This is a genomic window from Prevotella jejuni (assembly GCF_900187995.1).
GTDB classification, from domain to species: domain Bacteria; phylum Bacteroidota; class Bacteroidia; order Bacteroidales; family Bacteroidaceae; genus Prevotella; species Prevotella jejuni.
The window spans coordinates 1-57,671 of the sequence record NZ_FZNZ01000016.1; the positions used below are offsets into that span (position 1 = coordinate 1).

Annotated in this window: 30 protein-coding genes (1 of these 30 running past the window's edge); 14 read left to right on the forward strand and 16 right to left on the reverse strand. The window is 42.7% G+C overall.

Annotated features, from left to right (window positions below; all coding sequences use genetic code 11):
- The 4 genes from CHB62_RS07380 to CHB62_RS07395 all read left to right on the forward strand — a co-directional run.
- Window positions 1–875, forward strand: an 875-nt coding sequence (locus tag CHB62_RS07380) for an HNH endonuclease family protein (protein ID WP_141240411.1), incomplete at its 5' end; no start/stop codon positions are given.
- Window positions 876–886: 11 nt separating this feature from the next.
- Window positions 887–1,399, forward strand: a complete 513-nt coding sequence (locus CHB62_RS07385) for a TIGR00645 family protein (RefSeq protein WP_089366324.1) — start codon at window positions 887–889, stop codon at window positions 1,397–1,399.
- A 271-nt stretch (window positions 1,400–1,670) separates the two neighbouring features.
- Complete coding sequence (locus CHB62_RS07390) at window positions 1,671–2,156, forward strand: Panacea domain-containing protein (RefSeq protein ID WP_089366325.1); 486 nt, start codon at window positions 1,671–1,673, stop codon at window positions 2,154–2,156.
- Window positions 2,157–3,014 carry a hypothetical protein gene (locus CHB62_RS07395; RefSeq protein WP_254919372.1) on the forward strand — a complete coding sequence of 286 codons (858 nt, stop codon included), beginning with the start codon at window positions 2,157–2,159 and terminating at the stop codon, window positions 3,012–3,014.
- Between the two features lie 1,492 nt (window positions 3,015–4,506).
- On the opposite strand, the gene CHB62_RS07405 is transcribed toward CHB62_RS07395, so the two are convergent.
- The 8 genes from CHB62_RS07405 to CHB62_RS14870 all read right to left on the reverse strand — a co-directional run bounded on the left by CHB62_RS07405 (window position 4,507) and on the right by CHB62_RS14870 (window position 21,075).
- Window positions 4,507–5,814 carry a BACON domain-containing protein gene (locus CHB62_RS07405; protein ID WP_089366326.1) on the reverse strand — a complete coding sequence of 436 codons (1,308 nt, stop codon included), beginning with the start codon at window positions 5,812–5,814 and terminating at the stop codon, window positions 4,507–4,509.
- A gap of 7 nt (window positions 5,815–5,821) precedes the next feature.
- On the reverse strand, window positions 5,822–7,576 hold the full coding sequence (locus CHB62_RS07410; RefSeq protein ID WP_089366327.1) for a DUF4302 domain-containing protein: 1,755 nt from the start codon (window positions 7,574–7,576) through the stop codon (window positions 5,822–5,824).
- Window positions 7,577–7,594: 18 nt separating this feature from the next.
- A complete protein-coding gene (locus CHB62_RS07415) occupies window positions 7,595–8,542 on the reverse strand; it encodes a zinc-binding metallopeptidase (RefSeq protein WP_089366328.1) in 948 nt (315 codons plus the stop codon).
- Between the two features lie 22 nt (window positions 8,543–8,564).
- A complete protein-coding gene (locus CHB62_RS07420) occupies window positions 8,565–10,277 on the reverse strand; it encodes a RagB/SusD family nutrient uptake outer membrane protein (RefSeq protein WP_089366329.1) in 1,713 nt (570 codons plus the stop codon).
- Between the two features lie 155 nt (window positions 10,278–10,432).
- Window positions 10,433–13,741: a SusC/RagA family TonB-linked outer membrane protein gene (locus tag CHB62_RS07425; protein WP_089366330.1), complete on the reverse strand. Its 3,309-nt coding sequence runs from the start codon at window positions 13,739–13,741 to the stop codon at window positions 10,433–10,435.
- A gap of 1,285 nt (window positions 13,742–15,026) precedes the next feature.
- Window positions 15,027–17,507 (reverse strand): ferrous iron transport protein B, encoded by a 2,481-nt coding sequence (gene feoB / locus CHB62_RS07430; protein ID WP_009011702.1) that lies wholly within the window; start codon window positions 17,505–17,507, stop codon window positions 15,027–15,029.
- 715 nt (window positions 17,508–18,222) lie between these two features.
- On the reverse strand, window positions 18,223–20,874 hold the full coding sequence (locus CHB62_RS07435) for a fimbrillin family protein (protein WP_089366331.1): 2,652 nt from the start codon (window positions 20,872–20,874) through the stop codon (window positions 18,223–18,225).
- 51 nt (window positions 20,875–20,925) lie between these two features.
- Window positions 20,926–21,075: a hypothetical protein gene (locus CHB62_RS14870; RefSeq protein ID WP_158296854.1), complete on the reverse strand. Its 150-nt coding sequence runs from the start codon at window positions 21,073–21,075 to the stop codon at window positions 20,926–20,928.
- A gap of 991 nt (window positions 21,076–22,066) precedes the next feature.
- On the opposite strand from CHB62_RS14870, the gene CHB62_RS07440 reads away from it, so the two are divergent.
- Window positions 22,067–22,489 carry a DoxX family protein gene (locus tag CHB62_RS07440; protein ID WP_089366332.1) on the forward strand — a complete coding sequence of 141 codons (423 nt, stop codon included), beginning with the start codon at window positions 22,067–22,069 and terminating at the stop codon, window positions 22,487–22,489.
- A 615-nt stretch (window positions 22,490–23,104) separates the two neighbouring features.
- Here the strand turns inward: CHB62_RS07440 and CHB62_RS07450 are convergent.
- Window positions 23,105–24,529 (reverse strand): alanine/glycine:cation symporter family protein, encoded by a 1,425-nt coding sequence (locus CHB62_RS07450; RefSeq protein WP_089366334.1) that lies wholly within the window; start codon window positions 24,527–24,529, stop codon window positions 23,105–23,107.
- Between the two features lie 140 nt (window positions 24,530–24,669).
- On the opposite strand from CHB62_RS07450, the gene CHB62_RS07455 reads away from it, so the two are divergent.
- The 9 genes from CHB62_RS07455 to CHB62_RS07495 all read left to right on the forward strand — a co-directional run bounded on the left by CHB62_RS07455 (window position 24,670) and on the right by CHB62_RS07495 (window position 44,869).
- Window positions 24,670–25,587, forward strand: a complete 918-nt coding sequence (locus CHB62_RS07455; protein WP_042856159.1) for a YitT family protein — start codon at window positions 24,670–24,672, stop codon at window positions 25,585–25,587.
- 22 nt (window positions 25,588–25,609) lie between these two features.
- Complete coding sequence (gene mnmA / locus CHB62_RS07460) at window positions 25,610–26,704, forward strand: tRNA 2-thiouridine(34) synthase MnmA (protein WP_089366335.1); 1,095 nt, start codon at window positions 25,610–25,612, stop codon at window positions 26,702–26,704.
- 1,972 nt (window positions 26,705–28,676) lie between these two features.
- The gene (locus CHB62_RS07465; protein WP_089366371.1) at window positions 28,677–30,275 is read left to right on the forward strand and encodes a hypothetical protein; all 1,599 of its coding nucleotides are present in this window, start codon (window positions 28,677–28,679) and stop codon (window positions 30,273–30,275) included.
- Window positions 30,275–32,650 carry a S8 family serine peptidase gene (locus tag CHB62_RS07470; RefSeq protein ID WP_089366336.1) on the forward strand — a complete coding sequence of 792 codons (2,376 nt, stop codon included), beginning with the start codon at window positions 30,275–30,277 and terminating at the stop codon, window positions 32,648–32,650. The genes CHB62_RS07465 and CHB62_RS07470 overlap by 1 nt, the downstream gene beginning before the upstream one ends.
- A 116-nt stretch (window positions 32,651–32,766) precedes the next feature.
- Complete coding sequence (locus CHB62_RS07475) at window positions 32,767–36,480, forward strand: DUF6383 domain-containing protein (RefSeq protein ID WP_089366337.1); 3,714 nt, start codon at window positions 32,767–32,769, stop codon at window positions 36,478–36,480.
- A 1,515-nt stretch (window positions 36,481–37,995) separates the two neighbouring features.
- The gene (locus CHB62_RS07480) at window positions 37,996–39,696 is read left to right on the forward strand and encodes a putative transporter (RefSeq protein WP_089366338.1); all 1,701 of its coding nucleotides are present in this window, start codon (window positions 37,996–37,998) and stop codon (window positions 39,694–39,696) included.
- A gap of 247 nt (window positions 39,697–39,943) precedes the next feature.
- Window positions 39,944–43,483 (forward strand): ATP-binding protein, encoded by a 3,540-nt coding sequence (locus CHB62_RS07485; RefSeq protein WP_089366339.1) that lies wholly within the window; start codon window positions 39,944–39,946, stop codon window positions 43,481–43,483.
- A 26-nt stretch (window positions 43,484–43,509) separates the two neighbouring features.
- Window positions 43,510–44,235, forward strand: coding sequence for a DUF5932 domain-containing protein (locus CHB62_RS07490; RefSeq protein WP_009011685.1), 726 nt, complete (start codon window positions 43,510–43,512; stop codon window positions 44,233–44,235).
- Window positions 44,225–44,869, forward strand: coding sequence for an ABC transporter permease (locus CHB62_RS07495; RefSeq protein ID WP_089366340.1), 645 nt, complete (start codon window positions 44,225–44,227; stop codon window positions 44,867–44,869). The genes CHB62_RS07490 and CHB62_RS07495 overlap by 11 nt, the downstream gene beginning before the upstream one ends.
- A 566-nt stretch (window positions 44,870–45,435) precedes the next feature.
- Here the strand turns inward: CHB62_RS07495 and CHB62_RS07500 are convergent.
- From CHB62_RS07500 to CHB62_RS07535, 7 genes are all read right to left on the reverse strand, one after another.
- A complete protein-coding gene (locus tag CHB62_RS07500; protein ID WP_089366341.1) occupies window positions 45,436–45,984 on the reverse strand; it encodes a YiiX/YebB-like N1pC/P60 family cysteine hydrolase in 549 nt (182 codons plus the stop codon).
- Between the two features lie 1,274 nt (window positions 45,985–47,258).
- Window positions 47,259–47,684 carry a CHAP domain-containing protein gene (locus tag CHB62_RS07505; RefSeq protein ID WP_009011682.1) on the reverse strand — a complete coding sequence of 142 codons (426 nt, stop codon included), beginning with the start codon at window positions 47,682–47,684 and terminating at the stop codon, window positions 47,259–47,261.
- Between the two features lie 165 nt (window positions 47,685–47,849).
- A complete protein-coding gene (locus CHB62_RS07510; RefSeq protein ID WP_089366342.1) occupies window positions 47,850–48,518 on the reverse strand; it encodes a hypothetical protein in 669 nt (222 codons plus the stop codon).
- 613 nt (window positions 48,519–49,131) lie between these two features.
- Window positions 49,132–49,617: an anaerobic ribonucleoside-triphosphate reductase activating protein gene (nrdG, locus tag CHB62_RS07515; protein ID WP_089366343.1), complete on the reverse strand. Its 486-nt coding sequence runs from the start codon at window positions 49,615–49,617 to the stop codon at window positions 49,132–49,134.
- A gap of 1,547 nt (window positions 49,618–51,164) precedes the next feature.
- Entirely contained in the window at window positions 51,165–52,919 is a 1,755-nt protein-coding gene (locus CHB62_RS07520) for a RagB/SusD family nutrient uptake outer membrane protein (protein ID WP_089366344.1), read from the reverse strand.
- 15 nt (window positions 52,920–52,934) lie between these two features.
- Window positions 52,935–55,964, reverse strand: coding sequence for a SusC/RagA family TonB-linked outer membrane protein (locus CHB62_RS07525; protein WP_089366345.1), 3,030 nt, complete (start codon window positions 55,962–55,964; stop codon window positions 52,935–52,937).
- Between the two features lie 1,203 nt (window positions 55,965–57,167).
- Window positions 57,168–57,671 carry the 3' portion of a TFIIB-type zinc ribbon-containing protein gene (locus CHB62_RS07535; RefSeq protein ID WP_089366346.1) on the reverse strand. Its footprint extends 36 nt past the window's final position, so only the last 504 of its 540 coding nucleotides appear in the window; the start codon falls outside the window, past its right edge; the stop codon is at window positions 57,168–57,170.

Here is a 57,671-nt window from a genome sequence, read left to right on the forward strand (position 1 = left end):
TAAAAGTTTATCGGAATTCTCTTGACGAAATAAACTCAACAGATTTTGTAAACAAAGAATTAGGCAAAGCCGATAGTTGTATATCATTCATTAGAAAATTTACGCAGCTACTATCGTCTTGTTTTAGCCAAATAAGCAACTTTTTAGATGAAACAAAGAAAAATATCACTTATCATGCTTTGCTAATTGCAGCAGATCGAAGTATTATGTTTCCTTTTGTTATCAAAGCATTGTTAAAAGGAATGCCTCAAAAAGAACTGGAAGAATTAGCAAGAGCATTAGAACAAATATTCCTCCGCCATCGAATTATAGGTACAAGAGCTAATCTTTTGTGGCGTCTGAATGACTCTTATAAAATGATGGGTAATGGAGCAAAAAATGTAGTCAATCACATCCAATGGATGAAGAGTAGGAAAGACTGGTGGGGCTATTGGAATAATGATGAATTATTACGTACTCTAAATATGGGAATGAACCACAACACAGCCAAAATACTCTTATGGAAATATGAAAATCACCTTATTCAGTGTGGGAAAGCAGGATATAAGGTATTGAGGTATGACGACATTGAGCAACCTCATCTTGAACATATCGCTCCACAAACAGAAAACAAAGAACCGAACAATGGATATTGCCCTTATGATGAGGACTTCTATAATCGTTATTTGGAATGTTTGGGAAACTACTTGCTACTGTCTGGTAGCCATAACATGTCATTAAGCAATGAAAGATTCCAGAAAAAGCGAGAAAGTTATACATATTTGCAGCAGCAAAGGGAGGTTCGTAGAATGACGGAACAAGACCCAATTTGGGATAAAGAAAAAATTCATCTACGTCATTCAAAGATAGTTGATTACTTAATGCAAATACTTTAAATATCATATTTATGAGTAACAAATTAGAAAAAGTCATAGAGTGGTGTATCTTTCAAAGTCGATGGCTCCAAGTTCCTGTTTATCTCGGTATGTGCGTAGTAATGGGAATGTATTCATACGTCTTTTGTAAAGATGTCATACATAGCCTTATAAATATTGAGACATTCACAGAAGAAACTATGCTTATGCTCGCTATAGGGATTGTGGATGTCTCAATGGTTCTGAACTTAATCATCGTATGTGTAATTGGAGGATATTGGTCGTTTGTTAGCAGACTGGAAATCATAGAGAAAGACAAGGATAGTAATCAGTTTAGTTATCTTGGTAAGATAAATCCAAATGCATTAAAACATAAATTGATGATTTCGCTTATCAGCATTTCTGCCGTTCATTTGTTGGAAACATTTGTAGCAGAAAATATAGATACACAACACACGATTATGCAAATCAGTATTCATATTGTATTTGTTTTGTCTGCTTTGGGCATTACATATATGGATAAAATCGGAGAAACGCAGCATTAAATACAGGATAGAGAATAATGTTAGAGCGACGGCTTGTAGAAAGGGTATAGTCTTTCCCAATCCTTTGTATGCCATAGAATAAGCTCAGCCCCTGCAGCCTTAGTTTGTCTATCTTGCAAAATAGCCGAAATGCAAATAAGGCGAGAAAGATTTTATTCCAAGGAGTTGCATATATCGGATATTTTTAGTAGTTTTGCACCATAAAGCACTTATAATCTTCTACCCCCATGAGAGGTCAGAGAGATAAGAGAACTCCCAATAATAGTTTCTAATGATTGATGTTATAAAAGCAGCTTCTTATATCTTTAAAAGGTATAAAGATGAGAGGAATAGTGAGATAGACGAGATGAAACTTCATAAACTCATGTATTTTTCTCAGCGAGAGTCTATTATCCGCACTGGTCAACCCATGTTCGACGAACAGTTTGAGGCATGGAAATATGGGCCTGTAATCGTTAAGGTACGCAACAAATATAAGGCTAAGGCACTCAACGAGCTACCATCACAGACGGAGTTGGCTCCTTTCCTTGAGTCGTTCGATTATGTTTTCCAGCATTATGCCCCTAAAGATTCATGGTCATTAAGTATTCTTGCTCATGGAGAAAGTTCTTGGCAGCATGCCCGTGAAGGCTATGGAGACGACGACCGATGCGATGTTCCGATGGCACTCGATGATATCATACAAGACGCAGAACGCATAAAGATGCGGCGGTTCTATTTCGATGAGATATTACCTCAGCTCAACAAAGAAAACTAAATGTCTAAAGTAATAGAAGAAGCGTTAACCTTAATAGATGCCTTTGAGGTAAGAAGAGTACGCGAAATAGATAAGAGTATCTTGGACGCTATGACTGGTCCAACCGTTGAAGGTGTGGAACAAAGACATATCATAGCGTGGTTTAATTCCGTAGAATATGTAGAAGATGACTTTAAAGGTCATCTTGCCTCTTTTGTTGTGATGTCTCCAACAAATATCCCTTTAATCTTCTTCTCTATACGATGTGGCGAACTATTCGAGATGGCTCAGCCCGAAAGGATGAGAGTAGGCTATAATGCAAGGGAAGCGCTTCGTAGACTGATGAATAGAGATTTTTCGTCTGACACAGAAAAGGACCAATTATTAAGGGATGTCAAGGCAACCAAAGACTACAATATGACACCTGACGACATCTTTAGGTATGCTGGTAAGAAGGAATCTTGGGAGAAAGACGAGAAAATAGAAAGAACAAAAGAGGTTACAAAGGTGCTCGCTTCCTATCCAGCCGTAGAGCTGAAACTGTTTGGAATCAATGACGCTGCACGAGCGTATTGGGCGTCATTGGGTCTACCAAAGCATATAAGGATGGGCGAAACCTTGTTTTGGTTAAAGGTTGTGGAGACACTTGAAGCGATGCACAAGTATGTTGGTTGCCAATATGTATATTTATTTGCAGCCGACAAAGAAGCTGAAGGAAAATTAGTTCAGTATTATAGAGTGCGCCTAAAGTTTAAGTCTGATGCAAACTTATCGGCTAACAAGCCACAATTCGATTGGCAAAGTCAATTCCTTTACCAAAGCATTGAGGAGTTATTCGAGCAGAAAATTCGGTTTAGAGAATTGCTTATAAAAGATTAAGAGGAGTAAAGTTTTTTCCGTTTTAATAAACTTCTCCAGTCTAATACTTGCCCTTCATGATTAAAGAAGACGCCCTTCTTTATTCGAGGATATGCTCTTCTTGTGTGTAGAAGGGCTCCTTCTTCGAGCAAGGGGAGGCTCTTCTTGAACGGGGGAGATAAGTTACTGATTTTAAGTTAGTTGCGAAGTGTGTTTTGCGAGGTATCCCAGTTGTGGTTTAAGGAATAACTTGCGATATTCTGTCAAGTATTTTCATAAGAGTTAAGCGATGTTGGCAGATTTATTACTCACAGGATTGACAGATTTAACAGAAGCTTATCAGCATACGTCTTGATTCATTGAGAATGTTTTTTCTCACAGAGTTTAGAACGCAAGAGGCTCGTTGGCAATGTTATCTCTCACAGATTTTCACAGATGAACAGAAGCCTTTCTGCGAACAGGGAGAACACATAAACGTCTGCAAGCAGACGACAGATAACACAGAATTTATAGCCAATATGAGCTGTAAAGTTCTGTGATATCTGTATGCCGGAGGCGTTCTGTGAGATCGAAACTGTGCGCAAAAGGGTCTGTCAAATCTGTGAGTTCTGTGAGAGAAAAAACTCCGCAGCGAGTTGTTTGTGTGTTATCTCATAGAGTGGGTGCGTTCTCATTCTCACAGAAAAACACAGAAGAACAGAATACACAGCATTCCACAGAGACATTAAGTCAACCGATTTCACAGAACCTTACAGCCATCTTTGGCAGTTACGCTCTGTGAATTCTGTATGCCGGAGGCGTTCTGTGAGTTCGATACTGTGCGCTAAAAGGGTCTGTCAAATCTGTGAGTTCTGTGAGAGAAAAAACCTCTACGAAGTATGCAAGCAACCCAATAGGGGTAACCTCACATACTACGCCCCTCGCCATTCGGAGAGGGGTTGGGGGTGAGGCCGAACGGGGCTGGGGGTGAGGCCATCATCCATTTGTACAGGTGAAAGCGTTACAATGGTGATGACACGTTGATGTTCTTGCGTAAAGAACGGCTCATTGGTAAATTGTTTTATCTTAACTTTCGCATTAAATCTTTAGTTTTCTATCACAAAGAGGAAATCTTAAAATATGTTTTCCTGTCATTTCTGTCATCCAAAATAATGACGTAACTCTATAAGAAACAGCACGTTAAATCGAAGTGTTAAATGTGACAGCAAAACAAAATAAAACTTATCTTGTATAATACGTAATAATCGTGTTGTTGTCAGGAGGGGTTTATCAGTCCCTGTATCAAGTGAATAAAAAAGATTTGATAAGCCTGTATCGGGGAATAAATGTCAAACCATGCTTGCTATATCGAACGAATAATAAGAACATAGTAAGCCTGTGTCGAGGAATAAATGTCATACCATGTTTGCTGTATCGAGCGAACAAAAAGAATGCCGTAAGCCTGCATTGTGGTAGGAACCACAGCTGCATACTTACGGCATTAGCCTTTTTCGAACTTATCTTTTTTACTGTTTTATCTCTTCTTCAAGAATGCTGCAGGCTTAGCACTTGTGCTCAAAGGATGGAAGAGCATCACTGGTTGAAGCATATAGGAAACATTGTTAAAAGTTAGCGTGCGTCCTTGTTGGGCATACTTATAGATAGCGAGTGCATTTCCATTAAATGAACCAATAGGGAAACCCAGTTTTCCTAAAGCATTATAAGACTGGATGTAAGCAGCACTCGCAGCATTACTCTCAAGGAGACCAGCAACCATGCCATCCTCCTTAGAGTAAGTCATTCGTGCTGTCAGTGACAGATTAGGTGAAGCATAGATGTCATAGATAGCAGTAACCATACTCTGGAATTTAGCAAAGTCATCATCACTCACTTTACCAGCGTTATGTGCTGCTGTCTGCTGTTGGATAAGGTTCATCAATACAGCATAGTGTTTTATATCCCAAAAAGCTGTACGATAGCGATATGACGTATTATCCTTCGTTTGTGAAAGGATAAATTCACCACCCTTCAATGTCAGTGAGAGGTCAGCAGGATCGAAATAAAAAAGCATCTTCATACCCGTGTCATCAGAGACGAAAGACAGCTTAGTATCAGATACCTTCTCAAAGGTACCAACAAACTGCGTGACCAATGAGTTGATATCAGTTGTTGAGCTTGTCATCTTCAACAAGTCATACCCATAGAGACTATACGTTTTACCAACGAAATCATCAATGCTTCCCTGCGTTACAGTAATCGTATCACGCTGCTCTTGGTTCTTCAGAACGAGCAAGAACGTACGAACCTCACCTGTTGAATTGGCATTGATATGTGCCACAAAAGCAGAGTCCTTGTCCTCAACAGATGATACCGCAGAAGCATCAGCAGAATCGGCAAGCACTAAGGCTGGTTCAGCACCCACCTTTGAATAAGGCAACGTAAGGGTTGTATCCTTGTCGCTAACAACAATATTCTTAGCTCCTTTATATTTAAAGACAGCTCCCGACTGCAAGATAGGCAGATTAGTAGAGTCATTCCCATTCTTGATAGTCAACACAGCAGAACGACTGTCGACAGCTGGATTGTTAGTAACACTGACAACGACCGAGTCATTCAGCAGTTGTGCCGTAGCCCATGAATCACTGACAGAGACGGTTGAGCCAGCTGGTGCAGTAAACTTCACCCCACCCTTCTGTGCCGCAGCAGAGAAGAAAAGCTTAGAGCTTACCACATTGACAGGATTCTTACGCAAGTAAGAACTACCTGCATCATTGTCGTCACTGCAGGCAATAAAGCCCGCAGCAACAGCAAAGAGAATACAAATATTAAATATCTTTCTCATAAAACATTTACTTGTTTAGTTTTACTTGTTTCGCTACAGATGTGGTAAGACGTGAGCTAAAGTCTACATCAAAGCTTGGAATACGATTTGGCAGATACTGTGGCATCTGTAATGACAGAGTATTGTCGGATGTCTCCTCTGGTAAGATAGCAGGCTTAGCAGATGAGGATGAAGAAGACCTCTTCGTTATCACTGGGTTAATCCACATATCCAACATAGCAACAATATTATCATCGCTAAATGGTTCGCTCGAGTAAGCATTCAGAATGAAGCGTTCAGTAGTCAAATTCACGTACCTTAGCTGTCCGTTAACTTTGACGAATAATGGACCACAAAGTGATGCACTGATATCACCATTCTCATTTACAGAGAAGGTAATCAGGTTATAGAAATCAGTATCTGTACCCGTACCACGATTTGCATCAATATTAAAAGAATTAGCAATGTAGTAGGTTGCTCTACTATTTCGTATTGTTATCACATTCTGACCACTCTGCATTAAGAACGCTTTTGCGGAAGCCACGTAGGTCAATGGGAATACAAAGTCGTCACCATAAGGACTGGAAACATTCAAATAGAACTTACGGTTCGCACCAGAGCCTTCATATCTCAGTCGAGCTTGGCGTGTATTCACCTTGAGAACATCCTTGTTATTGTCACCAGCAACGTATGAAGTCATCTTGAGTTCATAGTAACCCATGAGAGCAGAGAGGTCATATTGCATAACCGCTGCACTTGCTTCATCAATACCATTAGAAATCTTAATCTTAGCACCACGCGCCTTGGTAGCAATCGCATTGGCGTCTACATCAATGGTAAGCGTGTTGCCCTCCTTTGTTAGGTGAACCCATGAAGCGTCACAGCTGACGTTGAGCCAACTAAGATAAGGTATTGTCTTCTTAATTTTCTTAGCACCATTAGAGACATCAATAGTACCAATCAGATTGGCAATAACGTTGACATCAATCTTTGAAGAAGTAGTCTGAACACCGTTACCAGAGAGCTTTGCAGTCTCTTTATCAAAGGTCAAATCATAGACAACAGCACCATTAATCGTGATAGGTTCGTACAAACGGATTCCCCTATCAGTAAAGGTATAAGCAGACTCAGCTATAGGAGTATTGCCATCATAGATAGCTAACTGACGATTATCCCTATCGGTAATAACGAGCGTGTAAGTCTTTCCACCAATACTAAGATTGAAATCAGAGAAAACAAAGAGGTTGGTGAGGTCGGTCACCTGCTCTATATAGTCAGTTGCAGGCTCAGAGAGCTTGCGAAGATACATAGTATTCAACGAACGTTTGCCATGAACCTTGATGTAGTCAGCCTTAATTTCGTCAATAACAAACTCGAAATCGCCTTCCATACCACGATACTCACCCTTCTTTGGAGTAGCATACTTATGAAGGAAAGCATTGTAAGTATCGAATGACAAGACAGGTCCGTCGTCCTCTTTCATCTTATACAATGACTTCACTTCGCCATCATCAGGGTTTTTCTCATAGCGTACGATGGCATCATCATGAGTGAACTTAATAGTATAAGCCACGCCACCATACACCTGATTACTCTGTGGGTAATAGTCTAATACCCATCCATATTGCGATGCAGTCAATGTATCCTGAGCCTTCTGCAGGAACTCTCCCATGCGCTCAGAATAAGGCTTATCAAAGACATTATCCTCCTCAGTCTGACATGACTGAAGGAAGAATGCTGGCAAAGCAAGTAGGAGATATATAAATAATTTAGTTGCTTTCATTATTGTAATCCTTTCTTGTTAGTTAAGACTTGTAAGATTATAACTGCCACTAACAACGTTGTTTTCACGTCTGATAACAGCATCACGCACCTTATCAAGGTCGACATTAAAGGTCTCCTTATAGTAACGTTTGCAAATCTCAAGCTTCTTCTCAAGCGCTTCTACGCCTGGTTGAGGAGCAGGTTTTCCTGTTCCCTGATCCTTGATAGGGTTTCCATTCGCATCAACAAGAGTAGCCTTCTTAATAATAGCATTCCACTGCGCAGGTGTTGAGATAATGTAAGTACTTACCATCTCGGCAAAGTCCTCGCGCTCTTCCTTCTGTGAGTATGCTGAAACGAAACCACGCTTCTCAAAGCCTTCTCCATACGTTTCAGAACTCCATGAGTCATTAACATAACCATTTGGAGTCACCTTACCGAAGTCACGTGGGTAGTCCTTGGTCTGGTTAACGATATGAACAAACTCGTGGTGAATGGTCTTAAGGAAATATTCATCAAGTAGAGGACGATTGGTCTTATACTTATCAATATAGTTAACACCCAAGAGACGTATCTTCTTTCCACCCTCTGCAGTACCGAGTTTCTGGCTACCACTGTTCTCGTATTCGAACTCACCTAAGAAGCTAAAGAGCTTTGGGAAGTAACGACGTGTGAAGTCAATGCCTGCAGCTTCGGTATAAGCTTCCACACAGGTGTACTTAATGATATGTGCTAACTCGACTGACTGATCCGAATCAGCAGGTACGTCATAGTAAGACATGTCTGACTCATTGTCCTCATAACGCCACTGAATCTGAATGTTATAAGGTACTACGAAATTCTTATACAGCCACTTGTCAAAGGCTGTGTCTGCTGTCTTGGAAGACTTGATAACGCTCTCACTTGACAAAGCATCATCTGAACAAGCAGTGAAACCAGTTGCTACTGCTGCCAAGAGCGATAAAGCTAATATGTTTTTTTTCATTTCTTAATCCTTTAATTAGCTATTAAAAAGTGTGTGCACCAGCCTGAGCAGGATACTGATTGACCACTGAGAAACCTGGTCCGCTGTAGGCAGAAGGGTTGATGAGTGTTGCATTTGGCACAGCTGTCTTGGTAGGGTTACCTTCAACACCAGCCTCACGAATACTCTGTGGAATCTGAACTGTCTGACGTGGATCATCCTTCACCAACCAATCAAGGTTCTTAGAAGGTTTACCATTAGCACCGATGAGTCGACGAGGTATCTCGATGTTGTAACGTCGGATATCCATCCAACGCAATCCCTGATGTACTGTCTCGATACGACGGAAGTTCAGCAAGCACTGCAAGAGTGACTCCTGTACGGACCCTTCGGCATCAATAGCGAAGCGAGGACTGATGTGCTTCTTGAAACTTGGCACCATCTTATCGGCATCAGCGTATGCGTATGGCACTGAATTAAAGTAAGTTTGCACACTTGAAGGCGTCAGCGTCACGCTGGTATTGAAGTAGTTATGCATCCAAGTGTTCATATCTGCACAGGCTGCATCGTTCTGTCCAAGCATGATTTCAGCCTCAGCACGATTGAGCAAAGCCTCATCCATAGTGAAATCAACATTCAATGTGCGAAGAAAACCTGTACCAGTTGTCGTATTGATAATCTGTATCTCACGTGGAAGTTTCATCAACAAAGCAAAGTTAGCTTCACCTTGATTAGCAGTAAATGGCTGCCAGATGGTGTTTGCAGCTGAACCCCAAATATTATTACTCATAAACAACTCGGTGTTTGCCAAGTAGTTAGTGAGGGTATAACGCTTATTTGATACCCATGGAGCAAGTGCCATACCAGCACTGCTGACACTGGTCTGAATGAGAAGGTTACAACCTGCAGAAGCACTACAATAAGCCTCAGCAATCTTCACTGCCTGGTCTGAATTACTCAAAGGCATAGCCTGCAAAGTTTTATAGTCACGCAGATAAGCTGCAGGATTACTACCCAACAGTTTGTCTGCATATTCCTTTGCTTTCTCCCACTTCTCATAATAAAGATAGAAGCGAGTAGCAAAGGCGTAGGCAGCCTGCTTATTGAAGTGATACTTTGGCACCTCGTATGTATCGTTAATCAATGGTATACCCGCCTCGATATCAGCAGCAATTTTTGCATAGAAATCAGCTACCGTACCACGATTGCTCTGCTCTGCTGCAGCGGTGAAGTCAGCTATTCCGGTTGCATAATAGAGTCCCGGATCAGTCTGACTGGTCTTACCATTATAAGGACGGCAGAACTCATTGGAAAGAATGAAGTGGTTGTAAGCACGGAGCAGCAGCGCCTCACCCTTTGAGTTGCTGAGTTGCTCATTCTTTGCACCACCTTGTTCCTCAATAGCAGCCAAAGCCTCATTAGCCTTGTAGACGCCATCATAATAAAACATCCACACCTGTTCAGGAGAGTCATTACCTCCCTCTGTCTGCTCTTGCCAGAAGAAGTACTGGTCATTACCACGACTTCCAAGGCTATTATCACGTCCCATATAGTCCGTATTATCAGACATCCACTCGTTAAAGAGGGTCGGCGTACGGTCTGGATAGGCTGTTACGAGCAGCCCCGCAATCTTCTTTGGTGTATCCAAAGTAGTACGGTTGTCTGGCAACGTATCCAATTGGTCAGAACAAGATGCAAGTATCGCCACAGATGCAAGCATCAAACTGCCCATATATATGATATTTTTAATTTTCATATTCGTTCTATATTAAGTTACTTCTGGTACCGGTTCAGTTTCTTTCACATAGCCTGTCAGTTGTCATCTAACAATCCTCAGTCTTGTTAGGGTTTATCCTTATTATCATTAAATATTGTGATATTCCCAGCTGAACCTATCCCTCAGTTAAAATATTAAAGACCTAATCTCAATGTCAAGGTGAACTGCTTTGGAACTGGTGCAGCCACACCACCTGTATTGAAGAACTCTGGGTCCTGACCATTCAGCTTCTTGTCTGAATAGAACAGGAAGAGGTTCGTTGCCTGAAGCTTCAATCCTAAGCTGCTAACGCCGATACTTCTAATCATCGTTGCAGGGAAGTTATAACCCAATGAGATTTCCTTCATACGAATGAAGTCGCCCTTTGCGATACGAACATCAGAATAGTTATAAGCATTGTAAGCAATATCCAACTGCGTGTTGTTACGGTTCTGACGACGTGAAGCAATCACTGGGATATTCGTAACAGCCTCATCACCACTGTATGCCCAGCGATTACGGAACTCCTTAGGCAGGGCGTCCATATCGTCATAGCGGTTATTGAATATATGGTTCAGTCGAACTTTATTGCCAAAGCTATATGTTACGAACACATTGAGGTCCCAGTTCTTATAACGGAAGACGTTACCAAATGAGCCTGTTGTCGTTGGCTCAGCAGGACCTTCGTACTTCAAGTACTTAATCTTCTCCTGATCACGTTCTTGAAGGTTAAGGTCTGAGACCGTTCTTCTACCATTCTCGTTCATATATGTTGGTAGACCCTCACCATCAAGTCCTGCGAATGGGATACTAAAGATAGAGTTTGCAGGATAACCAACAAGACTATAACCTGTTCCCTGTACGAGGTCAACGACACGAGCATGGGTGAAGAGACTTGTAATCTCATTATGTGTCCATGAGAAAATGAAGTTTGTTTCCCAACTGAAGTCCTTTGTCTTGATGTTTTGTGTGTTCAATGAGAACTCCACACCATTTGATTTCATTGAAGCAACATTCGCAAGGTTGTAAGAACCCAACTGTGGATGGTTCACGTAACCGATAAGGTCACTATTGCGACGCCAGTAGAAGTCTGATGTAAGATTGATACGGTTATCAAGGAAACCAAAGTCGAAACCAAGGTTGAACTCACGTTTCTTCTCGTAAGTAAGGTTACTATTACCGAACTCCTCATCGTATCCTGTCTCTTGAATAGAGGTGAATGGACGCCAAGGCACTGTTGCTGTGAAGATTGGCAATGAGTTGGTTACAGGAGGACGGTCACCAGTAAGTGAGTAGCTGAGGCGCAATGTTGCATGTGTCAACGCCTGCTTGAACAGCTTACTGAACCAACCTTCCTCGTGTGCATTCCATGCACCAGAAACGTTATAGGTTGGCAGCCAACGAGCTGAGGTAGCCTTACCCAGATAGTTCGTACCTTCATAACGGAAGGTACCCGTTACCTGATAGCGACCCTTATAAGAATAGGTACCCGTACCGAAGTAAGCAAGACTGCGGATGTGGGTATTTGACAAACCATAGTAGTTAGATCCCTGCTCTTGGAACATCTTGAAAGCACGATAGTTCAGCTTTGCAATCTCACCAGCATCGAACATCATACCCCACTCACGGTCGAAGGTTGCCTTACGGTCAACGCTGTTACTCTCCACACCTGCGTAGAGGTTTACGATATGAGTGTCGTTGAATACATCATTATAAGCGGCAGAGAGACGTGTGTCCCAGCCGAAGAAATTGTTACCAGTCCTATCGAGAATACCGCCTTCTTTGAGGATTGACTCTGGAAGAGCAAATGGGTTATCAGGATCAGTATAAAGGTATGGATTCGCGTCACGGATAGTTGTCGTACTCATAGCACGATAAGCCAATGCTTGATTAGAGTTCTCTCGAACGATATGTTCCATCGATGAGGCTGCACTCTTCACTGCTATCAAGGCTGTAAGTTTAACTTTTGTGATAGGCTTATAGTCTACACTGGCCTGAACACGGAAGTCGTGCACATTAAGATCCATATAGTTATTGTCCAACTCATTGAAGATGTTGAACGGAGCATAGTTACGTGTGTAAGACTCGTTAGGGTCGAGAGTACGTGAGGTATTCAGAGAGTAAGAGTAAGGGTTGATGTCGAAAGCACGACTAACAGCACCCGTTGTAGGGTCGATCGTACGGCTCAACGAACCAGGAGCTCTCTGTTTACGATAAGAAGCATTAGCGATAAGGTTCAAGCCTATCTGCTTGTTAATATTATAAGTTGTGTTGATATTACCTGTGTAACGCTGAACACGACTTGACTTATACCATCCTGGATCATACATTGCAGAGAGGGAAGCATAGTACTGACCCTTGTCTGTACCACCAGAAGCACTCACTGAGTGGTTGTGCATGATTGAACTTGAGAAAAGCTGGTCGAACCAGTCTGTGTTACGATACTCTGCAGCGCGCAGATAAGCGTCACGTGCAGCCTGTGTGTTCTCAAGACCGAACTGTCCCTTAGTAGCGTCATACTCAGAGATGAGCTGATACATACGACCATAAACGCCACTTGTAGAGGCGTTAGCGATTTCGGCATAGTTCAAATAGCCCTTCTTCTCCAACTCACGATAAATCTCCATCTGGTCTTGTGAGTTCATGATATTGAAGTTCTTATAGCTTGGCTTCAAACGAAGAGTGTACTCACCGGTATAACTTAAATGGCTCTGACCAGCCTTACCCTTCTTTGTTGTCACAACAATCACACCCGCCATAGCACGAGCACCATAGATAGATGTAGCCGAACCGTCCTTTAATATCTGAAAACTCTCAATGTCGTCAGCATTCAGACCAGCGATAGCAGAAGAAATCAAAGTCTTTGCATCACCTGATGACAACGAACTTGCATCAACATTAGCAATGTCTTCCATGATGACTCCATCAACAACCCACAATGGTTTTGACGAACCAAAGATTGACGTATTACCACGCACACGAATCTTAGGTGCTGTACCGAACGTACCAGACACGTTCTGAACACTCACACCAGCAGCACGACCTTCGAGCGAACGGCTCACATCTGCCATACCATCGAGCTTTGCTTTTGAAGCATCAATCTTTGTTGCAGCACCAGAGAAGAGGCGCTTGTCTTGTTGAGTCATACCAGTTACAACAACCTCATTAAGCTGATGATTGTCATTACTAAGGACAACCTTCATGCCGTCTTTGGCTGCTACGGTCTGCGTGACCATACCAATGTAACTGACTACGAGTTTCTTTCCTGCAGGAACATCAAGTGTGAAATGACCGTCAATATCTGTGACAGTACCCGTCGTAGTACCTTGTACCATGACAGACGCACCGATAACGGCCTCTCCATCGTCCTGAGAAACTACGGTACCATTAATCTTTGTCTGACCAAATGCTGTCCCTAAAGACAGAAGAAGACCAAACAAAAAGAGAGTAAATCTTTTCTCCATAGATCTCTTTTGATTATTATAAATATTATTGTGTAGTTGTTTCGCTAAACGTTACCCTTATGTTTCACAATGAAACATATCATCAGAGATAGGTCGTAAAATCAAATATATTATCACTTTTCAGCTTAATATCTAAAGATTTTTACGCTCAATGGCTGCAAAATTAAGTATTATTTATAAAAAACACAAACCTTTTCTGATTAAAATTACATTTTCTATTAAAATTTAACTGATTACTTACTAAATTCAACAAAATAGTATACAAAACACCTATAATTATTAATCTACGCAATTAAAAGACGAGTTGACAGGTTTAGGAGTATGTTGGGTAGTCCTTTAACTGATTTTTGTTTATGACAAGTAAACTTATTGACAAATTAACAAAGTTCTGTTTTCATTCGGCCTCACCCACAACACCAGCAAGCCTCACCCACAACACCAGCAAGCCACACCCACAACACCAGCAAGTCACACCCACAACACCAGCAAACCACACCCACAACACCAGCAAACCACACCCACAACACCAGCAAGCCACACCCACAACCCCAGCAAGCCACACCCACAACACCTCTTGGCCTCACCCCCAACCCCTCTCCGAATGGAGAGGGGCGTGATTACCGAAATAAACCTATTGTTAGGAATAACAAAACCAAATTCTATCGGCTTTACCACCAAATTCTGTTTATACTTTACACCCAGTCTTTATTTGTCATTATGTTATTCTGTCTTCAAAAAAATCATCTGTCTCCATTTGTCATTATGTCATTCTGTCTTCAAGAATCCCCCTTTCTTCGTCTGTCCCTCTGTTACTCTGTCTCTAAAACATCCTCTGTCTCCATCTGTCACTATGTTATTCTGTCTCTAAAAAAACACTCTGTCATTATATGTCTCTATGTCATTCTGTCTCTAAAAAAAATCTGTCTTTACTCGTCCCTATGTTATTCTGTCTCCAAAACATCCTCTGTCATTATATGTCTTTATGTCATTCTGTCTCTAAAAAAACACTCTGTCTCCATCTGTCCCTATGTTATTCTGTCTCCAAAATATCCTGACTAAAACACGTACAAATGTCTGACAAAAACACTTAAGGATACACATAAAAAGCAAGTCTATAACTCACCGATACTCAGTAAGTTATAGACTGCAAAGAAGAAGACGCCCTTCTTGCCTCAAGAAGGGCGTCTTCAACGTTCAAGAAGGGCATGTTCTTAAACCAAGAAGAGCGTCTTCTTAAATCTTAAAGAGAATGTATAGCTTTTATGTTGTCTGTCTTTTCTTATCATCAGATGAACAACATACCCACTTGGAAGACCACCGCACTGACTATCCAGGCTAAGGCTGTGGTGTATCCAGCAGCAAAGAGCGCCCATCCCCAACTACCTGTTTCACCCTTGATAGCCGCTATCGTTGCTACACAAGGGAAATAGAGCAAGACAAAGAGTAGGAAAGCAAAGGCCGTCAATGTTGCTATAGGCTCTGCTTCCTCATAGCTTACATGGTGCATCGTTGCCACATCCTTTGTTATTAGATTATGTAGTTTGGAGTATTTACCCACCTCACTACTATAACCACTGTCGTCAGAGAAGCTATCATCATTAGAATAGAGCACACCCATTGTTGATGCTACAATCTCCTTCGCACCCATACCTGACAGCAAGCCGACATCCAATTGCCAACTAAAACCTTGTGGACGAAATACGGGTTCGACGGTTTTACCGATTCTGCCGATATAACTCTGCTCCTGTCGAGCCTGTTTCCCCATGTTCGGATCATCTGGAAGAGGGAAATAGCCTAAGGCCCACACGATAATAGAAGCTACGAGAATGATACCTCCCATCTTCTTGAGATACTGCTTACCCTTCTCCCATGTATGGCGACCAATTGCCTTCCATGTTGGGAAACGATAAGGGGGTAGCTCCATCACAAAGGGAGTGTCCTCTCCTTTTACTACAAAGGCAGAGAAGAGACGACTCATCACTACTGCCATCAACACACCTATTATATATAAGGAGAGCATGGCCAGCGAACGATACTTCAAGGCAAAGAACGAGCCTGTAATCATCACATAGATTGGTAGACGAGCCGAACAGCTCATCAAAGGGAGTATCAGCATTGTCACCAACCTGCTCCTCCGGCTTTCTATCGTACGTGTTGCCATCACGGCAGGTACGTTACAACCGAAGCCCATGATAAGTGGGATGAACGACTTACCATGTAGTCCCATCTTGTGCATAAGCCTGTCCATGATGAAGGCGGCACGTGACATATAGCCACAGTCCTCCATATAGGAGATGAAGAAATAGAGTATCAAGATCTGAGGGAGGAATACGATAACGGCACCTACACCACCGATTATACCGTCGACAATCATATCCTTCACCGGACCGTCAGGCATATTCGTAGAGACAAACTGCCCTAACCAGCCCACACCTGCCTCAATCCAGTCCATCGGATACTGTCCGATGACAAAGGTAGCAGTGAACATTACCAACAAGACAAGGAAGAAGATTGGGAAACCAAAGTATTTGTTTGTCAAGACATGGTCGATAACATGGGTGGTCTGATAGGTGTCTTTCTTATCTCCTGTCGAGTAGTTCGCCTCTTTCAGTGCTCCATTAATAAAGCCATACTTGGCATCCATTATCGCAGTCTCGCTGTCATTGCCTGTCTCTTCCTTAACTCTTGCAGCCGCTGTATCACGATGTTTGAATATCTCGACCGAGTCGCCTAACGGACTAATGAGCTGTTCTACATCCTTGTCATGCTCTAACAGTTTGATTGCGAGATAACGGGTTGAATAGCGCCGATAAAGTTCTGGGTACTTCTTCAGGTGCTCTTGCATCTCTTCAATACCATGTTCTATCTCATGACCATGGTTGATATGGATGTGACGAAACTTCAGTGACTCGTCTTCTGTACCTTCATAAACGGCTATTATCTGTCGGAAGAGTTCTTGTACGCCCCTGCCATTGGTGAACACCGTCGGTATCATCGGTATTCCAAAGAGCTCTGAAAGCTTCTGTGCATCAATATGGTCGCCACGTTGTTCTGTCTCGTCATACATGTTAAGGGCACAAACCATACGTATGTGCATATCTATCAACTGGGTTGTCAGATAAAGGTTGCGCTCAAGGTTTGAGGCGTCTATCACATTGATGACGACATCTGGCGTCTTGTCTACCAACTGTTTACGCACATAGAGTTCCTCCGGACTATAAGCCGAAAGACTATAAGTGCCGGGAAGGTCTACGAGGTTGAACTCGTAACCATCAAAGGAAGCATGCCCCACCTTCGCATCTACCGTCACTCCCGAGTAGTTTCCTACTCGCTCGTGTGCACCTGATGCAAAGTTGAAGAGCGATGTCTTACCACAGTTCGGATTACCGACAAGGGCCACATTGATGGTGCGGCTCTTTTGTTCTACGGCATCTGACAGCTTCTCTGGGGTTAGTTCTTTGTCGGTACTATCGTAGGATGTAGAGCCAGCTGATTGCTCACTTTCCTCATACTCTACGTCTTCTACCTGCGCAGGGTCGACTGTGTCGGGCAATACTTCTATCTGGTCGGCCTCGCTATGACGGAGACTAACCTCATAGCCCATAATTTTGTATTTGACAGGGTCGTGCAAAGGCGCATTGAGCAACACCTCAACAGTCTTGCCTTTGATAAATCCCATCTCTATTATTCGTTTCCTAAATCCACCGTGTCCCGATACCTTTACGATAACACCAGTTTCTCCTGTCTTCAATTCTGATAGTTTCATAAGCCTCAATCATCATTTTAATTCTTATCCAAGAATTATCGTTACTTATTCTTAGTTCGCCATGTGTAGCAAGCTACTCGTCTACTTCTTCTCTCGTAGACTCGTCTACTTGTACATATTTGAACAAACAAAGGTAATGAAAAAAAACAAGATAGAAAGTGTTTACAAGAAAAATACCTAATAATGGGGATGGCTAACGACCCTAAACAATGGTTTTAGCTGCTCTATTCCTCACTATAATAACAACACAAGAAGTGGCTTTTGCTGTCCTATTCCTATCTATAATAACAACGAGAGATTCGCTTGCTAAAGGAGCTAATAAAATGTCTCTAAGATGACAAGAAACATTACTTAATATACGAAAAAAGTTTTATTTTGTTTTGCTGTCACATTTAACATTTCACGTAACTATACTGCAAACAAGCAAGTTAACATCCCTCTCTGACTGACAGTAATGACAGCAAACTTCGTTTTAGGTTTTTTCTTGGTTATTAGAATATAGCGATAAGAATATACAAAAGGCTCCAGTTCCCATAGTGATTCTAATAGATTTTACCGAGACTAAAGCAGAACACAACAATGAATCACACATCGAGCAGTCGTACAAATCTTACAAAACACAATTCACTATAAACAAAACAACTGCCCCCTACGAATAGAGTGCAGTTGTTGAAAGTATGCAGTCATGACTACAGTCTGCTGCAAAAGATTATGTTTATTCCTTGATAGAGATTACATTAGCACCAGAAGCCATATCTTTAAACATAGGTGAACTTGGATGCTCTGGTCTCACTAATCCCAAAGTTGTAGTATTACCATTCTTCACACCAAATGCAAGAAGACCATAATAACCGTACCACTGCTGAGTAGATGAGAGTGTACCTGGACCCTTCTTCTTCTCAGACGACCAATAGTAGCTATGCCCTGCATCCGTAATCGTAAAGTTTCTCTCACTAAGAATACCCATTGCAGGAACAAAAGCAGCCTTACCATTGTTACCATTGTTAATCTTGGTAAACTCATCCAAACGAGGAACACGGAATCCTGCAGGACTTGGGTCATATACTGTCTTTACGAAAGCATTAGGGTTACGATAACCTACACAGTTATTCACATCCCACAAGTTAAAGTAGGTAGCATGTTCTGCGTGGCTGTAATACTTAGTACCATCACTTTGGTCAGAGAAGTTAATCCACATCCAATCGCCATTTGCTTCTCCCTTTCCTATACCTGAATCATTAGGATCGTATGTACGGAATCTTGCCATCATAAGAGGCATTCTCACAGCCCAGAATGGTAAGAAACCTCTATTGTAACCATTAGGGTCAATACCTGTTGACTGCAATGACATACCATTACTTGGATAGAGTGGATCCTTACGTCCCTGCTGATAGTACATTGCTTCGCCCTCACGCACAAGAGCAGATGCTTTTTGAGTGAACTCAACCTGCGCAGTCTTTCCTGTGCGAGTCTGAGTAACTGTAAGACGAACCTTGCGGTCCTTTTCATAAGTAGTACCATGCCACTCCGTATGACGGAAGCCTAAAGGCTCACGCATAAAGTAGTCTTTGCTGGTATCGATTACATCCTTAGAGGTAATCCAAATGTGCCAACTCCAAAGAACATTATAAGCTCCCAATGTATTTTTTGTAACACCAATAATAACACTTGCCTCCTTCATTTTGTCCTTGTTGACTTTGAACTCAACATTACTACCATTTATTGTTACGTCAGATACAATATCAGGAGTACTGGTCCACAACACTTTAGCACCATCAGCACCTGTAATATATGGACTGTTAATCTCTGAAGCACCCCAGAATTTATTAAAGATATGTTCGCTGGCTGGATAACTTGAAGTATAAGAAGAAGCATTAGTAGCACCATTCTTTATAGCATTACCATATACCATTGGGAATGAATACTTACCACTGGCTGAAACTACATAACAGTTAGCTGTTTCCTGTGGACCATTAACCTTAGAAAGGTCTACTGTACCAGTCGCCTCATGTGCTGCCTTAAGTGCCGCCTCACGCTCTGCCTTATAGTCGTGATAGTCATTGGTAAATGTCATCGTGCGTGCCTCAGCAGACGTACCACCATTACCACTCTCAGAACTCATATCAGCAACCATTGACGGCTTACCCTCTGTCCAAGTAGTACCATCAGCACTGGACTCATACTTTGTAATTGTCCAAGGCTCTGCCTTAGCAGGTCTACCACTTCCTGTCACTTCGCTATAACTTGTAACGGTGAATGGTACGTTGGTCTCATTGTAGTCAAATATATTCTTAGCTGCATTAATTGTTAGAGTAAGTGTTCTATCATCCAAATCCTTTGAATTAGAGATAGTATATGTCTTGGTCGTACCAGCAACCCACTTCTTACCAGTACCACCAATATTGGCTTTCACAGTCTTACCACTTACAAAAGTAATCAACACATAAGCCTCATCTGGAATATCCTGAGGAACCATAAAGAAAGTACCGTCACCACCATTCATAATAGAGCCAGCATTTGTTGCTGTACTGAAAGGTGCAGTAGAAAGGTCGAGTTCGAAAGTTTTCTTTGTAGTACCTACAGTCCACGCATTTGTAGCAATATCGTATGTACCATCACCAATCACGTTCTTAATTTCAATCTTCTTAACCTTCTGCTTGTAAGTGAGTTCATTACCAACCTTAAACAGAACGGCAGTTGTGGCATGTGAGAACGCAATTGGAATCTTCTGACTTACATAGTCATCATAATTGAAAGGGTTTGTGTTTGCTACCAAAAGGTCAAACTGCTTCTTCACATCTGTGTTTGGAGCATAATTCACAACAGGGTTTGTACCAGAAGACGTAGTAACCAATGGGTTAGAACCATCTGTAGCTGGATGAACAGCAAAGAACTTCAACTTTGAAGACTCGCTCTTCTTCCACTTCACTGGATTTACCATTGTACCATCAACGTTCACCTTCTCATTGTAGAGATAGTTAGCAACTGTACTACCTTCCTTTGTTGCAAAGATAGCAAATGGCTTTTTCAAACCAGCAAAGTTGTCATTTGTAGTGATGGTACCACGGGTAGGAGCTGGGTAGTATACAGGATTTACACCCTCAACTGTAGTCTCTAACAACGACAATCCCTCTGCTCCTTCACCCTCAAGCGCAGTAGAGGCTGTTTCATAGACAGACGGTGCCTTTGTCTTTGGGAGTGAAGATTCAGAGATATTCTGAATATCTGTCACAGCAAAGCTAATACCATCTTCTACTTTTTTCGGTGCTTCCTGCGCTGTATCACTATCGGTACAAGCAGTTACAACAAATGCGGCCAAGCCTATAAGGACAGCCTTCAAAACAAATTTAGAATTTCTTGATTTCATTTCTTAAAACTTAATTTCTTAGGTTTGTTATGGACTTATTAATACAGGAAATTACTCTCCATCCAAATCCTCTTCTCCTCCATTTTCAAATCCACCTACGGATGCGCCAATACTTGGTTGACCACCAGAACCTGCCAAAATCGTCTCTGCCTCCACAATGTTATATACATTGATAGTGGGCGAAAAATACTTCTTTTTCATTCTTTTTAATAGTTATCTTTGTTTTATAAATTACGTTTTTTTACTCATGTGAGCGATAAAATAGAGGAATGAATAATAGTTATTCTTGTCCTATACAATTGTGACTAAACTGTTTATGTGGCGTAAGAATTATCTTAGTTAGGCATGTTAAGCGGTTACAAAGTTACTACATTTATTACAGATTATCAATGAAATAGACTGAATGTTTAATGTATTTTAACTACATAAAAATACTATAAGATTTCCAAAAAAGTCACGGAAGCCTTGGTTTTAGTTGGCTTTTTGGTCAATTATAAGGTTTTGTCTTATTGCTCACGGACATACCAAAAAGTAGGTATAAACACTGAGATACACGCTCGCTGTAGCACGATATTAATATTACTAATGCTGTTTGGCAAACTATGAAACAATCATTTTTGTAAAGATAATTCATCTTCTTAAAACCAGACTACGGTCTTTAAGGATTAAGAATACGCCTTTCTTGCTCGAAGAAGACGCCCTTCTTGGATGTAGAAGACGCCCTTCTCCACCCTTGAAAGGCATCTTCTCCTTTACTACTACTTAAATTATTGAATACAAAAGAGTTACGACACCAATAGAGACTACTATCCCCATCCTAAAAGAAGGACACGAACACGTAGTTTTGTAAATATATTTTATCACAAGCAAAAGCAGCGTTTTCTGTTTATCTCAGCCTTACAAACGACAAACACGCAATTTCTCAACCATATAATAGACAGACTTTCTGGCACAAAACAGGGAGAGCAAGCCGAGAAAAGACGGTCGACAAAATACCACATAGATAATATTTTCATCGTTTTCGATAAACTTTTACAGCGTTTTTAAGGATAGAAAAGAGAATTATCCCTATCTTTGCAACTATAAAAAAGATAAATTCAGTGTGATTAGCCACACACGTCTATCCTTATATAAAAGGTGTGAAAGGTGCGCACTACAAGTTGAACAACATAAAAAGAAAGGATTATACGATATGAAAACAGCAGAACTATTATTCCCAAAGGTTGAGAGTACAAAGGCATCCCTCCTTTTGTTGGCATCACGCCTCGTGTTCGGTTTGACCTTTGCGAGCCACGGCCTCGAGAAACTGCAGCATTTCACGGAGACCGCAGCACATTTCCCTGCACCCTTCGGATTGAGTGGTGAGGTAGCTGTAGGACTAAGTATTTTCGGCGAGTTGGTATGCGGTTTGGCCTTTGTCTTCGGTTTTCTCACTCGATTAGCACTGTTGCCGATGATATTCACCATGATAGTAGCCTTCACAACCGTCCATGGCGGTTCGGTTAGCGGTGGTGAGTTAGCCTTCCTCTACCTTGTCATCTTCGTCCTCTCATGGTTCGCTGGTGCTGGTAGATTCTCAGTTGATGGCATCATCAGAAGCAAATTTTCCCATTAAGCGGTAACCAGCTTCGTAGCTATCCATCCGTTTACTCTGGGAGAGATGTGCACAAACAGAATAGTGGACACTATCCTTGTGGAATCAAAACGTGGGCGGATAAAGTTCTGTTAAATCTGTGTACTCTGTGAGAGAAAGAAATCCCCAGCGAGTTGCATGTGTCTCATCTCATAAAGAGGTTGCGTTATTTTTCTCACAGAATAACACAGAAGAACAGAACACACAAGGTTCAGTGAAGATAGTGGCCCCTCCCCCGTCCCCTCCCCCGAAGGGAAGGGGCGTAATCACCGAGATACCCCTATAAGGAGGATGTGCGTCTCGATCTATTATCTTACTGGCTGTCTTGTAGGGGTAACCTCACATACTACGCCCATCCCTGCGGGGGAGGGGTTGGGGGAGGGGCCACTATCTTATGGGCTCGAAACGTTGGTAGAAAAGTTCTGTTAAATCTGTGTGCTCTGTGAGAGATAGAAATACCCTCCGTGAGAGAAAAAAATACCCTCCGTGAGAGAAAGAAATACCCGCTGTGAGAGAAAGATACTCCCAACATCTCAAGCAGCACGAACCTAAAAAAGGAAAAGAGCTTACCACCAACACAAGTAAGCCCTTTCTCTCCTACCAACATTCAATATCTTTTTCGATATCAGGCATTGTCTCGCGTTTGAAGACAGGACTCTTCACACCTGCCCGCTTCTGTTGTCGATAGTCATCGAGTAGGCGGAAGGCATATTTACCAAGTGTGATGATAGCTATAAGATTGCATATTGTGACGAGCGCCATAAAGAAGTCGCCAATACTCCATACAAGGTCAAGACTGGCAATAGCACCAAACATCACCATCAAACCGCCTGTTATGATACGCAGAACAAGGATGGCTGAAGGACGCTGGGTGAGGAAGCGCACGTTAGCCTCACCATAATAATAGTTTCCAATAATACTACTAAACGCAAAGAAGAAGATGGCGATGGCTACAAATATCGGTCCACTCGAGCCTACCTCATGCTCTAAGGCATTCTGTGTAAGCATAATACCCGACGCTGAACCGTCTGTATAAAGTCCGCTGATGATAATAATAAAAGCCGTACAACTACAAACGAGCAGCGTATCAGTGAACACTCCGAGCGACTGGATAAGTCCTTGTTTGACGGGATGGGTCGTAGATGCGGTCGCAGCAATGTTCGGTGCCGATCCCTCACCAGCCTCATTACTGAAGAGTCCACGCTTTATTCCATTCATCATCGTGGCACCCAATCCGCCACCTGCAAACTGTTCAAAGCCAAAAGCATTCTCTACGATAAGGCGGAAGACGTGTGGGATGAGTTGAATATTCATAACGATAACCACCAAGGCAAGGACGACATAGCCCACTGCCATCAATGGGACGAGGACACTACTGACCTTCGCAATGCGCTGAATACCACCGAAGACGATGACCAAAGAGAGTACTGCAAGGGCAACACCCATCCATGTGGGATTGATAGAAAAGGCCTTCTGCATTGCACCGCATATCGTATTGCTTTGTATGGAGATATAAGCCATACAGAAAGTCATCGTTATCAGGATGGCAAAGAGCTTCGACATCCATTTGCAATGCATACCATGAAGGATGTAATAGGCGGGTCCACCAATGAACGAGTCGGCATGGCGACGCTTATACAATTGGGCCAGCGTTGACTCGATGAAGGCCGTGGCCGACCCAAGGAGAGCGATAATCCACATCCAGAAGACCGCCCCCGGACCACCAATGGCTATGGCACTCGCTACACCGGCAAGGTTTCCTGTCCCCACACGAGACGCAATAGAGACTGCAAAGGCTTGAAAGGAAGATACATGCTTCTCTCCTTTATCGTGTGTATCAGTCGATTCACCCAAGAGGCGAACCATCTCACCTACCATACGAAACTGCACGAAATGCGTACGAAACGTAAACCATAACGCACAGAGAATAAGTGCCGCAACAAGAATATACGACCATGTAAAATCATTGATTGACACGATACTCTTATTCAACCATCCGTCAGCAGAAAAGATCTCAACCATAGTATAATCGGTTTATTACCCACCGCAAAAATAATAAAAACATCTGAAAGTTGCCCTATTATCCCATAAAAGTTTTGCTATTCACTTGACATTCACAATATTTTCACTAACTTTGCACAAAGCTAATGGTTGACAAACACATGGTAAGAAAAAGAAAGAATAAGTTAAGAGATGTACGCGAGTTTCTGATGATTGCGTTAGCTATGCTCATTGGGAGTTTCGGCTGGTGTGCTTTTCTGTTGCCCCACCACATCACAATAGGTGGTATTGCGGGTATTGCGTCTGTCATTCAGTGGGGTTTCAACATCCCAGTGCAGTACACCTACCTTATTATTAATGGCATACTACTCTTTGTTGCGTTAAAGATCTTGGGTTGGAAGTTCTGCGTAAGGACAATCTTTGCCGTATTGGTCTTTGCCTTCTCGACATCAGTATTGCGTGAGGCCTTCTCTAATCACCCCTTGTTCTCTGACGAGCCATTCCTTGCCTGCGTCGTAGGAGGTGTGCTCTTAGGGGTCGGAGTAAGCATTGCTCTGCAGTATAATGCCAGTTCGGGCGGTTCAGATGTTATTGCCGCAATGATTCATAAGTACCGAGATATATCGCTCGGACGTGTCATCTTGGCGTGTGACCTGTGTATCATCACCTCCAGTTATCTTGTGTTAGAGAACTGGGAGAAGGTTATCTATGGTTATATCGTTCTCTTTGTGATGACCTACGTGGTAGACTATCTTATCAACGGTATGCGTGGCTCGGTGCAGTTCTTTGTCATCTCTGACCATTGGGGAGAGATAGGTTCTGCCATAAACAACGATGTCGACCGTGGTTGTACGGTCATTGAAGCACGCGGATTCTACACTGGTAAGAAGGTGGGAATGCTCTTTGTCATCGCACGACGGTCTGAAGCCCACTCTATCTATCAAGTGATTGACGAGATAGACCCTAACGCCTTTGTTTCACAAGGTGCTGTCAACGGTGTCTATGGCATGGGATTTGATAGAATGAAGGTGGCCCACAAGAAGAAAGCGGCCGACGAGAAAGTAAAAGAAAAAGTATAAGTAAGAAGGGAAGAAAGTAAAGATGGATATTCAGGAACTCGAAGGTAAGCGTATTGCCGTTCTCCTTTCTGGAGGCGTCGACAGCTCAGTTGTGGTCTATGAGTTTGCACGCTTAGGACTACATCCCGACTGTTTCTATATAAAGATAGGACCAGAAGAGAAAGAGGACTGGGACTGCAACTCAGAAGAAGACCTTGAGATGGCTACGCTTGTGGCACGTCGCTTTGGCTGTAAGTTGGAGGTCATCGACTGTCATAAGGAGTATTGGGACCAGGTGACACGCTACACTATGGAGAAGGTGAAGGCTGGCTTTACACCAAACCCAGACGTTATGTGCAACCGACTGATAAAGTTTGGGGCCTTTGATGAGAAGATGGGACATGACTATGACCTCATCGCAACGGGCCATTATGCACAGACTGAGTGGATTGATGGGCGTAAGTGGCTCACAACAAGTCCTGACCCAGTGAAAGATCAGACCGATTTCTTGGCACAGATTTACGACTGGCAGCTGAAGAAAGCAATCTTCCCTATTGGCCACTACGAGAAGAATGAGGTGCGAGAGATTGCCGAACGAGAGAATCTCATCAATGCCCATCGCAAGGATTCGCAGGGTATCTGCTTCCTTGGGAACATCGATTATAACGAGTATGTACGTCGTTATTTAGGCGAACAAATAGGCGACGTCATCGAACTTGAGACGGGAAAGAAGATAGGCGAGCACAAGGGACTATGGTTCCATACCATCGGGCAACGTAAAGGGCTCGGTCTTGGCGGTGGCCCTTGGTTTGTTATTAAGAAAGATGTAACTAAAAATATCCTATATGTAAGTCATGGTTACGACCCTGCTACAGCCTATAAAAAAGATTTCCCGCTCCATGACTTCCATTTCTTAACAGAAGGTATTACAACCTTACCAGAGAAGATTACCTTCAAGATTCGCCATACACCTGAGTACCATCCAGCAACTGTTGATCAGTTGTCGGACGGTAGGTGTTTGATTCACTCTGCCGAAAACATCCATGGGGTGGCCCCTGGACAGTTCTGTGTTGTCTATGATGAACACCATCACCGATGCTTTGGGTCAGGCGAAATAGCGTTGTCAGTGGACGAGTGAACGAGTAGAACTGTTAACAAGTAGACGAGTTAACGGGTAGACAGGGTATGTCTTTTGCTGATAAGAAGACAGGGTAACAGGTGAACAGGAGTTTTTTGTAAGTTAACGAGTAGACGAGTTAACGGGTAGACAAGTTATGTATTTTGCTGAAAAGTAGACGAGTTAACGGGTAGACAGGGTATGTCTTTTGCTGATAAGTAGACAGGGTAACAGGTAAACAGATTTTGTCGTAAGTGGACAAGTAGACAGGGTAACAGATAAACAGGCTTCGCTGCGTGGTAACAAATTGATAAGGTAACGAGCTTAAAAGCTATATCTCTAACAAAGGATATATTTTTCTCTCACTGAGGTGATTCTCTTCTCTTATAGAGGGTATTTCTATCTCTCACAGAAATCACAAATTTAATAGAGCGTTTAAGCACATAGCTTAATTCTTGTGGGTATATTATCTCTCACAGAGCGCACGAATTTAACAGAACGTTTTAGCACACTGCTTATTTTCTGTGGGTATATTATCTCTCACAGAGTACACAGAGTTAACAGAGCGTTTTAGCACACTGCTTATTTTCTGTGGGTATATTATCTCTCACAGAGCACACAGAATTAACAAAACATTTTAGCACACGTTTCGAGCCCACAAGATAGTGGCCCCTCCCCCAACCCCTCCCCCGCAGGGAGGGGCGTAGTATGCGAGGTTACCCCTACTGGGCTGCTTGCATACTTCGTAGAGGTTTTTTCTCTCACAGAACTCACAGATCTAACGGAACCTTTTTGGCACACGTTTCGAGCCCACAAGATAGTGGCCCCTCCCCCATCCCCTCCCCCGCAGGGAGGAGCGTAGTATGTGAGGTTACCCCTACTGGGCTGCTTGCATACTTCGTAGAGTTTTTTTCTCTCACAGAACTCACAGATCTAACGGAACCTTTTTAGCACACGTTTCGAGCCCTCAAGATAGTGGCCCCTCCCCCAACCCCTCCTCCGCAGGGAGGGGCGTAGTATGCGAGGTTACCCCTACTGGGCTGCTTGCATACTTCGTAGAGGTTTTTTGCTCTCACAGAACTCACAGATCTAACGGAACCTTTTTGGCACACGTTTCGAGCCCACAGAAGGCCGTCGGCATACAGAGATCACAGAGCGTTTCAGCTAAAGATGGCTGTAAGGTTCTGTGTTATCGGTTGACTTAATGTCTCTGTGAAACTTTGTGTATTCTGTTCATCTGTGTAATTCTGTGAGAGAGAAAAATCCTGTGTGTCCTGTTCATCTGTGCTCCTCTGTAAGAAAGAAATCCCCTTCACTCCCTAACTCCTTTACCCCTTGTCAAGAATTTTCGCTTCTCTCGAACAGAACAGACGCCTTTCATGGGTGAAGAAGAGGCCCTTCAACGTTCAAGAACAGGCTCTTCTTGCATGTAGAACATGCCCTTCTTGAGGCAAGAAAGGCATGTTTTGCAAAGCAACTTGTAATATACTGATTTATTGAACGTTATAACATCACATGCACGAGACTTTATACTCGGATTTAGAGAGTATGATAGTCGACGTATTGTAATACTTTTTTGTCATCAATAGGTTCCTTTGCACTATGATGAACGGGTATATAGACTATGTCGACTCATTGTTAATAAGCTTATTATCCCATATTTTAACAATCAACTAAGACGTCAGAATAGATATGCGTATTCTGTCGGCTCGTCGACTAAACCAGCTTATTTTATAACAACAAGTGTTTTGTGTACGATTTTGTTTGAAATAGATACAAATAAGACTAATTATGAATTAAAATATAATTTTAAGCGAAAAAACTTTGTTCTAACCATAAATAATAACTACTTTTGCAATAGATTTATAAAAGAACAAATAACCTGTAAAAGTGTTTGCTCGATATTTATCACAACAACTCCTCTGCTTTTAGTGCAGAAACCATAGTGAAAAAGCTTATATCCGATATTTGGTCAATAATAAAATATATGTCTATGAAGCAGGTTTACGCTTATCTTTTTTTAGTACTATTGGTGTTCTCATCAGTAAACGCAAAGGCTGATACGCCCGTTAAAATCAATATTGATGACGTTAATAAAGTTACCGTGAAGGTTAATTATGTCCCAGTGGCTGACCTTACAAATGGTACAAACACGGTTAACGTACCGCAATATGCCTCTTTAAGTATAGAGGCTAAGGAGGATTACTACCTTAAGGATGTTACAAAACAAGGTAAAGACGGAGCAGTTATAGCTCAAAACATTTCAAATCTCACGTCTTGCAATATCTATCTATCAGATGCTGACAAGAATATACTCATTAAGGTTAAGAGTGGAGTCTTAGCTGATGTTCGCACAGGTTCATGCTCTGTAAAGGTCGATAATGCCCCAAAAGTGAGGGTATCTCGCTATGAGTCACACACGTCAGTAGCGTTGCAAAATGGTGAAAACATTGTAAAATGGATTCCTAATACCGAGAAAACGCTTGTGATAACCAATGCTAATTATAGCGATGCCCCTATATATAAGGTGACAGTCGACGGTAATGACGTAGCTTCTTCAGGTGGTCAATACTTTGTAACGCTGACTTCAGGCTGTGTTGTAGATATCAAAGCCGATTATCCGGACATATCTTATCCAGTGAAGTTCAACTTCTCTAACGAGGTTGCAAAGGGTATTATCTCAAAGGTAATGGCTGATGGTAAGGAAGTTAAGAACTACAATGATGCTGATTTCAAGCTCAAAGCAGGAACGAAACTATCCTTAACTTTCGACCAAAACAACTATGCCTTAGACGCTTTTAAGGTCAATGGCACTGCCGTTACGATATATGGTAACTACGAATGTTACGTGAAAGACAATCTTGTCTTTGATGTTCAGGCACATAAATATGCTACTGTAAAAGCTGTGTTGACTGTTGACAACGCAGCAAATATCACCGCTTATGAGGGTCAAAGCTATAATAATAAGGTGATAACCCTACAGAATGGCAGTAATAATATTGAGTTAGGAGAGAAGAACAACCTTATCCAAATAAAGCCAAACAGCGGTTGCAAGGTTGAGTCAATCAAGGCAAACGGTACTCCTGTAACAGCCAATTACGATGGAGCATACGAGATAAGACTAACCGAAGGAATGACGATTGAGGTTACGACATCAGCCATTGTACGCGACCAGAAGGCAATAGTTGTGATTGACGACATCAGCCTTGCGAACTATGGATTCAACTTCTACCGCTCTGACCACTCAACGGTAAAGATGCAGACAGGCGAAAACACTGTTATGTTCTCAGCCGATGATCATCACTTCATGCTTGGTGCATACGGTAATGACTTGAGTAAGATGGTGGTTAAACTCAACGGAACGAAACTTAACCCACCTTATCCTGGCGGCACAAGCTTTGAGTTTGATTTGAAGAACGGGGACCGTTTGGAGGTCTTACTCAAGGGCGACACAGCTGGTATTGACGCCATAGAAGCCGTAAAACAAGGGAAGGCAGTAGTCTATCGTCTTGATGGAACGCGTGTAGAAGGTAGTCAGCTACCTAATGGAGTCTACGTAATTAATGGTAAAAAGATTATAATAAAGAAGTGATGAGAAAATTTCTACTTACAGTATTAAGTATCTGTACGGCAGGAATGGCATTCGGTCAGTCGAAGCTCGACCTACAAAGTCAGTTGGAACTGTATAAACTCCGCAATACAGCCATACCTACGTACAATAGTCGAACACGCGCGTTTGAACGACCTAAGAGTGTACCAGAAAACACAATGGCAATGGTCGAAATGAAGGATCAGAACGACCGAGCAGACTTAGAAGCACAAGGAGTAAAGGTGTTGCGAGTACGTGGTAATATCGCTATTGTCGTAGCTCCAATAAAAGACATAGAGCGTATTTCAGCCTTGAAGTGCGTTCGTCGTATGGAACTCCCACGTCGTGTCTATCAGAAGATGGATGTCGTTCGTAAGGAGATTGGTGTCGATAAGATTCACCAAGGTGTTGACCTCCCACAGGCTTACACTGGTAAAGGGGTGGTAACGGGTATTGTTGACGGTGGTATTGACCCTAACCATATCAACTTTCTCAAGCCAGACGGCAGCACGCGATTTGGTTATATCAGTAAGATTACAGCCAGTCAGTCGAATAAGGATGGTTATCAATTCGATAACTATTACCCTCGTGCCGTACTTGACACCCTGACTAATCGTGATAACGCATACGCTATTGAGGACTTTACGACCGATTCCTACACTACGTTCCATGGTACTCACACTACAGGAATCATGGCGGGTGGATACAAAGGCAATATCACCTATGCTAAGACTAACGATAACGACAAGTCTTATAAAGTGACAGGTCCTAATCCTTTCTATGGTTGTGCGACAGAGTCAGAACTTGTGGCTTCATGCGGAGACTTGCGTGACCAGTATATTGCATTTGGTGTTGATGATGTCGTACAGTATGCACAACTATCAGGAAAGAAGCCTAAACCATGTGTTATCAACCTTTCATTAGGTAGTAACATTGGTGTACACGACTCTACAAGTGTAATGAATCGCTTCCTTGCAGAGGAAGGAAAGCACGCTATTATCTGTGTTGCTGCAGGTAACGAGGCGAACATGGGCATCGCATTAAAGAAGGATTTTGCTGCTGCGGGAGAGACAGTTAAGACCTTCCTTACGCCAATGCAGCCAGATAGTTTAAGTTCTGGAGGTAAGACCTACTATAATCTTCGTAACGGACAGATAGCTGCTTATAGTAATGACTCTACTGCGTTCGATCTACAAATAGTTGTTACTAACACGAAGCGTGGCAATAAAGCTGCTGTTAGAATCCCTCTTCAAAATAATACAAAAGGTCAACCTATTACCTATGCATCAGGTGGTGACTATTCAATGTCAGGTGCTGTTATCAACCAAACCTTTGCGAAAGCGTTCGATGGATACGTCACAGCAGCTTCTATGATAGACCCTGAAACAGGCCGTTACTACGCTATGGCGCAGATAATGACCAGTGATAACCAGAAAGACAACAAGGATGGCAACTATAAACTGGCGTTGGAAATAAAGAGTAAGAAGCCTGGACAGCGTGTAGAAGTTTATAGTGATGCACAGTTTATCTACTTCGATAGCAACAAGCAGGATGGTTTCGTAAGCGGAACACGCAATGGTTCTATCAGCGATATGGCATGTGCTGCAAACATCGTTACTGTTGGTAGCTACAATGTACGCAACCACTGGTCATCTCTCGACGGCTTTGTTTATGGTTACAACAAGCGAGGTGACGAAGATGACTTCCCTGAAGGCGAGGCTTCACGCTTCTCTTCTTTCGGTACATTAGCCGATGGTAGAAACCTTCCACACGTATGTGCACCGGGCGCATCTATCATCTCTTCTGTCAATACATACGCTGTAGAGAATCCCGACTTAGGCTATAATGACATGGCATTGCAGGGTAAGTTGGAGAAAGGTGGTAAGAAATACTACTGGCATCAATCCCTCGGTACATCCATGGCTACGCCTGTTGTGGCTGGTGCTATTGCCCTCTGGCTTGAAGCAAACCCAAGTTTGACAGTCAAGGACGTAATACGTATCATTCAGCAGACCGCTCGTAAGGATAACTTTGTTACTAATACAGGTGACCCAGTACAGTGGGGAGCAGGTAAGTTTGACGCTTACGCTGGCTTAAAGCAGGTACTAAAGGAAAAAGAAACCGATGGTATTAATGGCGTGAGATACGCTGAGAGTCAAGAAGTACCTGTCATCACAATGACTGGCGAACGCTCTTTCTCAGCCTTCCTTGCTGGTGCAAAGCAGCTGAACTTACGTGCTTATTCACTCAGCGGACAGTTAGTTCACTCGCTCTCAGCACAAGGTGACGAACTCAACGTCAATGCTTCTTCATGGAACAAGGGCGTTTACTTGATTCAAGTAAATGGTGGTAAGGCACAGCGTATCGTTATCTATTAAGGCTTGATAAACGTCGGATAATATTCCCAAAGGATAGGAAGAACACTCCTCATCCTTGGGAATACGATAATTAATCACATGCTATAATATAAGAAAACTATAATATTTATAAATATATGAAGCATAAATTTACTTTTCTGCCATCCTTTCTTCTCTTAGTGATGGCAATGTTTTGGAGCTCGCTTGCTGCCCATGCGCAAGACGATCAACAGATCATCAAGTTCCATACTAACATACCTGCTAAGGCTAAAAGTAGTGGAATTACAGCACAAGTATCCTTTGTGTTGGGCGCAAAAGACAATGCAACGACCGTTAGCATCGACTGTGGTTCAGGTGACGAAGAGTTCGATGTGAATAAAACCATAGTAGAGAATGAGAATGGCGAACAGACCATGAAGGGCTCTCTCTACACTGGTACAGTGTCAGATGATGGGTGGGTAACGATTAAGGGTGACCCTGCTAACATCTATTACTTTAATGCCTCTGGTAACGAGATCGACCAGATTGAGTTTAATGACAACCTAAAGCTACAAGTATTAAACTTGGAGCATAACAGCTTAAAGTCACTCAATATTGATAAGTTACAGAGCCTAAGTGTTATCTATCTGCAGGACAATCCGTTCACAGCCGAGACTCCATTGATGATTGGTCGTATGCCTAATCTTATGGTGTTGGAGGTTCCACAGATTGGACATATCTCTCCTAACTTCACGCTTAAGAACTTTCCTAAGCTCCGTTCGTTTGATGCCTACCACACACTCAGCCTTAAGGTTGCAGACCCAACAGAGTGTCCTCTGCTGCAGCGTTTGAGCCTTGACATGACAAGCGTGGAGAGTGTAGACCTCTCAAAGAACCCATTACTGCAAATACTCAACGTGGGTGACTCTCGTGTCAAGACTCTTGACCTTAGTCATAACCCTGAGATAACGCAGCTCTACATATCTCACTCCTCTGGAGCAGTCAATACTGACGTGAAGTTTGAGACCATTGATGTGTCTCACTGTCCGAAGCTCTACTACTTCTATTGTGGTGGTAACAACTTGAAAGAGCTTGATTTAAGAAACAATCCAGAACTCTTCACACTCTCTTGCGACCGTAACCTCCTACGGAGCCTTGACGTTAGTCAGAACGTAAACCTATATAGTGTCAACGTAAGATACAACTACATGGACTTTGCGACACTACCAGAACCAGGCAACTGGTTTGAGTATTATCACGAGCAAAACCCTATGGAGTTGAACGATACATATAAGGTAGGTGATGTCATCGACCTTAGCAAGCGTGTACTTCGTAAGAACACAAGAACAGATGCAAGACTTTACCGTGTTCCAAAGGCCGACCCAACAAAACCAGTAGAGTTAGATGACAGCTATTACTCATACGAGGCTGGTAAGGTGACATTGAAGAAAGCACTTAATGATCAGGTCTTTGTACAGTTCACGAATAGCCGTCTTAAAGACTACCCTATCCGTACTGAGAACTTCAGAATAAAGACTGTTGCCGAGTTTGGAAAGGACGAGAAGGCTGTTGAAATGGCAAGTCTTGGATCTGAAGGCGACTCAGTTAACATGTCAGTGGGTATCCTTGGTGCTACAGCAGCTAATCCTGTAACAGTAAAGGTTGACTTAGGTAATGGAGAGACAACGCCGTTCCAGATTAAGGAAGAGCGTCCTGCTACACCTAACATCGCTACTACACGTACTGGCGCAGGTAACATTATTATATATGTTCCACAAGATAAGTACGTAACAAGTCTTGAGTCTAACGGTCAATATATTGATAACATCGACCTCTCTGCACTCACAGAACTTCGCATACTGACGCTGAAGAATGCAAGTCTTACTACTATTGACCTCTCTTACAACAATAAGCTTGAGAAGCTCGACTTATCTAACAATCAGCTAAGACGTGTTGATCTCCGTGGTCCATCATCTTACTTTAATAAGAGTAATTTGACTGATATCAACATTAGTCATAACCAGATTGACTCATTGCTCTACTATACCATCTATGGTGTAACGAAGCTGAATGTAAGTCATAACAATCTGAACAAGCTGGATCTTAAGGATGCCGACAACTTGCGTATGCTTGATATCTCTTACAACAAGTTCACTCGTCTCCTCCTTAACCACAGTGAACTGATAGAAGACGTCAATGTTGCTAACAACGAGTTGACCGAGATTGGAATACCAACCGTTGCACCTGTAAAGAAGTTGAACATCAGTGGCAACTACTTCACATTGGCTAATATGCCTAACGACTTCGGCCTTTCTCGTGGCAACTTCATCTATGCTCCGCAGCACGTTCTACAGATTTCAACCTCTTCACCAGGTATCGACCTCTCTGAACAGTACATCACAAAGAATGGTGCTAAGACTCAGTTTGTATGGAAGAAGAAGGATGGTACACCGTTACAGTTGGGTACTGACTATACCATTACCGATGGTTCTGCTAAGTTCAAGAACCTTGCGCTCGACTCTATCTATTGTGAGATGACGCATGCAGCCTACCCTGATTTCGAAGGCCAGAACGTCTTCAAGACAACATACGTTCATCCTATCGCCTTCCCACAGTATGAGTTGGCTTCATTCACAACGCTCAACCAGACTGACAGCGTGGCGCTTTCTCTCGCAAGCTATGTTCCTGGTAAGTCTGTCTACATCGAATGGGAGGGTAATGGTAACGTCACACAGTATGCACTTGGAGAGACTTACAAGCTCTTCCGAGCTAAGTCAAAGCCAAATACAAAGGTACGTGTACTTGTTGCTGAGCCTGATGATAAGGTGAAAGTCTTCAGTATCTCAAACGTTAAGATGGCCGAAGCTGACTTCACTGGTATGAAGGAAGCAAAGCTTATCACTGTTTCGAAGGCAGGACTTACAACTATTAAGCTCCCTGTAGCACCAAACCTTACCGACTTGAACCTTGATGAGAATGAGTTGACAGACGTTGACTTGTCACCGTTCCCAAAGCTTTTCTCAGTGTCATTGATTGGTAATAAGATTAAGACCTTCGACTTATCAAAGGCGCCAAGCCTTAATGTTGCTTACCTATCAAGCAACAAGATGAAGGATATCAAACTTGATAACCCTATGCTTTGGAACCTTGACTTGAGCAATAACGACCTCGAAAGCGTGTCACTCGACAAGCTTCCTCAGTTGGAGCAGTTGTGGTTGAACGCTAACAAACTTACAAAGGTTGACGTGTCAAAGAATACTAACCTTAGAGTTCTCAACGTTGTTGGCAACCGTCTGAAGTTCTCTACAATGCCATTGCCAAGCAACAACGGCAGGCGATTTGATAAATACTCTTACAACCTTCAGGCCCCAATTGATGTTAAGTGCGTTAATGGTAAGGTCGATCTCAGCTCTGAGGCGGTTGTTGGAGGTGAGCCTACTACCTACCGCTGGTTCGATGGCAATGTGCAATATGTTGATGGTGTGTTACAAGGAGAAGAGCTTGCAACCAATGACGAGTACACCGTTGAGAATGGTGTAACTACTTTGAAGCTTAGTGAAACCTTCACGAAACTTGTTTGTGTGATGGCGAACGATAACTTCCCTAATGCCCTTCTCCACACAAACTACATCACATTCACTCCTTCAGCAGGCATTGATGCAGTCAGTGCAGATAAGGATGTTAAGATCCAGTTCTACGATGGTGCTATTAATATCCTGGGTGCAAAGAATGCTACAACAGCTATCTACACTATCGATGGTAAGCTCGTTTACCAAGCTAAGATTGCTGACGACAGCACTCGCATCTCCCTCGCTCGTGGTACCTACATCGTACGTGTAGGCAACAAGGCTGCGAAGATTAGCGTTAAGTAAGAACGATAACACGTAAATAAAAAGTCCCCTTGTTGGTTGCTGAACACTTGTTCGGCAAACAAACAAGGGGATTTCTTTGTCTAATTACCCCACCCTAGACCCTCTGTCATAAGCAACGAACTAAACTCATGAAAGGCTTGGTCATAAGTTTCTAAAAACCTTTGTTATAAACGTCAGAACACTTCAATATAAGCATCAGAAAGCTTTACTATAATCGTCAGAAAACCTCACTATAAGTATCAGAAAGCTTTACTACTATCATCTGAGGAACCTTCTTGTAAACCTTTTTCGCTCTACTCACTCCCTGTACATGCCCGTCAGCGTTCAAGAAGACGCTCTTCTTGCTTCAAGAACATGCCCTTCTTGCATGTTGAAGACGCCCTTCTTGATGCTTATTAGGCGTCTTCTTCTTTGCTACCTATAACCATCTGAATACATGATAGTTACATACTCACTTCTTATACATATTCCTCTCCTTTTTTCAGGACCCCTATACGCCTCTTTGTAAAGACATTTCAACATCAGACAGACAGAATATATGAGAGACAGAATAACAGGGGGACGGACGAAGACAGAGGGATTTTTGAAGACAAAATGACATAATGACAAATGGAGACAGATGATTTTTTTGAAGACAGAATGACATAATGACAAATGAAGACAGATGTTTTTTTTGAGACAGAATAACATAATGACAAATGGAGACAGATGATTTTTTTGAAGACAGAATAACATAATGACAAATGGAGACAGATGATTTTTTTGAGACAGAATGACATAATGACAAATGAAGACAAATGATTATTTTTGAGACAGAATAACATAATGACAAATGGAGACAAATGATTTTTTTGAAGACAGAATGACATAATGACAAAAGGAGACAGGGTATGGTTTTGAAGACATAATGACATAATGACAAACGAAGAATGACATATTTTTTCTCACAGAGAACACAGATGAACAGAACACACAAAGGCCCACAGAGACATTAAGTCAACCGATTACACAGAACCTTACAGCCAACGTTAGCTTATCATCAACACCTAACACCTAACATTCAACACCCTTCTTTAGCTATAACGCTCTGTGAACTCTGTATGCCGAAGGCCTTCTGTGTGCTCGAAACTGTGCGCCAAAATGCTCAGTGAACTCTGTGCGCTCTGTGAGAGAAAAAACCTTTACGAAGTATGTAAGCAGCCTAATAGGGGTATCTCGGTAATCACTCCCCTCTCCATTCGGAGAGGGGCTGGGGGTGAGGTCAGTAGGGGCTGTGAGTGAGGCTACTATTACATACGTCTACAAAAACCTATTGACTATCAGGAGAAAACAGGTGTAAAGGCAAGGAGAGGAGGCTACCCTTCTATCCTAACTATTCTTATCATTCTGATTGATAGTCATCTACAAATATTGTACATTGTACCAACAAAAAACTTCAGCGTCCTAAAAATTGTCATAAAAGATTAGCTTATATTCTTTTAAATCACTACCTTTGCACCCACTAAACAATACCTTATGGACTGGTTAATTGATATTTTTTCAACAGCAAAACAGGATACGGTAGCACATATCGTGTTGCTTTATTCGATTGTCATTGCCTTAGGTGTACTACTTGGCAAGATTAAGATTGGAGGTATCTCACTTGGAGTAACCTTCGTTTTGTTTGTCGGCATTGCAGCCGGAAGCATTAAATTCACAGGCCCTCTACCCGTGTTAAGTTTCTTACAAGACTTTGGATTGATTCTATTCGTCTTTATGATAGGTCTACAAGTAGGGCCGGGTTTCTTCGAGAGCTTCGGTAAAGGTGGACTAAAACTTAACATTCTCGCCTCGGTGACAATCCTTCTTAACATCCTCGTGATGTTTGCGTGCTACTTTATCTTCTTTGACACGAAAGACTCAAGTAGCCTTCCTATGATGGTAGGTACGCTCTATGGTGCCGTAACAAACACCCCTGGTCTTGGTGCAGCGAATGAGGCTTTACACAACGTCTTTAAGAACGGGATGGACTTCGACATCACTTCTGGTTATGCCTGTGCCTATCCTTTGGGTGTCGTAGGTATTATCGGTGCAACAATTGCTATACGCTATATCTGTAAGGTAAACCTCGAAGAAGAGAATGAGAAGCTGAATGAGGAAGAAGCAGAGAACCCAAATGCAAAACCTCACACCATGTATTTGAGGGTACAAAACGCTTATATCGCAGGCCGAAAGCTCAAAGAAATATCAGAGTTCCTCAACCGCGATTTCGTTTGTACACGTCTTATGCACAATAACGTACTCAGTGTTCCTACATTAGACAATGTCTTTGAGTTGGGTGATGAGATACTTATCGTTAGTGCAGAGGTTGACGCACAGGCTATCCAAGCCTTCATTGGTCCAGAGATTGAGGTAGACTGGCACGAGGAAGACCAGCCTCAACCACTCATTAGTCGCCGTATTATCATCACCAACAGCTCTATCAACGGTAAGACTTTAGGTAATCTACATTTCCGTTCAGTCTATGGCGTGAACGTGACACGTATCATCCGCCAAGGTATGGACCTCTTTGCGGGTCGTAACCACCGCTTTATCGTTGGCGACCGCATCATGGTTGTTGGTCCAGAAGAGAATGTAAACCGTGTTGCAGAGATGATGGGTAACTCCGAGAAACGCCTCTATGCGCCAAACATCGCAACTATCTTTATCGGTATCATGGTAGGTATTCTCTTTGGAAGTCTACCTATCAGCATCCCTAACATGCCTGTAGCTATGAAGCTCGGCTTGGCCGGTGGTCCGCTGATCATAGCCATTCTCTTAGGTCGCTTCGGTCATCGTATAGGTCTTGTCACCTATACAACGACATCAGCCAACCTGATGTTACGTGAGATGGGATTGGCCCTCTTCCTTGCCTCCGTGGGCATCAAGGCTGGTGCAGGGTTCTGGAATACGGTTATTCAAGGAGACGGTTTGAAGTATGTTTACACTGGTTTCCTCATCACCATCATCCCAATTCTTATCGTAGGAACCATCGCACGAATGAAGTATAAGTTCAATTACTTTACAATCATGGGTATGTTGGCAGGTACCTATACCGACCCTCCAGCATTGGGTTACGCTAACTCCATCTGTTCAAGCGAGGCTCCAGCTGTCGGATACTCAACTGTTTATCCGCTCAGTATGTTCCTAAGAATATTTATGGCACAAGTGATAATACTCTTCTTCTGCCATCCTTAAAATGAGGAACAGTATTATTTAGAATAAAAAAGAGTTGGGTGTATCAGCAATCTGATGCACCCAACTCTTTTTGATTATCCACGAGAAAGAAAGAAGAAAGCAACGGTCTCCATCATAGAACGACTAAATCATGTTGTCAAATAAAGATGATAGATAATTCTGTAGTTGCTTAACCCCTATTTGAGAAAAGTTTTGTAAATTTGCCTTTAGATTATAGATTGACTGCGACAAAGACCCTATAAGATAGATGAAGAAAGCAAGAACATACGGTAAAATACAAGGATGGGTAGCCTGCCTACTCCTTCTGCTGTGTGTCGCTTGTAGTTCGCCCAACCAGAAAGAGGTCGACCTCTACAATGACAAGGCCTACGCTCTCCATTACCGCAACCTCGACTCTGTCACAATCTATGCTAATAAAGCCTATAACTTAGCGAAGAACTATGACGCAGGAAAGGCAGAAGCACTGAACAACCTTGCCTTCGTCGACTTGATGAAGATGCGCTTTACAGCAGCTAACGCTAAGCTCGATTCCGTATTAAAGATTACTGATAACCAGGTAGAACTGCTGGTTGCTGATATCCAGTTGATGCGTCTCTGTCAGCGTGAGTCGCTCAATAAGGAGTTCTACGACTACTATGAAAAGGCACAGAAAAGACTTCATCGTATTGAAGAAGACGAAGCACTGCTCTCTCCTCGTCAGCGACGTCGTATGGTCTATGCCCGCTCTGAGTTTGCTATCGTTACCTCCACCTATTATTATTATGTAGGTTTGGAACAGCCATCCATCAAAGCCATCCACCAGATAAACCCTGATGGAGAGATCCAAACAGACATAGCACAGCTGTTGGCCTACTTCTATAACATCGGTTCGGGTGGTATTATCAATACGAACACACAGAAAGCTATTGAACAAAAGGAGTTTGAGTATCTCATAAGATGCTATATGCTTGCTCGACAACACAATTTCCCTTATTGGGAGGCAAACTCCTTACAGGCTATCAGTGAGCTGATTGTGAACGATAAGAGTCGGGAGACACTGATGCACAATAACCTCCCCTCGTTCCAATACATCAATCTTGATAATATGCCTGATAGCCTCCTTGCAGGTAACTTGGCACAGCGTTCGCTGCATATCTTCCAACGTTATGGGGATGTCTATCAGACGGCAGGTTCTTATCGAACCTTGGCTTCATGCTATTGGCAGATTAAAGACTATCGTTCAGCAATCATTTGTCTGAATAAGGCATTAAACAACAATCCTGCTATAAAGCAGGCTCCAGACCTCGTTGCGTCAATCCGTGAACAGTTGAGTGTGACTTATTCGGCGATTAACAACAAACAACAAAGTGATTATAACCGTAATATCTATCTTGACTTACAGGACGAAACGCGACAAGACAGGTATCTCACCTCACGTGCGGAACAATTAGAAAACACCTCACAACAGCTTAACCTCATCATTATTGCTGTGGCTCTTTCTATCATCATCGTATTGGGGTCGCTCGTTCTCTTCCATTACCTCCGTAGAAGAAAAGATACACAAGGGTCGTTAGACGACCTCCTTCAGCCTCTTGAACAATGGCGACAACAGAACGAACAGCACATGGCGGAGTTGGCTGAACAGTATGAAGAGATTTCCGAACAACTGGATATCAATAAGTTACACCTCACTGATAATAAGCGTAAGAACCTTGAACAAAGGGCTAAGATATCACTCGTAAACGGTGTTATCCCACTCATCGACCGTATGTTACATGAGATAGAAAGACTCAAGAAGGGCGGTGAAAGTGAGACTGTAAAGGCTGAACGTTACACCTATATACGGGAGTTGACGGATAAGATTAATGAATTAAACGCTGTACTCACAGAGTGGATCCAACTCAGACAAGGGCGACTGTCGCTACACATCGAGAGCTTCCCTGTGCAACAGGTGTTCGATATCGTGAAGAAAGGACGTATGGGCTTCTACATGAAAGGTATAGAACTACGTGTAGAGCATACCAAGGCTATTGTCAAAGCCGACCGTGTTCTGACGCTTTTCATGGTGAATACCTTGGCTGATAACGCCCGTAAGTTTACAGAGAAAGGCGGGAAAGTGACGATTACATCTACCGAAGCACCAGACTATGTAGAGATAGCTGTTAGCGATACGGGCTGTGGACTCACAGAAGAAGAACAGCAACATATCTTCGACCATAAGCCTATTCATGACCAGAAAGACAGTTCATCGCATGGCTTCGGACTGATGAATTGTAAGGGTATCATCAATAAGTATAAGAAGATTAGCCAGATATTCGCTATCTGTGAGATTGGCGTTGAGAGCAAGAAAGGCAGGGGTAGCCGCTTCTTCTTCCGTCTGCCAAAGGGTATCAGCCGTGTCTTGTTGGCTTTCCTCCTTGCTACTGCCTCCTTATTGACTGCTCAGGCTCGACCTACAAGGGCCTACGATAAGGCTACAGCACTTGCAAAGAAGGATTACACCACCCTTGCGGCTATTTATGCCGACTCGGCTTACTTCTCTAATATCAATGGTTCATATAGTAAGACGTTGGCTTATGCGGATACTTGTCGATACTACCTTAATAAACGCTATCTACAGCTCCACCCTAAAGGAAAGGAACTGATGAAGCGACTTGGGAGCCTATCTATTGTCCCAGCAGAGATTAAATGGTATCATGATAGTATCCCGTTGAACTATGGAATTATCCTCGATATACGCAATGAGAGTGCTGTTGCAGCACTTGCCTTGCATGAGTGGGACCTTTATAAATATAATAACTCTGTCTATACCCACCTTTTTAAGGAGCGTTATGCCGATAACTCTTTGGGCGAATACTGCCGAATGATGATGAAGTCGGAGACCAATAAGAATGTGGCTGTTGCCCTTCTTGTACTCTTCCTACTATCCATCCTACCAGTGTATTACGTGATGTATTATCGTCACCGCCTTGTCTATCAGTTCTGTTTGGAACGTGTAAGACAGATAAACACTATCCTCCTTAGCGACGTAAGCGAAGAGAACAAACTGAGAGAGGTTGAGAAAGGGGTGAGCGACAGATTTCCTGAACGATTATTGGCTATCGTCAACCAGATTAAGGAGGCACTTGTCGCATCGGTGGAAGAGAACCAGAAGAGCCAGTCTGATATCGAACTGCTCGAAGATGAGGTGCGTTGTGTGGAATACGAGAACGAGCGTTTGCACATTAGTAATAGTATTCTTGATAACTGTCTGTCAACGCTGAAACACGAGACAATGTACTATCCTTCACGTATTCGCCAGCTTGTCGACGAAGCTGACGGTCAACTTGAAGCGATTGACGAGTTGGCTATCTACTACAAGGAGCTCTATCAGATTCTTAGTCAGCAGGCTATGAGCCAGATTGAGGCCGTGAAACTTGTATCGCGTCCTGTGGATATCACGACTTTGGTGAGCCCTGCAAAACTGACGACAGCCTTTGAGTCACCACTTATCAATGGCGACCCTGTCTTCCTGGCCTACTTATTTGAGATCTTATACCTTATTAATAATAACCAACCACTGACGGTCACTGCCGAAGAGCATCAGCCTGGTTACGTGACCTTACACGTCATTATGTCTACGCTGTCACTCTCTGATGATGCTTGTCGCAACCTCTTCCAACCATCTGCCGACCGTTTGATGTTCTTCATCTGCCGACAGATTGCCCGCGACAATGGCGAGGCTACAAATAAACGTGGCTGTGGTATCTCAGCTAACGAGACACCAGAGGGCGTGAGAATAGACGTGGTCTTGGCAAAAGCAAATTAAGAAACAAAATAAAACAAAATATATCTATGGAGAAGTTTAGAGTCATTATCGTTGAAGACGTACCCTTGGAATTAAAAGGAACGGAGGGTATCTTTAGAAACGAAATACCGGAGGCGGAGATTATCGGAACGGCTGAAAGCGAAGTTGCCTACTGGAAACTAATTAAGCAGAACCTACCCGACCTCGTGCTACTCGACCTCGGATTGGGTGGTTCAACAACGGTGGGCGTAGAGATATGTCGCCAAACAAAGCAGACCTATCCGAACGTGAAAGTACTTATCTTTACGGGTGAGATACTGAATGAAAAGCTGTGGGTCGACGTTCTTGACGCTGGTGCTGATGGCATCTGCTTGAAGAGTGGCGAACTACTGACACGTGGTGACGTGGCAAGTGTCATGTCGGGTAAACGAATGGTGTTCAATCAACCTATCCTTGAAAAGATTGTGGGTCGCTTCAAGATGAGCGTGAGCGGTCAGCTAATGCACCAAGAGGCGATGGTCAGCTACGAGATTGATGAGTATGACGAACGCTTCCTTCGCCACCTTGCACTCGGCTATACTAAGGAGCAGATAACCAACCTACGTGGTATGCCTTTCGGTGTAAAGAGTTTGGAGAAACGACAGAACGAACTCGTACAGAAGCTCTTCCCTGATGGTAACAATGGGATGAGCGTCAATGCTACGCGCCTTGTAGTTAGGGCATTAGAACTGCGTATTATCGATATCGACAATCTCCACGCTGATGAGGAATAAGTTAGGATATATTGTCTTAGTACTTCTCGTTGCCCAACTGGCATTGATACTGCTTTCATGGCTTGTTACGGCAGCTTTCCCAGAGCTCTCCATGCGGTCTATGCTGAGCAGTGAAGGCATCCGTTGGTTCTTTGGCTCATTTGTCAGCAACCAACTATCACCACTACTCATCTACTTTATTATGGCAGTTATGGCAGTGGGTGCGTGTGTTCGTAGCCGCCTCTATGATGCGTTACGTGAGACATTATCCAACACGAGAAGTAGCCTAACAACATCTTCTAACCATCAGCATAAAGTTCATTATCGTGAGAAAGTTGGTCTACGAATAGCTTTGGTCGAGTTTATCGTCTATGTTATCATCATGGTTCTCCTCACTGCTATTCCCCACGCTATCCTCCTAAGTGTGACAGGACAGCTATTCCCCAGTTCCTTCTCGTCCAGTTTTATACCTTCCTTATCGCTCATCATCATCATTATGTCACTTACCTACGGTGTGGCAAGTGGTACGATTGACAGTGTCGCAAAGATGCACAAGGTCCTTGTTGGTGGTTTGGAGGTTGGCTCAAGACTCGTTCCCACCTACGTTGTCGGCATTCAACTCTATATGTCGATAAGGTATGTATTCATCTTATAAAACTCCATGTAGATTGTTATTGGTTTGCAAACAGACAGCAAGGGTATGATGCTGTCTGTTTGCAAACCTTTTTGGCTCTTCAAATATTTGGAATGATAAGGATGTAGCCCAACCTTTGGTTTCTAACGAAATGTCACACAGAAAAATAGAAAGTACGGAGGTTTTTAACACAACACTGGTAACAAGAGATCCGTTGGGTGTTTTATCTCTCACAGATTTTCACAGATGAAAAGAAGCCTATCTGCGAGCAGGGGGAGCATACAGATAAGTACTGGCCCCTCCTCCATCCCCCCCGAAGGGAAGGGGCGTAATCACCGAGGTACCCCTATGGCTAATCATCAACACCTAACACCCATCACCCAACACCCATCTTTAGCAGTAACGTTCTGTGCTATCGGTTGACTTAATGTCTCTGTGCCCCCTTTGTAAAATCTGTTCTTCTGTGTAACTCTGTGAGGAAAAGAACACAAGAGTCACGTAGGGATACCTCTCACAGATTGAACAGAAGCTTTTCTGCGAACAGGGGAAACTCACAAACGCCTGCAAGCAGGCATTATGTCTTTTATCTATAACAAATCACAAGGAGCCACTACCTTCTGGTTTGGATCCATACCTCGCCTTTTCATTAACTTTCCAAGTCCAAACACATGGTAAGATTTAATCGGTTTGGGCGTAGCGAGTTGAATACCAAATTGATTCTTGTAAATATCGTATATAAGTTCTGAACAATAGTATTTATCATTATTGAACTTAAAAGCTAAATCATACTTCTTACCAAGATATTTAGCATACCTAATCTTAACAGGTTTATTAAGTACTCGTCTCCTCTTATACTTACCAAACTTTCCTCTACTAATCCATTTCTTAAGTGGGGTGAGCTTAACGACATTAGAGGCTTCAAGCACATAGATTTTATCGCCTTTTTCTACTATAACTCCACAATGTGACCACGGCGAATTAGTCGCTAATTGAATAAAAGGAGACTGATTACTTTGTGACACTTGAAAGATTAAATCTCCCTCTTTGAAATCATTTACTATCCGTGGCGTATGCTGTGCATATACTGCTATAGCAACGAGTAGTAACATGATTATTGTATTAAACTTTTTCTTCATTTTTATTCTTTATCTGTTAATGCTGCTTTTATAGGTAATCCTAATAGGAATCGACAATGCCAAGCAGCTTATACTTAGACTTATGAACATGGGGCGCAGTGACAAGGTTTCTCCCAGACTCTCATACTGTATATGCTGTAAGAAAACCTTTTTGCTTTCATCTTCAAGGTCTCTATATTACCTAAACAGACTATATTCACATCTACCATTTAACCCTCGAACGAGGCTATTACATCTCACTAAATATCAACGCCAATCTACCTCTTAAAACACGAAAATAGTTTTATTTATCGTTGCTGTCATTTTTAACATTTCGTGTAAGTCATTACTGACTAACCAGTTAACGTTCGCATTTGCATGACAGGAATGACAGCAAATTTATTTTTCACCGAAATCAAGCTTTGGGATGTCCGCCCTCAAAATTGCTATTTTGGGCATTCTCCACCAGTCCCTTCATGCCTTATCTCCACTAATGAATGTCATTCGGAAAATAATGTGGGTCTTCAGGATTTTGGAGTGATAAGGTTTGCCACTTGTGTTTAGAGTTTGAAGCAATGTCACACGGAGACACGGAGAAAACGGAGGATTATTAAATACAAAGCTATAGTAGTAACAGAGGCACCGTCGGTGCATAGAGCAACGGAGCTTGTTTGCCAATTCTATTAGCAATTTATATACAAAACGTTTATTCCAAAATATTTGTCAAGAATCTGTATGCTGCATCTCCGTCGCTCTTTGTGCCCTCGGCACCTCCGTGACATTGCGTTACCTCCGTCCCCTCCGTGACTCTGTGTGCCTTATATGTAAGAGTTTTAGTTTATCACTCCATATTTCGGATGAGACAATAATGTTACCAACAACTCATTTTCAAGACATCCCTACCCTAACCACCAAGAACTCTACCCCCAAAGAGCCATGAGTACTAATGGAAAGCAACTACCTAATTCCACATCGCCATGGACAACGAGGAAAACGACGTTTCTTAATCCTTGTTCTAAGGGAAAATGTTCTAAGAGTTACTACTTTTGAGCACGACACAATCATCAATCAGTCTTTATCCTTGTTCTAATGGAATATACGCTCGGCATTATGAACATTTTCCAAATCTTCGTCAGTATGCAGGTGTCTTAATCCTTGTTCTAATGACAGATACGCTTGGAGTGCTTGATTGAGTTCTTATAAATTTAATTTATTCTGGCATAGACATGTTTACCATATATATAATGAGATAAGATAGAATAGAAAATAATCCTACAAATACCCATTCTAAGATGTTAGGTATTTTTCTCATATCTAAATATCTTATATTTTGCAAATCTATATCCAGATGCAGGAAACATCGATTTCTGCTTGAAATCAGAAACCCATTGTTCACCATTCCATATTGCTATATGCCCAAAGATATGGTTTTTAATAGCAGGAAATACGATTATATCACCTTTCTTATAATCTTTTGTATCTATTACCTTAAAACCATATTTCGGTAATACTTTAGAATAATAATACGCTGGATAAATTCCTATTGGACATCCTCCTGCTTGCATAGCCCGCATAACAAACCATGCACAACAAGTATGTGACCTACTTAGTGCATTATTTGTGACATATACAGCCGTCTTCTCTGGATTATAACTAAAATTTCTACTCCATATAACAAGAACGGATATCAGAATAATTACTATTGATAAAATCTTTTTCATTATTTAATTGAATCTAATTTATTCATACTATATTATTTGCTATCTTGCACCACAGAACTTGCTGTCATCTTAGTCCTTGTTCTAATGGAACATACTCACAGAGTTCCTGATTGAGTTCTTATAAATTTAATTTATTATGGCATAGACATATTTACCATATAATTTCTAATTTCGTTGTTTGATAGATACATTTAATAAATCATATATACAGGCATCTACATAAATATCAGAGTTTGGAGATTTAATCTCTACGAAATCATGATCTTTAGTGAAGTTCTTTAATCTATTATTAAAACTAAAGATACTACTAACTAATGAACATAAGTTAATCCCAGCAAAAGTTACATCTCCAACTACAGGATAAGCTGTAGCATCTATATGATTTACTTGAAATGCATAATTACATACAGAAGCTAATACTTTAGCATACAATACACAATGAGCATTAGTTTCCTTCTTAAATGTAACTGGGCTACATTTGTCAGAAAACTTTAATGTCTCAGCAGTTAGCTCAATGCTATAATCAATTATCTCATCTTTAGACATGTTTTTTGTCTTAGACTTAATAATTTCTTTTTGAAACTTTGGAATAGTTATTGAACCATCTCTATTATGGCTTTTTACTAATCCCAAACGAAGAAAAGGAATAACCAAACTTATTAGTAAGATAGTAATCAATCCTCTTTTGAGTAATTTATTTTTAACTCCTATATTAATTAAGTAGATAATAACATATAATACTAATACTACTATTATTAATAAAGGTACTAAAAATAAAAAACTCCATCCAAAATCACCATAGTGTTGAAATGAATAATCTAATTGTTCACCCATAATATAATTGTTATTGTTGTTTATATTTTCCTAATTTAATATCTCTAATCCTTGTTATAATGGAAGGTAGTCTCGGAGCGCTTTGTGTGGCACAAAGAAGACTGCAAAGTATTTGTCTTAATCCTTGTTCTAATGGAAGATACTCTCGGAGTTACATTTCCTCCATTCGGAAAGTCATACATGGAAGAGTCTTAATCCTTGTTATAATGGAAGGAACTCTCGGAGTATTTACAATTGGTTCAAAACTCAAAACCTAAAGGAGTCTTAATCCTTGTTCTAATGGAAGATACTCTCGGAGAAGTATGGTGTATTTAGAACAGAAAGTTTATCCGAGTCTTAATCCTTGTTCTAATGGAAGATACTCTCGGAGCAGAGGTAACGAGACGGTAACCGTCTCTTCTATTCGTCTTAATCCTTGTTCTAATGGAAGATACTCTCGGAGGGTTAGGGGCGTGAAGGCTTTGTTTCAGGCAGGGGGAGAGTAGTAAGACTTATAAATCCGGGGTTTGTTAACAGAAATAACTACTTTTTAAGCGGGTGCAAAGGTAGTTATTTTTTTGGCAAAATGTCAAGGAGCGCAGGGTCAAATAGCACTAATCTGGAGCGGAAAAACTTATAAGTTCGTTCCTACCTGATGTTTCCAGAAGCGGGAGGTGATATCCTCGAAGGATCCATCTGGGCATCGGCGGTACATCCGCTGATTGGTGCGTGGGGAGTCGAGGGCACCGAGATGGCGGAGATAGGGCCCCACTTTGATATAGTCGAAACGCTGTTGGTCGATGAGTGGGGAGATTGCTGTGCGCCCAGTGTACCAACCAACTTTCAGTCCTTCGTGGTTCTGTCGCACGTGTTCAGCGAGCCTGTCGACCTCAGCAGGGTCGCCATCGCCCCCCATAAATCCCACACATGTTATCGTGTCTTTCGCTTCATGAATCAATGCAGACAATGCCTCTGTCGTCAGGTCATGCCCCCTATCCGCCCACAGGAACTGACTATGACAGCCAGGACAGTGACACGGACAACCAGACACGTTGATGGCAAGGGTCACCTCATCGGGGAACTCCTGAAAAACAATATCTGTATTTATATAATGAAGCATTTCTATCTGACTCTAAACGATAAAACACACTCACGTTCAAGGGGTTATATTCATCCGCGCAACAGCGTCCCCTATCCCATCGAACGGACGACTATCTGGCCTACAAAGATATAAAGAAAGTATTAAACACGGCAGAATTTATGCAAAAAAAAATAAAAAAGAAACAAATGTTATAGGGGGTGAGAAGAATGAAAACGAAACACTTTTTTGTAAAAGAAAATTATATCCTTACCTCCAACAGAGGCCTAATTGAGTTCGAGAGGGGGCCTTTCTGCGTGGGAGAAGACGCCCTTCTTGACCCTTGAAGGGCCTCTTCTCGACCCTTACTAAGCATCTTTTACTTTACAACAGTATAACTTCTTAATAACAAAAGAGTTACGAGAACATTAAAGACTACGTTTCTCTCTTATTTTCAACAAGTATAGCACTGATTCATGTAAAGTAATTTCAAAACAACAAAGCAGCAAGATAAGACATCACAAAGCCTCATCCTATTCTCCCAAGTGACGTTCCCAACATACCTTATAGCCGTAACTGCCGTTAAAGCATAGTATTAGCCTACATTCACAAGTGACGTACCCAACATTCTTTATAACCGCAGTCACCGGTCAAGCACAGCCTTTATTTTCGCGCCTAAATCTATCCTTTCGCCCTCTCCTCCTTGCCTCTATGCGTCAAAATTCATGAAGTTTTATCGTGACAAAGTAGCTTTTCACGGAACAGACAGGTACGCTCTTCACACACATAGAGAACACATGAAAAGCAGTATAAACAACCGAGTCCATAGAAAATAATGCCATACATCGGCAAAAGCGACCAACGATTTTACTTGGCTACAACACCTCCGTAACTCCTACCCGTAAACAGATTACAATGCCACACAGCGAGAAGAAAAACCCTTCCACTACGCACATTGAGACCCTCCTAACCATGGTTGGCCCACCCCTCCCTCGTTTGGCAGAGCTAATAAAAGGCTCGATCAGCGCTCTAACCAAGCCTTTGGCATAACATTACAAAAGATATATTGAAGGCTAACGACATAGCCTCTCCAATTATTAGGCTAATGAAAACGAACACACAACACGCCATGTAGGGATTGAAGGAAACCAGCATAGACACGTAGAATCCCCTCCCCTATCAAGGAGAACAGGGCATACGAGGACTAAAGAAAGTCACTTCATCCACTTAGAGACCTCTCCTTTATCAAAGAGAACACGGCATGGTAGGGACTAAAGAAACTCACCCCAGCCTCGTAGAATCCCCTCCCCTGTCAAGGAGAACAGGGCATACGAGGACTAAGAAGGTCACTCCATCCACTTAGAGATCTCTCCTTTATCAAAGAGAACACGCCATGTAGGGATTGAAGGATACTCACCCCAGCCTCGTAGAATCCCCTCTCCTATCAAGGAGAACAGGGCATACGAGGACTAAGAAGGTCACTCCATCCACTTAGAGATTTCTCCATTAATAACATAAGCAGGGCATATAGGGGCTGAAGAAAGGCCCTTCAGCCACTATACACATTGTTCGTGTGCCCACAGAGCACGTTAGTTACTTCTTGGGTTCTGCTCTAAGTTGCCCTTATAAGCATTGATAGCCGACTGCGGAATAAAGTAGATTACACGGTAGTCGGTCGCTGGGATGTCAACCATCGGCTGATGTGGACCAGGGAAGCGACGTGTTAGTGTATCGCCATTACGGAACACGTCGTAGCTACGCTCAGCCTCAAAGGCAAGTTCCAATTGGCGTTCTTTGTCCACTAAGGTCTTTGCCGTAGCGGCCGTAAACTGTGCACTCGTATAGCTACCACCCACGATAGCACGCTCACGGATAGTGTTCACGTCGGCCATCGCACTACTGATGTTACCCAACTTCACGTTAGCTTCAGCACGATTGAGGTACATCTCATCAAGACGAGAGATGACAGGCGAGTACAACTGGTTCTCCTTACCACCCTGACGAGAGCATTTCACCACGTAAAACATAGGATAAACGCGGTTAAGCTTCATCTGATAATCAAGCACACCACGGTAGGTATGCCCCTGATAGTTTATCGAGTAGAGGCGTTGCGCAGGGTCGATAGGTGTCAGAACAAGCGGTGTGGTGTGTCCTGTCCCCGTCGTATCGCATGTCAGACTATTGTCTGGCTGCCGTGTATAACGCAGTTGCACGTAGTTGAAGTTCACCTGATTACCGCTCGCATCATAGACGTTCTTGATGAAACGGAACACTGGGACGTACTTATCAGTCTTATCCTTTACATACTGAGGTTCAATGAATTGCGCACGAATATCAGTATATTTCTTATTAAACCAATCGTTCTGCCCCGTCTCATTGAGCAAGTCGAGATATTTAGCCGAGGCATACATCTCTCCCCAACCCTTACCGCCAATATTCGAATACATACCGCCGATGGTGTAATAATAGTCCCAACCAGGAAATTCAGAGTCAACCCTCTTCACTACAAAGATGTTTTCAGGGTTGTTCTCAGGCTCCAGCGTGTTACTAACACCATAGTCTTTACGACTTAGCAGACTAAACTTACCAGAGTCAATCACCTTCGTTGCATACTCAACACTCTTCTGTGCGTAGGCCGTGTTAGGGTTTTTATAGGTGCCACTCATATAGAGGTAGACCCTACTCAACATTGCCCAAGCAGCTTCCTTAGATGCGAATATACAGTGTTCCTCGCCATGTATGTCCTCAGTCATCAGTGAAGCCGCCTTCTCCAAGTCGCTAATAGCCTGCTCGTAGGTCTCCTTCACGGTTGAACGATTTGGTAAAACAGCATTAGCAGGGTCGTCAGGAGTACCGTTGACAATCGGCATACCGAGGTTCTTCTCAGGGTTCTGGGCGTACGGTCTACCGTATGCACGACAGAGATAGAAGTAGATCATGCCTCGTAAATAGTAACATTCGCCCAGCTGAGTATCCGTAGTAGTATTCTTACCTTCGGGGATTGCCTTAATAATATTAGATGCTTGAGCAACGACCTTATAGCTGAAATCCCAGAAGTTCTGTAGTCGGTAGTTATTAGGAGTGCGTGAGTAAGAGATAAACTCATAGAAAGCATCGGTAGAAGTACCACGTATCATGATATTATCTCCAGCGTATTCACCACATCTATACATAGGGTCCGACCATGTTTTTAGGTATCCATAGCATCCCTTTAGCAGTGCTGGAAAACTCTCGTCGATGTTCTTTGTCATGGCATCCTCATCCATCATATATTCAGGATGACGCTCAACACTACACGAAACCATTGTGATAGCTGCCAAAAGCAGCAGATATATTTTCTTCATGATAGACTCTTTTGTTTAGAATGTAACATTAACGCCAAGCATAAACTTACGTACAGAAGGATAGACACCAGCGCCAGTAGAGATCGAGAGAGCTGTCGAACGCTCGCCAGAGGCATTGCGGCCACTGTCAGCAGCAGGCAGTTCTGGATCGACACCAGAGTAGTCAGTAATGCAGAAGAGGTTTTCTCCGCTTACATACACCCGTAAAGCCTTAACAACATCACTCTTGAGATGGAAGTTATAACCCAAGGTTAGAGAGCGAAGCTTTAAGAAGTCGGAGCTTTCTAAGTATCTTGTAGAGGCCTTGTTAGCGTTAGAAGGGTTATTGTATGCGGCTGCTGGGTGAGTAGCAATGTCTCCCTTCTGTCTCCAACGCTTCCATCCTTTCTGCAGACTGAACTGGTTACGGTCGGTATAGGCACCGTCTGAGTCGTACTCCTGTCGTGAGTAGTTATAGATAGAAGCACCTAAAGAATAGCCGAACACGGCATTAAAGTCAAAGTTCTTATAGGTAAGTGTGGTAGAGAAGCTACCGAACACGCTTGGTGTAGCACGTTTGTCGAGGGCTATCTGGTCGGCTTTAGCATAACTCTTCGTGATGACCCGCTCACCATTAGCATCTGTTGTGTACCACTGTGGAGCACCCGTCTCTGGGTCAACACCAGCCCATTCGCGCAGGTAGTAAGTGTCGACACTCAGTCCGGGACGTAACAACGTGTTAGCAGAACCCGCTATACCATCGCCTACAATGATTTGGTCTCTACCGCTATACAGCTTCTTAATCTTGTTAGAGTTGGTCGACAGGTTAGCATCAACAGTCCATGTAAGGTCCTTCCCCTTGATGATGTCGGCCGAAAGTGTTGTCTCAAAGCCAGTATTTGTCAGCTCACCAATATTCTGCCAGATGCTTGTCACACCGATAACACCTGATATAGGCACAGCGAAAAGGAGGTTACTCGTGCGCTTGTGATAGAAGTCGAAGGTCATACGAAGGCGACGGAACATATTAAGGTCGATACCTACACCTGTCGTAAAGCTCTTCTCCCACGTCAGTTTCCTGTTCGCTAACTGAGCGATGACAGCACCCGGTTTCTCGTTATAGTTGGCTCCTAAGCTGTATAACCCATATTGTGGATAGAGGCTATTAGGTCGACTACCGACCGAACCATAGGATGCGCGCACCTTCAGATAGTCTATGCAAGGCACCTTAAACCACTTTTCTGCCGTAGCTACCCAGCCCCCACTGACCGAGAAGAACGTACCGTAGGCGGCATCCGAACCAAAGTTACTTGCGCCGTCTGTTCTCAATGACAGTTGAAGGAGGTATTTATTAGCATAGTCAGCATTGAGGTTAGCGAAGAAAGACTGTACTGCCCACTCGTATTTATTACCTCCCACCGACTCAGGTGTCGACGTGATGTCGAGTTGTGCAAAGCCTGGAACAAGTCCTGTCCCACTACCATTATGATAACGATACTCGCCATCATTAAACTCATAACCAAGCATTAAGAATCCATGATAATCCCCGAAACTACGTGTCGCTTTAATTAACTGGTTCGTATAACGGCGTGTGTTCGTACTGGTACTCTCGCTCACACGCCCCTTGTCCTCCGCTCCCGACGTACGAGGGTCTACATAGCTCTTGTCAAGGTGAGTACTCCAACGATAACTGTTCACTGATGAGAAGGTCAGCCAGTCAGTCAGATAGATATCGAAATCGAAGTTTCCATTAAATGAATAAGAGTCATACTTGCTCCAATTATACTGTAACTCATAGAGATAGTTAGTAGAGTTACTGTTCACCCAAGCCGATGATCTATTGCCGACAATCTTCCCGTTTTCATCGTAAGGACTATCCCATGGCAGCATAGAATACATAGAATAGGTGGAGCGTTGGCGGTCGTCAATAACTCCCTTACTACCATTCAAGGACGGACGAATAGCTATCCATGAGAATGGTTTGAAGTTTAGTTTCATCATGGTGTTATATCTCGTGAAGTCATATCCACGTACTGCACCATCTTCCTTATAGACTCCACCTGTGAAGACAGCACTCAACTTATCTCCACCACTATTAATAGTAAGGTCGTAGTTCTGCACGTTTCCGGTGTGAGTAGCCAGTTTCCACCAGTCGAAGTTACTATCTCTCAGTTGTTCATTCCATCGTGGGAAAGCAATCTCGGCAGCGTTGGTAAACGACTTATAGTAGTCGTATAGATCGGCACCATCCATCATCTTGACCTTTCCATTATTCAAGGTTGAGAGGCCCATCTTGGCTGAGAAGGTGATTGATGTCTTACCAGCTCGTGCGCTTTTGGTCGTCACCACGATAACACCATTAGCTCCTTGCGAACCATAGATGGCTGTAGAAGCAGCATCTTTCAGTACAGTGAGCGACTCAATATCGTTTGGATTGATGTCGCCAGGGTCCTTTCCTACGATGACACCATCGATAACCCAGAGTGGAGCCGTACTGCCGTTGATAGTAGACTTACCACGTACAATGATCGCACCAAACGACCCCGGCTTGCCAGAACCTGGCATAACGTTCATGCCAGGTATCTTTCCTGTGAGCATGTTAGTGACGTTTGCGGTCGTTACATTCGTCAGTTCCTTATTGTCAATACTCTTCAGCGAACCCGTCAGACTGTTGCGTTTCTGCGTGCTATAGCCCACCACGACCGTTTCACTAAGCATTGTGGAGGTAGCGACAAGGCTAATTGTCATATTCTCAGCAGCCTTCACCGTCTTCTTCTCATAGCCTAACGAAGTGACAACCAGCTCATCACCAACTTGTGCATCGATAGAGAACTCTCCATCAATGTTCGTTATGGTCATCTTCTTAGTACCATTTACGGTAATACTGGCACTGATAATCGGTTCACCTGACTGTGAATCAACAACTTTACCTTTGATAATAGAGGTCTGCGCTTGTATCATCATCGCATGTGTAGCGCATGCTTTCTGCACCACGTAAGGGCTACACATAAGAGGGACCACCAAGAGCAGCGATCGTCCAAGGTTAGTTTTTCTCATAGTTCTCATGTTTTTATAGGTTTTTACTTATATTGTTTTCACATCTCACAACACTTGTGTGCTGTTTAACTTGTCGTAGGTTAGCTATCTGCAAATTTATAGTATTTTTTTTAATTGTAGCCTATTTCAGCTTCTTTAACACGTCTTTATCCTGTTTTTCTGCTCACAACTACCCACGACCCTCCCATTCACACGTATCTTGGCGAGCGCTAAGTAGATGCTGTCCCCTCCCCTTGTGGAATCGAAACATGCGCTAAAAGACTCCGTGAACTCTGTGTGCTCTGTGAGAGATAAAAGTCCCCAGCGAGTTGCTTGTGTATCATCTCATAGAGTGGGTGCGTTCTCTTTCTCACAGATTTACACAGAAGAACAGAATACACAAGCTTTCACAGAGACATTAAGTCAACCGATATCACAGAACCTTACAGCCAACGTCCATCACCCAACACCCTTCTTCAGCTAATCATCAACACCTAACACCCATCACCCAACACCCTTCTTTAGCTATAACGATCTGTGAATTCTGTATGCCGAAGGCCTTCTGTGGGCTCGAAACAGTGCGCAAAAATGCTCTGTTAAATCTGTGAGATCTGTGAGAAAAAACTCCGCAGCAAGTCTCATAGGCCTAATCTCATATCGAGGGTGCGTTCTATTTCTCACAGAAAAACACAGAAGAACAGAACACACAAAGGCCCACAGAGACATTAAGTCAACCGATATCACAGAACCTTACAGCCAACATACATCACCCAACACCCATCTTTAACTAATCATCAACACCTAACACCCATCACCCAACACCCACCACACGAGTAATTTACCAATCCAGACTATCTTTAGAGCTTTCAATAAGGATGTAAAAAATCATTACATCTCATCAAGTTAAGGACGCTCAATATAGGAGAACAACACAGCTTACCATCGACACTATAACCCACAAGAAATCAAACGATTACAAACACCATTCGAGAACATGCCCTTCTTGCATGAAGAACATGCCCTTCTTGGACCAAGAAGGGCATGTTCTTAAACGTTGAAGGGCCTCTTCTTCTATCTTGAAGAGCACATACTTCATCCAAGAGGAGCGAAAAATATTGACATAAAGACACGAAGATGGGTGCATGACCTGCCTCAAGACGGAGGGAGGACATACGTCGTGTTGACACAAACGGGTGTAGTCTGTGGAGATAGTAAGTAATAAGATGTGTGCTTTTAGATAGCGTTACGTATCTCAATATAGTTCTTAAACAGCCAAGAATTGCCCTCAGCGATAACCTTAACAAGCTCAGCACAAACGAAGAGACCGATAAGGACCGAAAGAACAAACGCTAAACTGAACCCGAAGAATATCCAGAGATCACCGTCAGCGTACTTCTCTTGAAAACGACGTAGGCGCGAAGACGACTTATTAACAAACTCGGTTGTGGTCTCGGTTGCGTTCTTCAAGGTCTCACCAGCTCGTTGAGACGCTTCAACAAGCTTCTGTCTCATCTCCGCAAGCTTCTCTTTTGAAGGCGTGTGGAGGAGGTGCGTCGGTACAGTCGGTAAGTTTTTAGCCTTCTTAACGACGATAGGTGAGGCCTCAGCCAATGGAATAACGGAGCGAGCATGCGTACGGATAGGTTGCGGTTCATCAAACCTACAAGTCAACACGTTACCACAATAGGGGCAACGATACTTCATTGTCCCATATTTCTCGGTCTCGGCCACAAAGTC

What these genes read in the sequence shown, in the direction of transcription:
- CHB62_RS07385 (WP_089366324.1), top strand. Translation starts at nt 887, where the DNA reads ATGAGTAACAAATTAGAAAAAGTCATAGAGTGGTGTATCTTTCAAAGT.
- CHB62_RS07390 (WP_089366325.1), top strand. Translation starts at nt 1,671, where the DNA reads ATGATTGATGTTATAAAAGCAGCTTCTTATATCTTTAAAAGGTATAAA.
- CHB62_RS07395 (WP_254919372.1), top strand. Translation starts at nt 2,157, where the DNA reads ATGTCTAAAGTAATAGAAGAAGCGTTAACCTTAATAGATGCCTTTGAG.
- CHB62_RS07405 (WP_089366326.1), bottom strand. Translation starts at nt 5,814, where the DNA reads ATGAGAAAGATATTTAATATTTGTATTCTCTTTGCTGTTGCTGCGGGC.
- CHB62_RS07410 (WP_089366327.1), bottom strand. Translation starts at nt 7,576, where the DNA reads ATGAAAGCAACTAAATTATTTATATATCTCCTACTTGCTTTGCCAGCA.
- CHB62_RS07415 (WP_089366328.1), bottom strand. Translation starts at nt 8,542, where the DNA reads ATGAAAAAAAACATATTAGCTTTATCGCTCTTGGCAGCAGTAGCAACT.
- CHB62_RS07420 (WP_089366329.1), bottom strand. Translation starts at nt 10,277, where the DNA reads ATGAAAATTAAAAATATCATATATATGGGCAGTTTGATGCTTGCATCT.
- CHB62_RS07425 (WP_089366330.1), bottom strand. Translation starts at nt 13,741, where the DNA reads ATGGAGAAAAGATTTACTCTCTTTTTGTTTGGTCTTCTTCTGTCTTTA.
- feoB (WP_009011702.1), bottom strand. Translation starts at nt 17,507, where the DNA reads ATGAAACTATCAGAATTGAAGACAGGAGAAACTGGTGTTATCGTAAAG.
- CHB62_RS07435 (WP_089366331.1), bottom strand. Translation starts at nt 20,874, where the DNA reads ATGAAATCAAGAAATTCTAAATTTGTTTTGAAGGCTGTCCTTATAGGC.
- CHB62_RS14870 (WP_158296854.1), bottom strand. Translation starts at nt 21,075, where the DNA reads ATGAAAAAGAAGTATTTTTCGCCCACTATCAATGTATATAACATTGTG.
- CHB62_RS07440 (WP_089366332.1), top strand. Translation starts at nt 22,067, where the DNA reads ATGAAAACAGCAGAACTATTATTCCCAAAGGTTGAGAGTACAAAGGCA.
- CHB62_RS07450 (WP_089366334.1), bottom strand. Translation starts at nt 24,529, where the DNA reads ATGGTTGAGATCTTTTCTGCTGACGGATGGTTGAATAAGAGTATCGTG.
- CHB62_RS07455 (WP_042856159.1), top strand. Translation starts at nt 24,670, where the DNA reads ATGGTAAGAAAAAGAAAGAATAAGTTAAGAGATGTACGCGAGTTTCTG.
- mnmA (WP_089366335.1), top strand. Translation starts at nt 25,610, where the DNA reads ATGGATATTCAGGAACTCGAAGGTAAGCGTATTGCCGTTCTCCTTTCT.
- CHB62_RS07465 (WP_089366371.1), top strand. Translation starts at nt 28,677, where the DNA reads ATGAAGCAGGTTTACGCTTATCTTTTTTTAGTACTATTGGTGTTCTCA.
- CHB62_RS07470 (WP_089366336.1), top strand. Translation starts at nt 30,275, where the DNA reads ATGAGAAAATTTCTACTTACAGTATTAAGTATCTGTACGGCAGGAATG.
- CHB62_RS07475 (WP_089366337.1), top strand. Translation starts at nt 32,767, where the DNA reads ATGAAGCATAAATTTACTTTTCTGCCATCCTTTCTTCTCTTAGTGATG.
- CHB62_RS07480 (WP_089366338.1), top strand. Translation starts at nt 37,996, where the DNA reads ATGGACTGGTTAATTGATATTTTTTCAACAGCAAAACAGGATACGGTA.
- CHB62_RS07485 (WP_089366339.1), top strand. Translation starts at nt 39,944, where the DNA reads ATGAAGAAAGCAAGAACATACGGTAAAATACAAGGATGGGTAGCCTGC.
- CHB62_RS07490 (WP_009011685.1), top strand. Translation starts at nt 43,510, where the DNA reads ATGGAGAAGTTTAGAGTCATTATCGTTGAAGACGTACCCTTGGAATTA.
- CHB62_RS07495 (WP_089366340.1), top strand. Translation starts at nt 44,225, where the DNA reads ATGAGGAATAAGTTAGGATATATTGTCTTAGTACTTCTCGTTGCCCAA.
- CHB62_RS07500 (WP_089366341.1), bottom strand. Translation starts at nt 45,984, where the DNA reads ATGAAGAAAAAGTTTAATACAATAATCATGTTACTACTCGTTGCTATA.
- CHB62_RS07505 (WP_009011682.1), bottom strand. Translation starts at nt 47,684, where the DNA reads ATGAAAAAGATTTTATCAATAGTAATTATTCTGATATCCGTTCTTGTT.
- CHB62_RS07510 (WP_089366342.1), bottom strand. Translation starts at nt 48,518, where the DNA reads ATGGGTGAACAATTAGATTATTCATTTCAACACTATGGTGATTTTGGA.
- nrdG (WP_089366343.1), bottom strand. Translation starts at nt 49,617, where the DNA reads ATGCTTCATTATATAAATACAGATATTGTTTTTCAGGAGTTCCCCGAT.
- CHB62_RS07520 (WP_089366344.1), bottom strand. Translation starts at nt 52,919, where the DNA reads ATGAAGAAAATATATCTGCTGCTTTTGGCAGCTATCACAATGGTTTCG.
- CHB62_RS07525 (WP_089366345.1), bottom strand. Translation starts at nt 55,964, where the DNA reads ATGAGAACTATGAGAAAAACTAACCTTGGACGATCGCTGCTCTTGGTG.